This is a genomic window from Novosphingobium sp. B1 (assembly GCF_900176395.1).
GTDB lineage: Bacteria > Pseudomonadota > Alphaproteobacteria > Sphingomonadales > Sphingomonadaceae > Novosphingobium.
In genome coordinates this window covers 311,233-368,903 of record NZ_FWXL01000004.1, presented here as the reverse complement: position 1 = coordinate 368,903, position 57,671 = coordinate 311,233, and the positions used below count along the sequence as shown (strand labels likewise).

The window sequence follows — 57,671 nt, the reverse complement described above, 5'->3', positions numbered from 1 at the left end:
GTTGGCTACCTCCTGCGCTGCCGTTTGGCTCGCGAAAGCCATCGAGACCCCATTAACCAGCAATGCAAAGGCTCCACGATATCGCATCCGGTATCCCCACTGACGAGTAGGCTTCATTACTACATTGCCTCGACACTTTTTTGAACCGTCCACTGTTGGCTAGACTTTGACCAGAAACCGATTTCGTCCACTACTCCCGCCGTCGCTGATCTAGACGGCGCAGGGTCTCGCGCCGCCAGTGCAGGGCGTTGGCCCACCGGCAACAGGTACAGCTGGTGGTCAGGGTGACGCGCAGCAGCGCGCTGGCGATCAGGTCAAGCAGTGGGGTCAGTACTCGCATCGGATTCTCCTTTTCGGGTCGCGCGGCATGTGCAACCGTCCGGGAATGACCGGCAGGCACGTCGAGACGGAGCCGTCACAGGCCAAAGCCCACCGGGGATGATGCTGCACGATCAGGAAGCACATCGCCTTGCACGGCCCGTTGGGTCTGCCACCACTTCCCCGGCGGTTGCCGCAGCCCGCGTCGATACGAGAGAAGACGAGGCGTAATGCCTCACTGCCCTTGGACTGGAGCCCGCGCTTGTGCCCTGGCAAACCCACATGGGAAGCAACGCCCATGGAACTGCTGGCGCGTCAGTGCGCGTTATTGCATGATCATGGGATGACAGCGTTCGTTTTGCCGCCCACCATTGCTGAACTGATCGCCGCACGGAACAACGTGCGCGACCATTACGCACAGAAGCTTCGCACGCTGGGTAGCACCGCCGAGCTGGCATTCACGCTGGACGGCAATCTGATCGGCGATTTGGGCGAAGCCCTGGCTGCAGACCTATTCGATATAAAGCTGGTCGAAACGAAATCGCACGAGGCCATCGACGGCTACGCGCCCGATGGGCGATCGGTCCAAGTGAAGGCCACCGGCACCGGACGCGGCCCTGCCTTCCGGCAAACTGAAACACGGGCAGATCACCTGATCTTTCTGGACCTCGACCTGGAACGGGCGGTGGGCGAAGTCGTCTATAACGGCCCAGAGCATTACGCGGTCGCCTTGCTGCCGACCGTGTTCACGGGCCAACGCTCACTCACACGCAGGCAAATCCGCATCGCCGATGGGTTTGTCCGCCCCGAAGAGCGCCTGCCGCTCCGGCACGCGCTTGAAGCCCCCAAGCCTGAATAGGGGCCGTTCTCCTTCGGGGTGACGGTCTGACATCCTAACCCGTGGAATGGGCTGGGCTGCGGCCTGCCCCTCCTTCCGCCATCCCTGAGATTGAGCCGCGAATCTGGCCGGGTGCGTCCCCCGGTCAACAGGCTGCCCGCTCCATTCGCTCCGCTCCCGTGTTGCCTGTTCCGCCTGCGGCTGACCGCGTGCCTATGCCCTCCGGCCTTTTCCTTCGCGTCCTCAGGAACAGCGAAAGGAGATCAGGACATGCGCAGCACCAGCACTTCCCGAACCGATGTCTACGAAGCCATCACCAACCAGATCATCACCGCCATCGAGGCCGGGGCGGGCTCCGGCAAGGTCCAGCTTCCCTGGCACCGCAGCGGGGCATCCATCACCCGCCCGGTGAACATTGCCAGCAAGAACGCCTATCGCGGGGTGAACACCATCGCCCTCTGGGCCGCCGCCGATGCGCATGGCTACGCGCACGGCATCTGGGGCACCTACCGCCAGTGGCAGGAGCGCGGGGCGCAGGTTCGCAAGGGTGAGAAATCCTCCCTCATCGTCTTCTACAAGCAGTTCGACCGCAGCGACGACGCAGCAACCGACGCCGGGGGTGAGGACGACGCCAACGGCCAGCGCCGCTACATGGCGCGGGCGTCCTACGTCTTCAATGCCGCCCAGGTGGATGGCTATCAGCCCGATGCCACCGCGCCCGAGGCGCAGCCTATCGACCCCATCGCCGAGGCTGACCGGCTGATTGCCGCCAGCGCAGCAACCATCCGCATCGGTGGCGAGGAAGCCTACTTTGCCCCTAAGGCAGACTACATCGCCATGCCCGCGCAGCACCGCTTCACCGGCACTGCCACCAGCAGCGCCACCGAAGGCTGGTACTCGACCTTGCTACATGAGCTGACGCACTGGAGCGGCCATGAGTCCCGCTTGGCGCGGGAGTTTGGCAAGCGCTTCGGCGACGATGCCTACGCAATGGAAGAGCTTGTGGCCGAGCTGGGGGCTGCCTTCCTCTGCGGCGATCTTGGCATCACCGCCGAGCCACGGCCCGACCATGCGGCTTACATCGGCCATTGGCTGCGTATCCTGAAGGGCGACCGCAAGGCGATCTTCACCGCCGCCAGCGCCGCGAACAAGGCGACTGAGTATCTGCGAGCCTTCAGCGAAAGCTGAAGGCCATAAGCGACTGTATGTAGATCACATTCGCGTTCTAACAGGACGCGATACCGGAGGTTTAGGGCTTTTTCTGCTGGACAATCAACGGCATTGGCATACGATTAATGAGCGGATGGTTGATAATGGCCGAGCAAATTTCCCAGAATTGTTGTTGCAATTTTAGCGATTCAAGCCTAAGTTGAAAAGGTCATGGGCCGCCACACGATCCCCTCGGGAAGTGCAAAAGGGCGGCCCTTCTTATTTTGAATGGCCCTGATTCCCTACAATAAGCCGCATGCGACCGCCGCGCAACGAGTGGCACACCTACGCGCGCGCGGTCTAACGATAGCACGGCCCAAAGTTGCCGCGCGCAAGATCGACATCATTGGCTATGAGCGGCTACGGATCTATTTTCTGAGCCGCCGCCAGCTGAACAATCTCCCCGACCGCCCCTTTATCCCCGACACTACCTACAAAGACATTCTGCGCCTGTACGAGTGCGACGCCCTCTTGCGTGACGCCTGCTTCACTGCCGTTGGTCAGTTTGAACTGCTGCTGCGCAACAGCATCTCGGAGACACTCAGCGACACGTTTGGAAGCCACCCCTACTATCAGATAGCGGCATTCAAAGACGCCGGAGCCAATCTGAACGCGCTCCAGACATTTGCGCACGTCTACGGAAAATCAAAGGATCAGCGCGCTAAACATTACCGCCAAACCTACGGCACGCCTGCCTTGCCTCCGATCTGGACCATGAAAGAGTTCCTGACCTTTGGTGCCGCATCGCACATCTTCCAATGCCTTGAAGGCACTGTTCGCACCCAAATTGCGGCGCAGTTTGGGGTAGCCAGCGATCAGGTGTTCACCAACTGGCTCGAATGCCTGGTCGATTTGCGCAACATGTGCGCGCATCATGACCGGCTGTTCAACCGCAGCTTCCAGAAGCAGCCGTCTCGCCTGCGTAGCGCACAGGTTCCCGTTGCCAGACCAAACAAGCTGAAAGCTATTCTCGAATGCCTTGATTATCTGCTCGCCGCGCGCGGCACCCCCGTCGGCATTACCGACCGGGTACGCCGCATTATCATTCGCTTTCCAGAGATGCAGCCTGCCGAGGCAGGTTACTAAACCGTATCCACTGTTTCGTACGGCCACTTGACCATTGGCTGCGTATCCTGAAGGGCGACCGCAAGGCGATCTTTACCGCTGCAAGCGCCGCCAACAAGGCGGCGGAGTATCTGCGAGGATTGGGAGGGAGGTGATAAACGCCTTATGCACAAATGACACTACGTAAAAACTGCGCCGCATAACTTTTAACCGCCCTGGACCACTCTATTGGGTGGTTAGTCAAAACAAATCTTTGAAAAAAAGTGCGCATTGCGCACTCTTATCCTGCAATCGATAGTCCGATTCAAAATCTGTGTTGATCGCTGCATCAGTACATTCGTTATTCCAGAAGCGCGCAATGACCTCTCCATAAGCAGGTCTTCCATCGTCCATTTTTACATCGATGTTCCAAGCTTCCTCGGGCGCCAATATTTTGTTTCCAGTTTCGAAATCAGGGTAATCTGCGCCAAAAAAGAATGTATTCGCATATGAGGTGGGTAGATCATAATTAGTCAGCGGATTACCGTCGATGAAATGTTGCATGTGCCATCCTGCGTTCGACACGCGAGATGATGGTGCGTTTTGCCCTATCTCACTATCACCGGCTCCAGCATCACCCGCTATCCCTGAATAGGTTCCAGTAATAAGCGCTGCATTCGCCAAATGCTGCCAAAACGTGTACATCTCATTTGATTGGCCAGCTATGCCGCCCGCGTTTATTTCACCATTCCCATTGCCATTACAAGTTTGCGTTCCAGTGCCACCGGTGGCATGCGGACAAACCCCCGATGACATTGTGCCCCAAAAGGCAGTGGCATTTGTCATGTCGCCGGGGAGCGCAAAGTACTTATCCCGAAACGTTTGAACAGCAGCTGCATAACGTTGAGCTTCAGTGCTCACCGACCGTAGCTCAGCTGCGCGAATGAGCGCTTGGCCGCCGAGGATACCGCCGGTCAGCAGCCCGAGAATGACGAGCACGATGGAGAGCTCAACGAGGGAGAAGCCAGACTGTGACCGCGATGGAACCATTGGTTCCGATAGTACCAAATCGGAACATAAACGGAACATAAATCTTTGTATAGCTCGTCTGCCCGGTGCTTATCGCCCCGCCTGTGGCCCTCCTTCCGGCAGCCCGAGGCGGCGGATCGACCGTATCCACGGTCCCGCATGGCCATTCGGCCACTGGCTGCGCATCCTGAAGGGCGACCGCAAGGCGATCTTCACCGCCGCCAGCGCCGCCAACAAGGCAGCAGATTACCTGCGGGCCTTCAGCTTATCTTGTAAGCTCAGTTAGCTGCTTTTGAATATGAGAGCACATGCAGTATTTCTTGAAGCTAAGACAAAATCTGCGGCATTCGTGTCATTAGTGGTGCAGCCGTTATTTACGAGGTTCTTCCATACAACCACATTGCCGATTGTCGGTCGGCCATCATCCATCTTGGTATCAAGATTCCATGCCTCTTCTGGTGTGATCGCGCCGCTTGCAGAATAAGTGACTCCGTTACGGCTGTTGCCAAAAAATATCGCATTCCCGTAGGTGCCATCAAACCATTGGCCATGGCCAATCTGAGTGCCAAGAAAATAGCTTGACCAGCTACCATTCGAAACCCTTGAGAGGGGGCAATTCGTTCCCGGTATACAGCCAAAGCCCGCCGGACTGGGTATCGCAGAAACGCCGCTATATGTTCCCTCGATCAACCCAGCATTTGCTAAATGCTGCCAATACCGAAACATCTCATTGCTAGATACCGCTGTATACTCGATGCGACCATTACCATTACCATCACAGGTACGCTGATCGATGCTTGCTTGGGTGGCACAGGTTGAGGGGGTCGCGTGCTGTACTCCCCAAAACAAGGTCGCATTTGGCATATCGCCGGGAAGAGCGAAGTATTTGTCCCGGAAGCTCTGAGCTGCGGCCACGTAGCGGCTGTATTCCGTGCTCACCGATCGCAACTCCGCCGCGCGGATAAGTGCCTGACCGCCGAGGATACCGCCGGTCAGCAAGCCGAGGATGACGAGCACGACGGAGAGCTCGACGAGGGAAAAGGCAGACTGTCGAAGATAATGGTACATAGGTGCCTGCACTATGAAGAATCTACAAATACCCGAATATCAGAATACATTGGAGTGAGTTGACAGACAGGGCATAACTAGCGTCATAATCTGTGGGTGAGCTTGTGCTGCAATTGGCCGAGACATAGGAAGTGATTTTGCCTACTCCCGGTTTGCCATCATCCATTTTTGTATCAATATTCCATGCCTCTTCTGGCTTTAAGGCTGGGGCATAATTCCAGGTGCTTGGAGAGGCGGCAACTCCCAAAAATAGTGCGTTTCCAAAATCGTAGTTAAAGAGTACGCCGGTGAAGGTTCCCATTGAGTTGTTAGCATAGGAAATTTGCCAAATTGCGGGAGATAGCTTGCTGCGGGGCGAGTTGCTCGGCGAGCTTGACCAGCCATACGTATCATTACCTGTAACACCGCTATACGCCCCCTCAAGGAGACCAGCATTCGCGAGATGCTGCCAAAAACGAAAAGACTCATTGCTGGCGCTCGCCCACCAATTTACCTGTCCATTTCCGTCGCCGTTACATGTTGTGGCTGACGTTGATCCTTGTGTGGCATTCCCTGGGCAATTCGCCGCCGTGCCCCAAAAAACCGCAGCATTGTTCATATCACCTGGAAGTGCAAAGTATTTATCCCGAAAGACCTGTATCGCGGTGGTGTAACGGCTGTATTCCGTGCTCACCGCCCGCAACTCCGCCGCACGGATGAGCGACTGCCCGCCAAGGATGCCACCCGTCAGCAGACCGAGGATGACAAGCACAATCGAGAGCTCGACAAGGGAGAAGGCGAACTGCGAACGCAAAGGATGCATGTTCTAGCACAGTACCGAAATTGGAACATATTGTGAACAATATTCTCGCAACCGCTGCGATTGGCGGTGCTTATCGTCCTGCCTGTGGCCCTCCTTCCGGTAGGCCAAGGCGGCGGATGGACCGTATCCACGGCCCCGCATGGCCATTTGGCCATATGCTGGCGGCATATTCATGCAACGCCAGCACCGTCCCCGCCTGAAGGTGGCGGGCCAGCTCGCTCAGCCCCTCGCCTTCGATCATGAACTGCCGCACGCCGAAATCGAGCGACAGCATTTTATCGCCGATATATTCGACCGCGATCAGGTGGGGGTAGCTGACCTGCCAGCCCACCCACAGGCCCGAGCGTTCCTCGAACCGGCGCAAATCGAGCATCATCGCCGGGCGGCTGCGGCCCCGCTGCAATTGCCAGGGCCGATACTGCGCCGGATCGATAGGCGGGCCAGTCTCGGCCTCATCCGGTTCCCGTTCGGGACCGGATGCGGCATTCGGGGGCTGGCCATGCTGCGGGGGCGTCGTGCCCCCGCCGCCGCCGGGCCTTCGATTCGGTTCAAACATTTCGCGCCAGTTGCCCATCTTGTTCGGGTCGGGCTCCCAGCCTTTGGGGTGATGGTAGTCGCTCATGTCATCGCTCCATATCGGGGGTTGGGTTGGGGGAATGGCTCAGATCACGTTCCGGCGGTGCACGCGGGGCCGGGTCCAGCCGCGCAATCTGCCGCTCGAACCAGGCGTAGAAACGCTCCGCCACCTGTGGCGGCGGGGCATTGCCAGCGGCCCGGAACGCGTCCTTCGCGGCCTGTTCTACGGCGCGATAATGCCGGGCCATCTGGAAATGCCCGAACCGCTCTTTCATGACGCCGTAGAGTTCCTTCATGTGCCAGGCCATGCGCAGGGCCGGTTCTGGCAGGCGCGACAGGCCACGCTCCAGTAGCGACCGCCGATCAATCCGTGCCGCCGACCCGGCCTGCTCCAGCGCGGCATTGGCGATGGTCTCCCAATCCTCCCGGCATCGCTCAAAATAGGCCGGGCAGTTCCAGCTATCTTCGTTGCTGACCACCATCATGGGCCGACCATCGGCATAGGTCCGGCCCGCCGGGTCCGGCACCCAGTCATGCCGCGACTTGGGGCCGAACCCGGATTCGGTAAGGGGGCGCATCGTCAGCAGCACATGGGCGTGGGGCTGTTCCAGCCCATCCGAGGCGACCGTATTGTGCCAGGCCACATCGGCCACCATGCCCCGGCTGACGAAGCTCTTGATGAGGTAATCCCGCACCACGCGGATCCGCTCCGCCGGATCGAGCTCGCGCGGGATCATGATGCGCAGCTCGCGTGCGGTCTGCGCGTCCTTGCGTTTCTCATGCGCTTCGACCGTGTTCCACAGCGTCTCGCGCGAGGCTTCCCGGACCCAGCCGGGAGCATCGGCGGGGAGCAGGATTTCGGTGTGCTCCACTCCCCGCTTGCGGGAGTAGTCATGGGTGATGTTCTGCCGCGCATCGTGCAGACGCTCGCCTGCGCGATAGGCGGCAGCGGCAACCACCGAGCGACCCGAAGACCGCTTGATGATCTGCATCGACCAGCTGAACAGCGCCATCTAACCCACCATCGCCACAGCGTGCGCCATGACCTGATTTGCGTGGTGAGCCTGAGAGAACGCCTTTAAGGGTCTAAGTGTGCACTTATACGTTGCAAGCAACGTGCACCTTGCCGGAGGCGTTTCATCCAGTCTCATATTAGCAAATTCGGACATATGCGGCCACTTGCTTGTGGGGAGGCGAGGCCCCGATGCGGCAACTTGTCGTGCAATGCAGCACGAGGCATCGGGGCCGGTGGGGTGCTCAGCGGGCAGCATCGAGCATGGCCCGGCAATGCGGCGGCAGGGCCGCATAGCTGCTCGCCACGGTGGGTGCATGACGCATCCACCGGGGGACGATCACCCGCACGGGAGCCGTGCGCCGGGCACGGCGACGCCGCATGCCGAACAGGCCCTTGAGCAATGGCGGCACCGTGACCACCAGCAACCCGCCAAGGGTCAGACCGCCAACCGTAAGGCCCAACCCGATCTGATCATGGCCCGCCCCGATGAGGGTGATGATGGTGACGGCGATCACGCCGAGCATCATCGGCCACCGGCGCGGCGGTGGCCCATTCGGGTCCATGGCGTCCCATTGGCGTTTCCATTGCAGGTAGTCGCGGCGCGCCTCATGGGCCTTCATGATCCGGCCCATGAGGATGAGCGTGATGATGGCGAGCCACCAGGCATCGGGGTGCTGCATCCACACCCCCATCATCCCGATTGTGGCGGCAGCCGCCGGCAGCACGACCAGACCGTGGCCCAGCAGCATCGTCTGAAAGGGTGGCTTGTTCATTGCGCGAACTCCACCAAGAGGGCGTTGCTGCCCGACGCGGCAAACCGTCGTCCCGACTGGTACCAGACTGCCGAGACGCGTTTGCCATTGGCCGGGCCACCGGTTTTCAGGATGCGCCCAAACGCCCCCGGCTCCAGCGCCCAATCCATCTGTTCGCTGAAGCCCTGGCTGACATTGCTGGAGTCGCCATAGCCACGGTTGCGGCCCCGGCTGTCATTGCCGCCGACCGACCCACCGCTGCTGTAAGTGCTGTTGTAGCTGCTTCCCTGTTTGCTGGTACTGCTGCCATGGCTGCTGCCCCAGTTCTGGCCCCAGCTGGTGCCGTCGCCCATGTTCATGCCATAGTTGCTGTTGCTGCCATGGCCCTCGCTGTAATTGGCGCGGGTTTGCAGGCTGCGACCGATGGTCTTGGCCGCCCATTCGTTCGTCTCCGCACAGGCATTGGAATGCCAGATGCGGGTGGCGAAATTGCCGACCAGGTGATGCACCCGGTCATGCGCGTTTTCGCCGCCCATGCGGGCATAGAGCGTGGGCAGGCTCTGCGTCAGGAACACCGTGCAGGCGCGCGAGCCCCGGCAGGTGGAGAGATACTCCGCATCGAAGCTGTTGATGAAATACTGCGCTTCGTCGGCCCACAGGAACACCGGGCGTTCCTGCTGGTCCGGGCTCAGCCCGTTGCGGGCAAGGATCGCCCGCTGCCAGAGATATTTGATCAGCTGCTGCGCGATGATGCCGTCTTCATTCAGCGTCAGCGCCGGAAGATTCAGTAGCAGGATGGTGCCGTGCATCGAGAGCTCCGGCACAAAACTGGTCTGGCCGCAGAACATGCTGGCCAGCCAGCCATGGTTGAACCGGTCCAGCGTCGTCGTCAGCGAGATGACAATGTTGCCGCGCGTCTTGGGATCCAGCTGGCTGAAATCATGCTGCCAATAGCTGACCATGCGCGCGCCCGTGGTATCGTCCATCTGGCCCGCCGCGCGGGCGAAGCTCTCGCAGAAGAACGAGCCGCGCTGCCAGTCAGGATCGCGCATCTGTTCCGGTGCCTGGGGGGCCGACCGCACAAATTGCAGGATCATTTCAATTGTTGCCCTGCCAAACGCCGCATAGAGCACCGGCACGGTGTGGCGCAGCACCTGGCGGGTGGTATCCTGCCAGAATTGCTCGCTGCCGCGCCCTGGCGAGGCACTCGCGAGCCGCGCAATCTCCAGCACCTGCATGATGATCTCAACGACCGCGTTGAGGCCACCGATGCCTTGCCGCAGCAATTCCGCGATCATGAAATTGTAGCCGTGAAAGCCCGAGGCATCGATTTCGAGGAGGGAGTCGAGCCGCCCATGGCGCTGGCACAGCGCCCGCCAATGCTCGGATTCTTCCGGTTTGGCGGCCATGACCAAGCCGCCCATGCCCATCTGCAAAAAGGCTCCGGCGAGCGTGTCGCCAGAGCCCGAGGTTTTTCCGCTACCGATTCCGCCCGTCACGAGGATGCCCTGGCAGGCATCGCGCAGGGTGAAGGCGTCATTGGCGGTGAGTTGAAGCAGTTTCGTATCGAGTAGGTCGTGGCGCATAGCGCGTCCTCCGTTCGGAGGGGGGCTGACCTATCGGTCGATACCCAGCTCCCGCTCCGGTTGGGGCCTGCGATCCGCAGGCATTTCCCACCCCGCCTGCTGGGCAAAGGTGGACTCACGATCCGGCGAACGCGTCCGGTCAAACGGGCGCGGCGTCACCGTCCGCCCGAACCAGCCTTCTTCGATCAGCTTCTGCCGCACATCCGCGATGGCGGAGCCGAACGCGTCCGCGAACCAGTCACGCATTGAAGACGTAGCCGCAGTCCATGCAGCGACTATCCTTGCGCAGCGCATCGACCGCCCGGATGGCGACCGCGCCGAGACCGGCGAGGATCGACAGGCGCGGGATTCCGAGGGTCTGAACCGCCTGAGCGGCCTGCATGGTGCGGTCGATATGGACAGGGTCCAGCCGATTCGAGGTGACATTCGGCGACTGGCAGCGGGGGCAAGTGCAACGGTGCATGGTCAGGGTTCCTTTCTTGGGACAAGAGCACGCGGCGCAGCCGGGGGCCGTCGCGGGCACAGCACTGCGCCGCGTGAAGGGGAGTTGTGCGTTTGGTAGGTTATTGGATGCGGACTCAGCCGTCCGCGTCACTGGCTCCGCTGAGGAAGGCCCCCAGCTTGGCACCGAGCGCCGCGCCCGGTCCTGGCAGCAGAATGCCGCCGATCACCGCACCGGCAATCGTTGCACCCGCCGTGATCGCAATGCGCTTCAAGGCGGCATCGAACACATCGTCCGACCTAGGCGATGCGGTAGTGGAAGTATCGGTCATCATCACCTCCATCGTTGAGGGCCAGAACCAGACCGAGCGGGGCCAATCTCACCCAACAGGGGGGTGAGGCGGAAAGTCACCGCAATGTGCTGATTTTGGCCAGGGAACCGAGTGATTCGGTCCCTGTGATGAAGGTGCGTGATTCGCGTCAGAAGGTCAATGCAATATCTATAGGTTTTGCATTATTTTCTGTAATGCGCTGCTGCATTGATCCTCGCGGCTTCGCGCAGCGCTTCCTGTCCGGTGAATTTCCCTAGATGTTCCCGGATTGCGTCCGGCCCGGCACTGAGGAGTCTCTCGTTTTGTTCTGCCTTAGTTGGCAGATCGACATCAGCGGGCCATTCGTTGCCGGAGCGGCTCAGCCAGTTAGTGATGGCGACCGAGAGCTTAGGATCGAGCTTGCGGATGTCGGCGCGCGTCAGGCCTTGCCCCAGCCAGGGGCCATACACGCGTTTTACGAACTCCGGCGGGGTCTCTGGACCGCGAAGCCCTTGGTAGATTTCGGGTGCCTGATCAGGCAGTGATACGGCAGGTAGCGCGGAAAGCTCAGCAGACGGGCCAAGGGTAAGCCCCTCGCTCTTCATTTCCTCTGCAAGGGCGCGTGCGACAGCGGGCCCATGGTATGGGTCAACCCCAGCACTGCGCAGCGCGCGATCAACCAGCTGGCTCAACCCGTTCGGTTCGCCTGAAAAACGCTTTTGCTGTGGGTTTCGGTCGATAAATCTAAAGCTAGTTCGTGATCGCTGTGGCTCAAAATTCCATCTATGATTATACGTATTAAAAAGAAAATCGCTATCTCCAACCACAATTACGACCGATATTTTTTTTCCTCGAATATCAACCTCTAGATAATTGAACTTTACATCCCTACCCAAATACTCCATTTGCTCTTGCATGAGCACGCATAGTTCTAACAACTCATAGGAATTGTATTTTTCCTTCCTGGCAGCATTCAGAAGATAGCCGCATAAGACGGTGCCAAGATCATAATATGAGGAATAGATGTGTAGGCTGCCGATCTCCAGATAGCGATCACCAATTCGCCCATCTAGCGCGCGTCGCGGCGGATGATCACCGTAGGGCTTGAATAAAGAGTTGCCCATGCGTGCCCTCAGGTCACGCAGCGCGCGGTCGTAGTCATCCCCCGCCTTGCCTGCGCGAGGCCGACGCTCTGGCGTAGGCTCAAATTCAAAGGATTCGGCTGACTTTCCCTGCGGCATACGACCGGACATAGCGCGAGGGCTGATATAAGGCCACGCTGCTTTGTCGCCATCATCCGTTTGGCAACAGCTCCGTGAGAGAACCACACCGGCTTCTGAGCGGTGAGCGTGCTGGCACTGCGCCGCCGCCGATCAACCCCATTCGCTTCCGCGCCGTTGGCTTGTGCAGCTCCATGCCCTGCGGGCGCGCTGGCGCGGGGTGTGACCAGCGGCTCCATGCGCCGTGCCCTTGGCTCCCCATGAAGCCGCGAGATGGTCTCGCGGATCATCACCAAAGGAGCATCATCATGACCACCACCAGCAATCCCAGTCGCAAGCCGACCCACCGCATCTACCGTGTCGTTGGCGAAGGCAAGAACGCCAGTTGGACGCCCATCGGGGCCGCCTGGCCCAATCAGGATGGCATGGGCTTCTCCATCACCTGCGATGCGATCCCCCTCCAGGGTCGCCTCGTGATGCGCGTTATCACCGAACGCACGATGACGGGGGCGGTCGCATGACCGCCCCAATTCCTACCGGCAGAGAACCAGCCAGATCGATGTTATTGCCATCTTTTCGCTTGCCGTAACCATCGCGCCCGGCCATTTTCTGGCAAGGCAGCTCCGGCGCCCTCTCTGTCATCGCGGCCCATGTGCGAATTGGACAAGGCGTGCGGATTGCCGCCATGCCATTGGAATTGCACAGCACAATGAACGCCGTTGAGATCGAAGAAGCCGTATCTGCCCTGGCCGAACGCCCGTTCGACCGGGAAGAGTTCCCGTATCAGTTCCTCGAAGCTTTCGGCAACAAAGCCACCACCATCAAGCGGCTGCGTACGGGCGCATCCAATAAGTCCGATGTGGGTGGCGTGCTGCAAACCCGCAACATCCATCTGGCGGTCGCCGACCCCGGCGAAGTGGCCGCTATGCTTGGCGCACTGCGCAGCAGCCCCGCCACCGCGCGCGGCAAGGCCAAGTTCATTCTGGCCACTGACGGCGACACGTTCGAGGCCGAGGATTTAGAATCCGGCGAGACCGTCGCCTGCGCATTCACTGACTTCCCAGAACATTTTGGCTTCTTCCTGCCGCTGGCTGGCATCACCACCGTCAAGCAGGTGCGCGATAGCGCGTTCGACATCCGCGCCACCAGTCGCCTCAACCGGCTCTATGTTGAGCTCCTGAAAGACAATCCCGACTGGAGCACCGCCGAGCGCCGACCGGACATGAACCATTTCATGGCCCGGCTGATCTTCTGCTTCTTCGCCGAGGATACCGACATCTTCCATGGCAGCGGCCTGTTCACCGCCACCGTCGATCAGATGAGCGCCAAGGACTCATCCAATACCCATGAGGTCATCGCCGAAATCTTCCGGGCGATGAATACCGCGATCAAGGATCGGGAAGCCGCAGGCATCCGCAGCTGGGCTAACGGTTTTCCCTATGTGAATGGCGGCTTGTTCTCTGGCAGTCTCGACGTACCGAGATTCAGCCGCATCGCCCGGTCGTACCTGCTGCATATCGGCCACCTGAAATGGACCCAGATCAACCCCGACATCTTCGGGTCGATGATCCAGGCCGTGGCCGACGATGAAGAGCGCGGCGCACTGGGTATGCACTACACCAGCCGCCCCAACATCCTGAAGGTGCTCAATCCGCTCTTTCTCGATAGCCTGCGCGAGCAGCTCGCCGAGGCCGGTGACAACCCCCGCAAGCTGTTGAACCTGCGCAACCGCATGGCCCGCATCCGGGTCTTCGACCCGGCCTGCGGCAGCGGCAATTTCCTGGTCATAGCCTACAAGGAAATGCGGGAGATTGAGGCGGAGATTAACCGCCGCCGTGGCGAAGCCGCGCGCGCATCCGACATCCCCCTGACCAATTTTCGGGGCATCGAGCTTCGCGACTTCCCGGCAGAGATTGCGCGGCTGGCGCTGATCATTGCTGAGTTTCAATGCGATGCGCTCTACCGGGGGCAGAAGCTGGCTCTCGCCGAGTTTCTGCCGCTTAATGCCGAAAACTGGATCACCTGTGGCAACGCGCTGCGGCTCGATTGGCTTTCTATCTGCCCGCCAACGGGAACGGGCGTAAAGCTTGTAAGCGATGACCTGTTTGCAACGCCGCTCGACCAAGCACAGATCGATTTCGAGAATGAAGGTGGAGAGACGTACATTTGCGGCAATCCGCCATATCTTGGCAGCAAGTGGCAAACTGACGAGCAGAAGGCAGACCTGTCATCTATTTTTGAAGGGCGGTTGGCCGGTTGGAAATCTCTCGATTACGTTGCTGCGTGGTTTGTCAAGGCAGCCGAATATGGAAGGCACACGGAAGCCTCGTCAGCATTCGTTGCTACCAACTCTGTCTGCCAAGGTGCCCACGTGCCCCTGTTGTGGCCAATGATAGCGAAATTGGGTCATGAAATTTTCTTCGCTCACACAAGCCTGAAATGGGCAAACTTGGCCGCCCACAATGCTGGCGTGACCGTCGTGATTGTTGGTATTTGCCTAAAAAACAAACGAGAAAAAGTCATTTTTAATGAAGGCGACGGTGCAGAGTCGACTGCCCGTGAAGTAGATCAAATTAATGCCTATTTACTTCCCGCACCTCAGATTTTTGTTGACGCGGCGCGCGCCCCATTAAACGGCTTGTCTTGCATTGCAGATGGCAGCGGTCCCCTTGATGGTGGTCATCTGTTGTTATCAAAAGAGGAGCGCGATGATCTTCTAGCAGAGGCACCTGAAGCGTCTGCGTTCATTAGACTGTTTCTTGGATCAACCGAGATAGTAAATGGCCACCAGAGATGGTGCATTTGGATAGAAAATGACACGCTAAATAATGCCATTAATATTCCGGCAATTTACGAAAGGATTGAAAAGGTTCGGAAATTCAGAAATGAAGCCGGGACCCGGGCAAAGACTGCGATCAACCGACCACATCGCTTTGCTTGGATAAATCAACCAAGGCAACAACAAATTGCTGTCCCAAAGGTAGTTTCCGAACGAAGGCCGTTTGTTACAGCTGATCTTTTGAGTGCGGATACCATTGTCAGCAATCGTGCCTGCATTTTGCTCGACCCGCAGCTTTTTGAGTTTGCTATTATTTCATCAAAACTTCACTGGGTTTGGATTGCAACGGTTTGCGTCAGGATGCGAACTGACTTGTCCTACAGCGGCACTATCGGATGGAATAACTTTCCTGTCCCTTCGCTTACCGACAAGAACAAGGCCGATCTTACCCGCTGTGCCGAGGACATTCTATTGGCGCGTGAAGCTCACTTCCCGGCTACAATTGCGGAACTATACGACCCAGAGAAAATGCCAGCTAAACTGCGCGAAGCGCATGAGCGCAACGACGAGGTAATGGAGCGCATCTACATTGGCCGCCGCTTCAAGAACGACACCGAACGGTTGGAGAAGCTGTTTGAGCTGTACACGAAAATGACCGCTGGCGCGGGAGCAACGAAAAAACGGAAGACGGGGGCCGCTGCATGACCATCGACAAAAACAACATCCCGTCGGTTTCCGTATCCTATGCCCGTAACGGCAATTCCACCAAGTCCAATGCGCTGGGCATGCGCGCCATGCAGGAACGCGCCTATGAAAAGCGCGGCGAGCAATATCTGCTGATCAAATCGCCGCCCGCGTCAGGCAAGAGCCGGGCGCTGATGTTCATCGCGCTCGACAAGCTGGCCAATCAGGGCGTGAAGCAGGCCATCATTGTGGTGCCGGAAAAGTCCATTGGCTCCAGCTTCGCCGACGAGCCGTTGAGCAAATACGGGTTCTGGGCTGACTGGACGGTGCAGCCGAAATGGAATCTGTGCAACGCGCCGGGGGAAGACGGTGGCAAGGTCAATTCCGTCGGCAGCTTCCTTGTCAGCGACGACACGGTTTTGGTCTGCACGCATGCGACGTTCCGCTTCGCGGTGGAGCGTTTCGGGATCGAAGCATTCGACAACCGATTGATCGCCGTAGACGAGTTCCACCACGTTTCCGCCAACCCGGATAATGTGCTGGGCAAGCATCTGGGCGAGTTCATCGCCCGCGATAAGGTGCATATCGTCGCCATGACAGGCAGCTATTTCCGGGGCGATGCCGAGGCCGTGCTTGCACCTGGCGACGAAGCCAAATTCGATACCGTCACCTACACCTACTACGAGCAGCTCAATGGCTATGAGCATCTGAAGCAGCTCGACATCGGGTATTTCTTCTATTCCGGCTCCTACACCGACGACATTCTCGCGGTGCTGAACCCGGCAGAGAAGACCATCATCCACATCCCCAACGTCAATTCGCGCGAGAGCACGAAAGACAAAATTCGCGAGGTGGAACACATCATCGAGGAGCTGGGCGACTGGCAGGGAACCGATCCTGCCACCGGCTTCCAGCTGGTGAAGACGGCAGACGGGAAGATTTTGCGCATTGCTGACCTGGTGGACGATGACGCCGCCAAGCGCGACCGCGTTTCCGCTGCGCTGAAAGATCCCGCGCAGAAGAACAACCGCGAGCATGTGGACATCATCATTGCCCTGGGAATGGCCAAGGAAGGCTTTGACTGGATTTGGTGCGAGCACGCGCTGACGGTGGGCTACCGCGCCAGCCTGACCGAAATCGTGCAGATCATTGGCCGCGCCACGCGCGATGCGCCCGGCAAAGCCCGTGCCCGCTTCACCAATCTGATCGCCGAGCCGGACGCATCTGAATCGGCGGTGGCCGAAGCGGTCAACGATACGCTGAAAGCTATCGCGGCGAGCTTGCTGATGGAACAGGTGCTGGCACCGCGCTTCAACTTCACGCCGAAGAACCCGCAAAGCGGCCCCGCACCGGGCTTCGATTACGGGGGAGAAGGCTACAAACCCGACCAGTGCAATGTCGGTTTCAACGAGCAGACCGGGCAGTTTCAGATCGAGATCAAGGGTCTGGCAGAGCCCAAAAGCAAAGAGGCTACCCGCATCTGTAAGGAAGATTTAAACGAGGTGATTGCCACCTTCGTGCAGGACAAACGCACGATTGAGCGCGGCTTGTTCGAGGGCGACCATGCAGGCGGCGACCTTGTTGCGGAGGAGCTCACGCAACTTCGCATGGGCAGGATCATCAAAGACAAATACCCCGAGCTAGACGACGAGGATCAAGAAGCTGTCCGGCAGCATGCCATTGCTGCCTTGAACCTCACCCAGCAGGCTGCCCGTATCGCCATGGGCGATGAGGGTAAGCAGGCGAAGGGTGGCGACGACGAGCCCAGCGCCAACACGGCGCTGATCGACGGGGTGCGCAAGTTTGCCATGGACGTGCGGGAACTCGACATCGACCTGATCGACCGCATTAATCCCTTCCAGCAGGCCTATGCCATCTTGGCCAAAACCATGAGCGAAGCCAGCTTGAAGCAGGTGGCCGCTGCCATTGCTGGGAAGCGGACCAGCTTCACCCCCGATGAAGCCAAGGATTACGCCGTGCGGGCCGCGCGCTTCATCAAGGAGCGCCAGCGACCACCTTCCATCACCGCCGCCGATGCTTACGAACGCAAACTGGCCGAAGGCGCTGCCGCCTTCATGCGCTACAAGAAAGAGGGCCGCTATGACGGATGAACTCGATCTTGATGCGCTTGCCGAGCAGTTGTCGGATTTTGCGCCACCTGAGAAAAAGACCGGGCGAAGCCCGCGCGAAGAGCGGATCATCGCTGGATTCGAGGAGATCCAGCGATTTGTCGATGAGCACGGCCACGCGCCACGGCATGGGGAAGAGCGGGACATCTTTGAGCGGCTTTATGCCACGCGCCTTGATCGGCTCCGTGCCCAGGAAGATTGCCGTGCAATCCTAGAACCGCTGGACCGCCAGCGCCTGCTTGATGCCAATGCCATCGCCGTGACGGACGATCCTGCCGATATGGATATCGATGCGCTGCTTGCGGAACTGGAGGGTTCATTAGGAACGCCGGAGATTACAGAGCTACGCCATGTCCGCACGGCGGAGGAAAAGCGCGCTGCCGAGGAGATTGCCAATCGCGAGCGTTGCGCCGACTTTGCGAATTTCAAACCCTTGTTTGACCAGGTGCAGCGTGAGCTGGAGACAGGCATTCGAGCGTCGCGCCCGTTTGAGCTGAAGGCCGAAATCCGGCCCGGTGCATGGTTCATTGTCGGCGGCCAGAAGGCCTATGTGGCCGAGATGGGTGAGATTTTCACAAATGCTCAGGCCCGCACCGATGCGCGGTTGCGGGTGATTTTTGATAATGGCACCGAGAGCAACATGCTGATGCGGTCGCTCCAACGCGCCTTGCATAAGGACGAGGCAGGACGCCGGATTACCGACCCCGAGGCGGGGCCGCTATTTGTGCGGGAAGAGCCTTCGCCATTTTCCGACGAACCACAGGAAGACGACCTGGCCAGCGGGACAATCTATGTGCTGCGCAGCAAGTCCGAGCATCCGGTTGTCGCAGCCAACCGGGAAGTGCTGCACAAGATTGGCGTGACCGGCGGCTATGTGCAAAAACGCATCGCCAATGCAAAGCTGGACGCGACCTTCCTTCTCGCGGATGTGGAAGTGGTCGCTACCTACACGCTCTACAACATCAACCGCACCAAGCTGGAAAATCTGATCCACCGGGTCTTTGAACCAGCGCGACTAAACATCGAAATCAAAGACCGGTTCGGCAATCCGGTCACGCCGCGTGAGTGGTTCCTTGTTCCGCGCTTTGTCATTGATGATGTAGTAGATCGCATCAAGGATGGCACAATCAGCAATTACTTTTATGATGTAAGCCGCGCTTCTCTTGTTGAAACGCGGCCAACAAACCCAAAATAAACCTGAGGGCAACATGCGGTGGGACCATGACCATATTGTTCACGTTGGTGGTGAAACTTCGACGCCAGTGGACCCAGCAAAGGAAATCAGCCACTGGCGCAAGCGCATAGAGCCATGGCTTTCTGCAGTATTTCAGGCCGAGCATCTCTCCCTTCTTGTCGGCAACGGCTTCACTACCGGGCTAGCCAGCTACGTCGGTGGAAAGCCCACGAGCATGACCGGCGCAGGTTTTGTCGGCTGCCCGCACGAGGATCGCGTCAGCGCGAAGGCGAAAGAACTGGCCACGGCAATTGGAAGGGGCAGCGCCAATATTGAAGACGAACTGTCCGCTGCGCTGTCATTGCTCAGCGGGCTGCAAATCCTTGGGCACACAGACGCCGCTATCTGGGAAGCGGCAATCGACAAGGTGCTTAGTGGCTTCATCAGTGACGTGCTCGCCACTGAGGCGAGCATTCGGGATGCTCTCGAGGAAGCGCCAACGGACGGAAGTCCGTCTGGCCGTGAAATTCTCGTTTCTTTCCTTATGAGTTTCGCCAGCCGCGCTGCGTCTCGGGAACGGCTTCATGTCTTCACAACAAACTACGACCGTGTGCTAGAGCGCGGCTGCGATTATGCTGGTCTTCGCATTATTGATCGCTTCATCGGTGCCATAGAGCCCGAATTCCGGTCGTCCAGGCTGCGGATCGACATGCACTACACACCGCCGGGCATTCGGGGCGAGCCCCGGCATCTGGAAGGAGTTGTGCACCTTACCAAGCTCCACGGCTCACTCGACTGGCGCTACGAGAAACCAAGGCTTTATCGAACCGGATTGCCTTTTGGTGCCCACGCCCAACACCCTTCTGTCCCGACGAGTCCACGTAACTCGGTAATGATTTATCCAAATTCGGCAAAAGATTTGGAAACTGCTGCATATCCCTATGCAGATTTATTCCGAGATCTTTCATCGGCTATTTGCCAACCCAATAACGTACTCGTCACTTACGGCTACGGCTTTGGCGACGACCACATTAACCGTATCATCGCTGACATGCTCACTCTGCCCTCCACGCATCTGGTCATCTTGGGGTGGAGTATGAAGCCTCACGAACGAATTGCGTCTTTTGTCTCCCACGTTGGCAGACCGCAACAGCTTTCCTTGTTGCTCGGCACCCACTTTGGCGACTTGAAAATGCTAGTGGAGCATTACTTACCCAAACCGGCGATCGACCCGCTGACAATCCGAATGAGCGAGCTTGTGGAGCGGCGCGGCAGAAGCTCATCTTCGGAAATCGGTGAAGGTGACGGAGTGGTATGACCACAATCGTTGATCGTATCGGTTCGCTGACCGTCGGGCGCGTCGAGAACGTTACCGCTGAGGAGCTGAACGTCGTCCTATTCAACGAAACTCCGCAGGCTACGGCTCTCAACACCGGCAGCCCGACCGGCTTTCCCCGCGTCAACGCCTATGTCCTGATTCCTAACGAGACAGGTGCCGTCGTGGCTGTCATTAAGGGCATCTCGATCATCCGCGCCAAAGGTGGCGCGGGATCGAAAGATGATGCGCTTGTCGATCTACCATTTCCTGCGCGCACCATCACGGCCATTCCATTTGGCACGCTCATACTCGAAGGAAATGACGCTGAGCGTCAGCCGGTCTACTGTCTGGAGCGCGGCGTACCGGTGCTACCCTCTGTTGGCGATCCAGTCTTACTTCCGACATCGGTCCAACTCCGTTCAATTGTAGAGGCCCGGAACGCCGACAGGGTGATTGAGGTTGGGACGGCCCCGTTTGCTGGCAACGCCAGAGTTTGGGTCCACCCCGATAAGCTCTTTGGTCGCCACCTTGCCATTCTCGGCAACACCGGCAGCGGAAAGTCGTGCTCCGTTGCCGGAATTGTCCGTTGGTCACTGGAAAGCGTGGCACAACAGGCGCAAGGTGCGGAGCCGCACTCAGATGCGCCGCCCGCCAATGCCCGTTTCATTATCCTCGATCCCAACGGAGAGTACTCGCAAGCCTTTGAGGACGGCACAATACCTGTCCGGCGGTTCGCCGTCGGAGGCAGGGACGGGGCGCGAGCGCTTACCGTTCCGGGCTGGCTTTGGAACGGCCAGGAATGGGCTGCCTTTACGTCCGCACAGCCCGGCGTTCAACGACCGCTCTTGCTGAGGGCACTTCGGCAGTTACGGAACGCAGGGTCATCCGCCGTTACCGCCAGATCGCAGGCAGTAAGGCGATACAATGGTTACGTTCGGCAGCTTGAACAGCTCTATTCCGATTTGCCGCAGAGCGTCGCAGGATTTCCGCGCAATCGCGACTTCGGTTCCTTGCTGGAAGGCCTCATAAGTCTGACCCAATCCGATGAGAACAACTTAACCACCTACGGCAATGACGCCATTGATTTGCGTGATGCGATTGTCGCTATCCGTCCCGTTGTGCAGGGTGTTCACGACGCTCGGCATTACATTTGGCAGGGCAATCCGAGATTTAACGACTTTCAACCGCAGGACCTAGAAGCAGTCTTGGCTGCACTGCGAAGTATCACCGACGCTTTCCCGACGGCCTCCACGCACGGTGAGATTAGCGAGGACGCGCCGGTCCGCTTTAATGTTGACGAGCTTCCGGACCGCATCCATGAGGTAGCGATGGCGACCGGCGGTCAAGCCGTGAACAATGTTGAACCCCTGATCAATCGGATCCAGGTCAACCTTGGAGACGCAGGATTGCGCCCCGTCATCGATACGGATGGCGCGGAGTCTCTGACGGCTTGGCTGAGTGCGCTTCTCGGCCCTGGAGAAAATGCACCGGAACCGCTGGCCATTCTCGACCTGTCGCTTGTTCCATCCGATGTTGTGCACATCGCGGTTGCGGTGATTTCACGGCTTATCTTTGAGGCCTTGCAGCGTCACATTCAGGCAGGGAATGCAGCCTTGCCGACCGTCATGGTTCTTGAGGAAGCCCATACATTTGTCCGGAAAGACGCCGACGCTGGCGCGAGCACGCAGGCTGCTGAACTCTGCCGTCAGACCTTTGAGCGCATCGCGCGGGAAGGCCGCAAATTTGGACTGGGCTTGGTTTTAGCATCCCAGCGACCGTCTGAGCTTTCACCTACGGTATTGGCTCAATGCAATTCATTCCTCCTCCATCGCATTGTCAACGATGTCGACCAAAACCTTGTTCGCCGACTTGTTCCAGATGCGCTCGGGAGTTTACTCGGCGAGTTGCCAACCCTTCCATCTCAACAGGCTATTCTACTAGGTTGGGCGGTCCCAACGCCTGTTCTCCTCCGAGTACGTAACCTCGAAAAGCCTCAGCGCCCACGATCTGACGATCCAAAATTCTGGGAGACTTGGCTAAATCACGCAGGCGTTGTGCCGAATTGGCCTGCCGTAGCTGCGTCATGGGAGCAGCCCGACGTTGGGGAAACAGACCCGCCCGATGAATCATGAAAAGTCATCTACTCCATTGCAAGGCGTCCCATTTACGCGACCGTAGCACGCGCGAAAGACGCCCACGCTCGGGGTCAATTTTGGCATTTGCGCGGTCGCAGGAGCCTGCCACATGACACCCACCACCACACGCTTGAAGCTTCGTCTTGATGAACGCTATGCGTGGTTCCGCAATCAGTGGTTCTTCAAATGGCACCATATCGGCGGTGAACAAACGGTAGAGCTCGACCTGTTCGATGGCACAAATGCCCACTACGCTGGTATCTGCTACTCTGGCAGTGCTCAAACAATCTACTGGGATGCGGTCGTACGCGGGGTCCGGAAAGAAATCATCGAACAGTTTGCTTGGATCGAAGAGGCCATCCGACCGTATGCGCCGGAAGTCGCACTACAGGCGCTTGATGAGTGTACCGGACAGCTTATCAGCTTCGCTCACAGGATTCGGCGCACCGCTGTCGAAAAGGACCGCATCCTTCGCGGAGATGGAGTGAGGTTTCCCAAGCCATACGATGCCGGTCTTTGGGACGGTGCCGAAGCCCAAGACATCCTTGCTCAAGCAAAGGCCCTCAAACGGGCGCTATTCCCGATTGCTGAACCGAAAGCCACGGAGGCACCCTTGAACGTTCCATCCCCATCGACGAACCGCGCCTACCAGGTCGCTCTTTCTTTTGCGGGCGAGCAACGGGACTATGTTGACGAAGTCGCAAGATGGCTCGCCGCGAAACGCATCGCTGTATTCTACGACAGGTTTGAAGCCGTAAATCTCTGGGGTAAGGACGGCGTGGAGCACTTTCATCAAGTGTTTGCGCAGGATGCGCAATATGTCGTCATGTTCATCTCAGCGGAATATGTTGCCAAAAGCTGGACGCGGCATGAGCGCCGCGCTGCGCTTAGCCGACAGATCGCTGACGATTCCGAATATGTCTTGCCAGTGCGGTTTGATGCAACTGAGGTTCCGGGCATTCCATCGACCCTTCAGTATCTCGATGCCAAATCATTGACCCCAGCTGAGCTGGCAGCACTGATTGCTAAAAAGGTGGGACATGGCCCATCGGCTGGCAAAGCTTCTGATATGCCACCACCCACATCACAAGCGGTGGCTGGTGAGGTCACCTTTGACTACAGCGCGCACGATGGCAGGTTCATCATTGGTAGCGGGCCATGCGTATTCGAGACCATGTGGTCTAAGGCGAGCAACGAAAGCATCCATCTGTACAATGACCCGCCATCAATCCATGGCATCGCCATTGCAAAGGGGATTAGCGATATTGATGCCATCGACGATGCATTTAACTTCGATTTCAGCTCAAGGTGCCGAACGCCCCAGCTGGGCGAGATAGCCATATTGCGCAATGCCAGTGGCTTCTATGCCGCCGTCCAAGTTATCAAGGTGGACGACGACACTCGGGGCGCAGCCGCCGACTCACTTACCATACGCTACCAGATACAGACCAACGGCTCAGCGAAGTTCAAAGCAGGGACCTAGCCTCGATCAGGCGAAAGCGATTTCGACATCAGCAAGAGGGACTTGGACGCATCTGTGGCAAAAGCGGATGATGCGCAGGGCGCAGTTCAAATCCAAAAGTTTTTCTACACAATTCCTACACAGGCAAAAACATGGGAGTTTTTCCCATGTTTTTCATTGCCCTATTGGAATCCGAAGATTTGGAGCGGGTGAAGGGAATCGAACCCTCGTATTCAGCTTGGGAAGCTGCTGCTCTACCATTGAGCTACACCCGCGCGGCCGTGAGGCGGCAAGGTCCGGGAGCGCCGGACAGGCGGCCTGTGACATGATCGCACCGGATTCGTCAACCGTGTCGTCCATCGAGCGGGCCGCGATTGCGTCTTTTGCGCCAAGCCGGTTTCATATGTGACGAAATCGCCATCGGACGTATTGCGTTGTTCCGCCATCGCCTTCCACAAAGCGTGCAGGATATCATGAACAAGGGAACGCGCATGAGAGTGAAGATTGCCGCCAGCCTGGTCACGCTTGCCGGCCTTGCCGCACCGTGAGCATTTGCGGCGCCAGCCGTTACTGCCTCAGCCACTGCGCCCGCTGACGAAGATGCCAGGCTCACCGCTTTCCTCGATGCTGAATTCGACGAATACCTCAAGCAGCAGCCACAACTGGCAACGCGGCTCGGCCTCAAGCAGGGCGGCGACAAGTGGACCGATATTTCCGAGGCCGCAGCCGATGCCGAAGTCGCCTGGCGGCAGGACAGCGTCAAGCGCATGCGCGCCAAGTTCGATCGCGCGCGCCTGTCACCCGAAGCACAGGTTAATTACGATATCTGGGCAATGGAGGCCGACCGTGCCGCGCTTGCCAATGCCGATCGCAAGTACCGGCCGCCGCTTTATTCGCGGCTCTATTCCGTCCACAGCCAGTTGCCCGATTTCCTGATCAACACCCACACCGTCGCCGATGTCACGGACTTGCAGAACTACATCGCCCGCGTGCGCGGCATCCCCGCCGTGCTCGATATCGCGATCGCGCGCACGAAGCAGAGCGAGGCGCTGGGTATCCGCGCGCCGAAGTTTCAGGTCGAAACGGTCATGTCGACCAGTCAGAAGCTGATCGGTGGCGCACCGTTCGGCGAGGGGCCTGACGCCGCACTCTGGGCGGACGTGAAGGCCAAGACCGCGGCGCTGGTCAAGGATGGCAAGCTGCCACAGCAAGAGGCTGACGGGCTGCTCGACGAAGCGCGTGCCGCGATCCTGGCCTTGCAGCCGGCATACCAACGGGTGATCGCCTGGGGTGCCGAAAGCCTGCCGCTTGCGCCCAGCGGCAAGGTCGGCGCAGGTTCGCTGCCGGGCGGTGCGGCCTTCTACGCCAATGCCCTGAAGCTCAATACGACGACCGACCTCACTGCCGACGAGATTCACCAGATCGGCCGTGCCGAAGTCGCGCGGATTGAGGCCGAACAGGACGCGCTCGCCCGGCAGGCCGGCCTGAAAGACCGCAAGGCCTTCTACGCCGAGCGAGCACGCCTCTATCCGTCCAGGCCCTGGGACGATGGGGCGCGGGCCGAATATCTCGCCACGGCCAATGCCTTCGTCGCGCACACCCGCACGCTGCTGCCCAGATACTTCGGCCAGCTCCCGCAATACCGGATCGAGGTCGTGCGCGAGCCTGCCTTCTCCGAGGTGCCGGGCGGCGCAGCCCATGCCTCGCAACCCAGCCCCGATGGCGCGCGCCCGGCGCGCACTTATGTCCATCTCGCGGGCAATACCAAGGACCCGGCGGCGCTCTACACGCTGATGTGTCACGAAGCGGTGCCCGGCCATAACACGCAGGGCGATATCCAGGTGCGGCAGAAGGGCGGGCCAAAGTTTCGCGCCGCCACCGGTTATGTCGCCTTTGGCGAAGGTTGGGGCCTCTATGCTGAAGCCGTGTGCAAGGAAATGGGCGCGTTTCCCGATATCGCCGCCGACTTCATGCGGCTAGACGCCGAACTGTTTAGCGCCGCGCGCCTGGTTGTCGACACTGGCATTCACGCCAAGGGCTGGAGCGAGGACGAGGCCGTGGCCTATCTCAGCCAGACCGGACGGCAGCCGCTCGAATCCGCGCGCTCGGAAGTCCGCCGTTACATCACGCTGCCGGGGCAGGCCACGGGCTACAAGATCGGCATGCTCAAGATCATGGAACTGCGCCGCAAGGCCGAGGCCAAGCTTGGCGCAAGGTTCGACTTGCGCGGTTTTCACAACCTGCTCATCGCCTCGGGCTCGCAGCCACTGTCGATCCTGGAAAGGCGGGTGAACGACTGGATCGTCAGCCGGACCTGACCCGACCGAACCTCTCGACGACACGACGGGGCGGGCAGCGGTGCTGCTCGCCCCTTCTGTTTGCGCGATTGGCGTATCGACGTCGAGGATCGAAGGGGCAAGCTTGCATCCAGCCGAAAACCCTTTTCGCAGTCGCAATAATAAAGGCGTTGACGAACTTTTGACGTCTGTCCAGTCTTCGTTTTGACACCGCGCTCGACTCGTCTCAGGTGCGGCCTGCCAGGGGGAATTGCGACCATGACTTTGGCCGAAACTGCTGCCCGTGATCACGCCACGGACAAAAGCCGAACGGGGGCAAATCGCCCGCATCGCCGGCATCTTCTCCAGTTTCTTGCCCTGACCGCGCTGCCTGCTTCGATCGTGCTTGCGCAGGCCGCGAAGGAGGCACCGCGCGATCCTTCGAACCCGGTGGAGACTGAGGCCGGCATAGCCATCAAGGACCCGCTGGTCGTTGAAAAGTGTGGCACGTGTCATACTGCAGATGCGAAGGGCAATCTCTCGCGCATCTCATGGGTTCGCACCACGCCCGAAGGCTGGGCGCAGGTGATCCGCCGCATGGCCTCGCTCAACGGCCTGTCGATCTCGCCGACCGAGGCCAAGGCAGTGATCCGCTCGCTATCGGCCAGCAATGGCCTTTCGCCCGACGAAGCCAAGCCGGTTTCCTACCTGCCCGAACACCGCATCATCGTTGAAAGCAACATCCCCAACGAGACGATCCGCCAATCCTGCGCGGCGTGCCACGCCTTTGCGCAGCCGCTGTCGTGGCGCCGGTCGAAGGCGGAATGGGGCCTGCTGCGCAACCTTCACGTTGCGATGTATTCGCAGGCGGATGCGCAGTTCCGCAAGCCAGTGGAAGACCCGACGCAGCCGGTCCCCGCCAATGGCGCGCCCAAGCCGCTTCCGGTCGAAGTCGCGCTTGACTACATGAACAAGAATGCGCCGCTCATGACGCCGGAATGGACGAAGTGGCAGGCGCGGCAGTCGTCGGCCAAGCTTGGCGGCAAGTGGCTGGTCAACGCCTTCCTGCCCGGCAAGGGACTCTACGTCGGCGAGATGATGCTGACGCCTGCTGGCGCAGAGGATGACTACACCACTGCCATCACCCTGAACTCGCTGACCGATGGCTCCACCCTCACCCGCAGCGGCAAAGGCCTCGTCTACACCGGCTATTCCTGGCGCGGCACGTCTTCGAGCGGCCCTGCCGGAGCCCGCCCAGATGCGCCGCAGGATCACGAAACCCGCGAGACCATGCAGTTCTCGCCCGACCGCAAGAGCGCGGAAGGCCGCTGGTTCTGGGGCGATTACACCGAGTTCGGCTTCAACGTGAAGCTGACCCGCGCCGCCGCCGAACCGACAGTCGTCGCCATCTGGCCCTATGCCCTCAAGGCCGGAGCCAAGGGCGCGACGCTCAAGCTGATCGGCGATGCCTTCCCGGCGGGCCTCAAGGCTTCCGACGTGGACCTCGGCAAGGGTGTGACGGTGACCAAGGTCGTCTCCGCCAGCCCGACCGAAGCGGTCCTCACGGTCGATGTCGCCCCCGATGCGACGGTCGGCGCACATGATGTGGGCGTGGGCGGGTCGATCCTCGCCGCTGGCCTGCCGGTCTACAAAAAGGTCGACTATATCAAGGTCACCCCCGAAACCGCGATCGCCCGCCTCGGCGGCAGCGAGAAGCATACGCCCGGCTACCAGCAGTTCGATGCGCTCGGCTATGATGCGGGCCTCGACGGCAAGCCCTACACGGCAGATGACGTATCGCTTGGGCCCATCGATGTGACCTGGGCGATGGAGGAACTGCCCACCGTCTATTACGACGACGACGTCAACTATGTTGGCAAATTGAGCCCGACCGCGCTGTTCACCCCGGCAATCGACGGGCCGAACCCTGAGCGCAAGTGGGGCCGCAACAACTACGGCGAAGTGTGGGTCGTCGCCACGGCGAAGACCGAGAAGGACGCGCAGGGCAAGCCACTCAAGGGCAAGGCCTTCATGGTCGTCTCGGTGCCCGCCTACAAGCGCTGGGATCAGCCGGAGGTGGCCAAGTGACTACGGCCCTCGTCCCCAAGTATCGCCGCGGCGACATTCACCTCTTCGATGCCGACGGCGGGGGCTTTGTCTACCTCGCCTCGGCAGGCGCGATCTTCGCGCTCGACGAAGGCGCGGCCAGTGTCATGGCCGTGCTGGGCGAGCGCCAGATGGCCTATGGCGAGATGGTCGCTGCGCTAGTCGAAAACAGCTATTCGCGCGCCGATGCCGAGGACCTGATCCGCGAGTTGCGCGCCGTGCGTGGCATCGTTTCGGACGAGATCCGCGAAGCGCCACTCGCCCCGTCGGCTCCGCCCGAGGACTACCCGCTCCAGGCGCTGGTCCTGAACGTGACCAACCAGTGCAACCTTGCCTGCACCTATTGCTACGAGTTCGGCGCGGACAAGATCGCGACGCCGGCCGGCAAGCCCAAGTACATGACGCTGGAAACGGCCAAGACCTCGGTCGACTTCCTGCTCAAGAGTTCGGGCGAGCGCGAGGTGCCGCACATCACCTTCTTCGGCGGCGAGACCTTGATGAACTTCAAGCTGCTGCGCGACGTGGTGCTCTATGCCAACGAAGCGGCGGCCTCGGTCGGCAAGCGCATGACCTACAGCCTGACGACCAACGCCACGCTGCTGACCGACGAGATCATCCAGTTCCTCTCCGACCAGGCGATCGGCGTCACCGTCTCGATGGACGGCCCGCCCGACCTGCAGGACCGCCACCGCGTCTACAAGAACGGCAAGGGTTCCTACGCGGTGATGGAGCCGCGCCTGCGCAAGCTGATCGCCGGGCACAAGACCCGAGCGATCACTGCCCGCGTCACGCTGACCGAAGGCGTCACTGACGTGATCCGCATTTACCGGCACCTGAAGGACAACTTGGGCTTCCACGAAGTCGGCTTCGCCCCGGTGACGGATTCGGGGCAGCAGGCCTACACGCTCGATGACGATGGCATGGACACGGTCGTCGCCGCGTTCCACGAACTCGCCGCCGAATGGCTCGCCTATGCCCTGCGCGGCGAGATGCATGGCTTCTCCAACGTTTCGGAGACGATCAGCGAGCTGATCCAGGGCACCAACAAGTCGCACCCCTGCGGCGCAGGCCTCGGCCTTGTCGGCGTGAGCCCCTCGGGCGACCTTTCGCCCTGCCATCGCTTCACGGATGCCGATACCCACGTGCTCGGCCACGTGACCACAGGGCTCGACAAGGAAAAGCGCACCGATTTCCTGACGCGCGGCCACGTCGGCGCGAAGTACGAATGCTCATCGTGCTGGGCCCGCCCGCTCTGCGCCGGTGGCTGCCATCACGAGGCCTTTGTCCGCTACGGCGACACCGGCCACGCCAACCTGCACTATTGCGACTGGATCCGCGAATGGACCGAGGCCTGCCTCAAGATCTACGGCACGGTCGCCCAGCGCAATCCCGAATTTCTGGAACGCTTTGCTGCACGAAAGGGCTTGTCATGAAGCACCTGAAACCCCTCAACAAGAAGGCGCTGCGGATCGAGGAAACCATTTCCTCGACCGAGGAAGACGTCGTCGCGCTTCAGCAAAAGCCGATGCACACGCCGATGGGCTGCTCGATCTCGTTCTCGCCCGGCTGGGAGGTGGATGCCGGTGGCGGCACGGCGGGCCTGTGCCAGCCGGCGGAGCGCGACATCTACGACTGCTACGTCACCTGCTTCTGGCCGGTGCAGGTCCCCGATCACGTCAACTACTCGCCCGACTGGGCCAGCAATTGCGCGACTGCGGCCAAGGACTGGCGCAGCCTCGACATCATCTTCCCGTGAAGACGTCCGTCGTCCTGTAACCACATTGCATCGGAAGACCCGACCCATGAAGAAACTCGGTCTCGCTCTCCTGCCGTTCCTTGCCACAGCCGCCCCGGCCCACGCATCGACCGTGTTCATGGGGTCATACCCCGACAAGATGCTGATCGTCGACGAGGCGACGGGCGAGATCAGGGACCGCATCACGCTGGCTTCGGGCCTGCCGACATCGATGCGCATATCGAACGACATGAAGAAGATCTACGTCTCCACGATCACCACCAGCGGCATCGAGGTGATCGACACGGCGACGAAGAAGGTGGTCAACTCCTTCAGCCTGAACACTCCGACCACGCGCTATCGCTTCGGTGGCGGCGTGCCGGACCCTTCGGGCAAGTTCTTCTACACGATGATCCAGAAGTTCGAGAAGATGCAGGATCGCTGGACTGTCAGCCCGCAGATGTTCGGCGTGATCGACCTGACCAGGAAGGCTGTGGTCCGCACCGCCGAGGTCCCCGACGAGGATGTGCGATTTGGTGCCGGGCGCGGTAACTACATGCTCTCGAAGGACGGAACCACACTGTTCCTGATCCGCGACAAGGTGCTGGTGGTCGATACCGCCTCGCTCAAGGTCAAGGACCGACTGGAGTTTTCCAAGCCCGAGGCGACCGGGATCGAGGGCGTCAGCTTCGGCGGCGGCGTGGAGGCACTGCGCAATCCTGACCAGTACGTCTCGATGTTCACGGCACAGGACCCCTACATCCGCAACAAGGTCTATGGCGTGGGCCGCTTCGATCTCGTTTCCAAGACCTTCGATTTCCGCCCGATCGGCCCGGCACCGGTTGGCGGCGGCATGGCCGGCCTGCAGGTGTCGAAGGACATGAAGGAAGGCTGGACCGTCGTCACGCAGGAGAAGGTCGGCAACAAGCGTTGCGAGTTCTGGCATCTCGACCTCACGACCAACCTGGTCAAGAACAAGGCCGAGTTCCCCTGCCGCACGCGTTTCCAGTTCGGCATGTCGGGCGATGGCAAGCTGCTCTACATCTACGGCGCCAGCTACGACATCGAGATGTACGATGCGCAGACCTTGCAGCACGTCAAGACCATCGACCTTGGAAACGACACCACTGGCGCGGGGATGATCATTACCCAGTGACCGCCGATGTGATCATGAGGGGACAGGGCGTCGCGGTGGCTACGGCCGCGCACCTGCTGAACCGGGCCGGGTTCGCGTTCGCGCGCGAGCCTGGCCTGCGGCGTCCGGTTCCGGTGATCATGCTGAGCGATGCAGCTCTGGCGCTGTTGAGAGACGTGTTCGGCAATCCTGCCCTGTTTGCCGATCGGCCACGGATCGAGCGACGTGTGGTGCAGTGGGGCGCCGACAAGGCAGTTACGATGGCGCACGGGGCTGTTGTCGTTTCCGAAGATGATCTCATAAATGTTCTTGATTTGTTTCCCCGGGGAAACGTAGCGAAGCGAAGTTCAGCGAAGCCCGAGAGGGCGCAGCTAAACATCCAACATTCAAATGATTTCAATGCCGAATTTGTCCTCCATGCGCTTGCCCCATTCCCTGCGGAGGAAATGTTGCGCTTTGGCGAGCGGCTTTCGGCGACCGCCCGAGTCACGCTGAAGGCTGATGCCCCTGCCCAGACCTGCTGGATCGAGGCGGTGGACGCGGGCTGGCTGTTCCTGATTCCCGACGGCTTCGGACAAGCGTGGCTGCTTGCTGTGGGGGGTGATCCCCAGAAACTGGCGCAGGACGCCCCGCTGATCGGCCCGCTGATCGACATGCTGGAGCCGACCGGCGGCCAATTCGACACCAGCCCCCGCATGCTGGCGCAACTGGCGGGTGATGGCTGGCTCGCCTGCGGCACTGCCGCCATCGCCTTCGACCCGATCTGCGGCGACGGCACCGCGCAGGCGGCGCGCGAAGGCATCCTTGCCGCTGCCGTAATCGGCGCTCTGGCGCGGGGCGAGAATCCGGCCCTGCTGGCCACGCACTATCACTCGCTGCTGCTCGCCTCGTTGCGGCGGCACCTGCAACTCTCGCTGCCGTTCTACGCCAACGGCAGCGCGGGCCGCTGGTGGCACGAACAGTACGCCGCCGCCAAGAGAGGCTACGAACAGACCACGGCGCTGCTCGCCAAGTTGCCCGAACCGCGCTTTGCCCTCAACGGCTTCGACCTCGTCCGGCGCGAGCAGGCGGCATGAATCAAGCGCCAAAAATTGCCCCGTGGAGCACCTACAAGCGCCTCTGGCCATGGCTCAAACCCTATGCGCCGCGCCTGATCCTCGTCCTCCTCGGCAGCCTCGTCGCCACCGGCCTTAACCTCGCGCAGCCGTGGATCTCCAAGCTGATGATCGACGAGGCGCTGATGAAGCGCGACTGGGACATGCTGGTGAAGATCGCCGCGCTGATGATGGGCGCGACGGTTGGCGGCTTCGCGGTCAACGCGCTGGTTTCGTACCGCTACGTCTCGCTGTCGGCGCAGATGCTGTTCGACATGCGCGTCGGCTTGCTGCGCCACTTGCAGCGGCTTTCTCCGCGCTTTTACGGCAGCTTTCGTCTGGGCGACCTGATGTCGCGGCTCAACTCCGACGTTTCGGACGTGCAGCGCGTGGCGGGTGATACGCTGCTCTCGGTGTTGAGCAACGTGCTGTTCTTTACCGGCAGCGTCGGGATGATGCTGTGGCTCGACTGGAAGCTGTTCCTTGTCGGCATGGTGCTGGTGCCGTTCGCGGTCATGAGCTTCCTTCATTTCCAGCGCCGCATGACCGACCTGACGCGGCAGATGCGCGAGCGCGGCGCGGACATCGGCAGCATGCTTGCCGACACGATCCTCGGCATGCGCACCGTCAACGCACTCGGCGCCGAGGAGCACGAGGCGAACCGCTTCGCCACGGCCAACAGCGGCTTCGTTGCGACGATGCTCCGCATGCAGACCACCTCGTACCTGACCGGAGCGCTGCCCGGAACCATCGTGACGGCATCGAGTGCGGCGGTCATCCTTTATGGCGGCAAGCAGATCATCGACGGCACGATGACCATCGGTGCGCTGGTTGCGTTCATCACCTATCACGGTCGCCTGCTCGGCCCGGTTCAGGCGCTGATGGGCCTGACCGCAAGCCTTGCCACCGCGCGGGTGGCGCTGGCCCGCATCTTCGAATTGTTCGACACAGCGCCCGAAGTGGTCGAAGCCGCGAAGCCCTGGCCCTTGCCGCTCATTTCGCGGGAGATCCGGCTTGAGAACGTGACTATGCACCATGGCCGCGAGCCAGTGCTGGAGAACGCCAGCCTTTCCATACCGGCAGGGTCGCTGACCGCAATCCTTGGCGCGTCGGGTGCCGGCAAGTCGACGCTGGCGGACCTGCTGGTGCGCTTGTGCGATCCCGTGGCCGGGCGGGTGCTGATCGACGACATGGACTTGCGCGACCTCTCGCTAGCCGACTTGCGCTCCCGCGTGCTGCTGGTGGATCAGGCGCCGTTCCTGTTCAATGCCTCGATTGCGGGGAACATCGCTTTTGCCCGGCCCGATGCCATGCCGCACGAGATTGCCGCCGCTGCCTGCGCGGCTGGCCTCGAGCCCTTGCTCGGCCGATTGCCGGAAGGGATGGCGACCCGCACCGGTGAGCGCGGCCTCGCCCTGTCGGCGGGTGAGCGCCACCGCATTGCCATTGCCCGGGCGCTGTTGCGCCAACCCGACGTACTGATCCTCGACGAGCCGACGGCGGCGCTGGACGAGGAGACCGAGCGGATGGTGGCGCTGGGGCTGCGGCGTGCGTTGCCCCAGGCAACCCTGATCGTGATCACGCACAAGCCTGCTCTGGCCGAGATGGCTGATCATGTCATCAGGATCGAGCGCGGCACGGTGCGACTGGAGCCGCAGGTCACCGCGCATGGCTAGGGTGGCGGTGATCGACAGCGGGGTGCATCCGGAGCACCCGCACATCGCAGCAGCTCGCCTGATGCCGGGCTGCTGCGTCCTGGCAGACGGCACGGTGCTGGACGATCAGGCCGAGGTGTTGGACAGGTTGGGCCACGGAACTGCCGTGACCGCCGCGATCCAGGAATTGGCACCTGACGCTGAAGTGCTGCCGATCCGAGTCTTCCGCGATGGCCTGCGCGCTTCCGCCCGCGCCCTAGCGACCGGCATCCGCCAGGCACTGGAGGCGCGCTGCGAGGTGATCAACCTCAGTCTCGGCACGATCAATCCGGTCCATGCCAATGTTTTTGCAGGATTGGCGCAGGAAGCTGCAGGGCAGGGTGCCCTGATCGTTGCGGCTTTCGAGGCGGAGGGACAACCGTGCTGGCCAGGTTGCCTGCCGCAGGTGCTGGGCGTCGGACTCGATTGGGACCTGCCGCGCGGAAAGCCAAGGCTTGGCGCGGACGGACGCAAGGTCATCGCATCGGGCTATCCGCGGCCCATTCCCGGCGTCGCGCCACGCCGCAATCTTCATGGGGTAAGTTTCGCCGTGGCACAGGTCAGCGGATGGGTTGCGGTGCGGGGCATTGCCAGCCGTTGCGATGCTTTGAACCTGCTGCAGGCCTGTCCAGTGTGAGACCGCCCGAGCTTGCGCCAAATTGCGTACGCCGTCGCAGCGCTCCCCGACCTAGGTTGCGGTGATGATCCAGCAATTGCGCGCGCCCCTACCGCAACAGGCCCTGGCCGAGGCCGAGGCACTTCTGGACAAGGCACCGCACAAGGCGCTCGATCAGGCCGAGGCGCTGTTGCGGCGGATGCCGGGTTTCGGTCCGGCTGAACTCCTCGCCGCTCGCGCCCTGCGGCGGATGGGCAAGGGGCGTCAGGCGCTGGCAAAGCTCGATGCTCTGGCCCGGGGCAGCGGCGCGGTGCCGGTGGTGCTGTGGGAGCTGGGGCAGGCGGCTGCCGAAGCCGGAGATACGGCGCGTTCGATTGCAGCCTTGCAGGCGCTGGTACAGGCGCAGCCGGGGGTTTCTGGTGGGTGGTTTCTGCTGGCGCGGCAATTGCGCAAGGCAGGCCATGCCGAAGATGCGTGGCGCGCCGATCTTTCGGGCGTCCACGCCTCGTCACGCGATGCCGGATTGCTCAAGGCAGCAGTCGCAGTGCAGGATGGCGATCTCGGGGCGGCAGAGGCGTTGCTGGCCGAGCGGCTGGCGCGGCAACCGGACGATCCGCCAGCGCTGCGGCTGCAGGGGGAACTGGCCTGGCGCCAGGGCGAAATGACCCCGGCGATCGACAGGGTCGAACGAGCGGTGGCGCTGGCTCCCGGTTTCGACCTCGCGCGCGATTTCCTGATCAGACTGCTTCTCCAGACCAACCGCCTTCCGCAAGCGCTTGAGCATGCCGAGGTGCTGCAGCGCTCCCCGGTGCCGGTGGCCGGGCACAAGCTGATCCTGGCCTCGGTGCTGGTGCGGCTGGGGCAGCAGGAGCGGGCGGCGGCGCTCTATCGCGAACTGCTGGCGGACAATCCGGACCAGCCGCAGGTCTGGCAGAACCTTGGTCATGTGCTCAAGACGCTGGGCCGGCAGGCCGAGGCGGTCGAAGCCTACCGGGCGGCGGTGCTGCGCCAGCCGACGATGGGCGAGGCGTGGTGGAGCCTTGCCAATCTCAAGACGGTGAAGCTGGGTGCCGACGACATCGCCGCGATGGACGCGGCGCTGGTATCGCTGGCGGGCACGGTGGAGGAGCGCAAGGAGGACGTGTTCCACCTGCATTTCTCGCTGGGCAAGGCGCACGAAGATGCCAGGGCGCATGAGGCCGCGTTCGTGCACTATGCCAGGGGCAATGCCCTGCGCCGCACCATGATCCGCCACGATGCTGCCGCCTTCTCGGGTGAGGTGCGCGCAGCGGTCGAGACATTTTCTGCGCCGTTCCTTGCGCAGATGGGCGAGGGCGGTTGCCTGGCGCCCGATCCGATCTTCGTCGTCGGGCTGCCGCGGTCGGGATCGACGCTGGTCGAGCAGATCATGGCCAGTCATTCCCTGATCGAGGGCACGATGGAATTGCCCGAGATGATGATGATCGGCGCGCGGCTGCAATCGCGCGTGGACGAGGGCGAGTTTCCCGACTTCGCCACGATGATCGCCTCGCTGTCGCCGGCCGATCGGCGTCGGCTGGGCGAGGAATACATCGAGCGCACACGCGTCCATCGCCAGACGGACCGCCCGCTGTTCATCGACAAGATGCCGAACAACTGGCAGCACGTCGGTCTGATCCACCTGATCCTGCCGAATGCAAAAGTCGTCGATGCGCGCCGCCACCCGCTGTCGTGCTGCTTTTCGGGCTGGAAACAGCACTTCGCGCGCGGGCAGACCTTCACCTACGATCTTGGCGATATCGGGCAGTATTATCGCGACTACGTGGGCTTGATGGCGGCGTGGGATATGCAGATGCCGGGCCATGTCCACCGCGTGATCTATGAGCGCATGGTGGCTGATACCGAAGCCGAAGTGCGGCGGTTGCTCGACTACATCGGCGTGCCGTTCGAGGAATCCTGCCTCGAATTCTACAACAACGACCGCGCCGTGCGCACCGCCAGCTCCGAACAGGTGCGGCGCCCGATCTTCAGGGACGGTCTGGAGGCGTGGAAGCCGTATGAGTCATGGCTCGGCCCGCTGAGGTCCGCGCTTGGGCCGGTGCTCGACAGCTATCCGGATGCACCTGCGGCCTGATCGGGTCCATCGTCAATACATCGGCGTGTCAGCGCCAAAGTCCAGTGCCGCCTGACATTCGAGCCGCGTCAGGCGATCCCGACCCCCTCTATTCAGTGCCGCCGTATCGGCTGACAAAAAAGCCCCCGCGAATTATCGCGGGGGCCAGTCTACCTTCGCAGGGTAAAGAGTGGATCGATCAGTAGCGGTGGCCCCAGCGCACGCCGAAGAACTGCGGCTTGATCGCGAAAGTGCGCGACGATCCCGAGCAGAAGGTGATCGAGCAGAAGGTGTTCTTGGTCAGCTCTCCGCGCTTGTCGAAGGCGTTCTGGATGAAGACGTCGAAGGTCCAGTTGTCCTTCTTGATGCCGGCCGAGAAGTCGAAGCTGACGAAGCCGGGCGTCTGGCATTGGCGGCCAGCGGCGGTTTCGGCGGCTGCGATCTCGGGGCAGACGTAGAGGTTGCCGTTGAAGACGTTCAGATCCTGCGTCGCGCCGGTCTGGTATAGCGCGGCACCCTGGATATAGGCATCTGCATCGCCCCACGACGTGTCGTAGCGGACCGAGGTCGTGCCCTTGAACTCCGGCTGGCGGGGCAGGCGCGTGCCGTCGGCAGCAGCCACCTGCGGGGTCGGCGGCGAGGAGCCCACCACGCTCAGGCCCTGGGTACAGGCCGGCAACTGCGAGATCGACAGGGTCGCCGGATTGAAGGCGAAGTTGCAGAAATCGCCCTTGAGCTTGGCGTTATTGTAGGCCCCGTTGGTCGAGATGGTGACCTTGCCCAGCTTCAGTTCGGCATCGTATTCGATACCGTAGACCCGCGCCTTGCCGGCGTTGCCGGTAATGCCCGCGCCCTGCGCGCCCGAGACGACGACGCTGTACTGGATGTTGTTCCAGTCCTCGTAATAGACAGCAGCGTTGAAGCGGAACATGTTGTTCCAGGTGGTCTTGATGCCGATTTCGTAGTTGGTCAGCTCTTCCGACTGGAACGGCGGCACCGTGGCGACGCCGATGTTGCGGATGCGCAAGGGCCGGTTGAAGCCGCCCGGGCGGAAGCCGGTGGAGTAGTTGGCGTAGATCATCTTGGTCGGCGTGAACTGCCAGTTCAGCGCAACCTTGTGCGTTTCGCCCTGTTCGCGATAGCGGCCGACGCCATCGGGCGAGGCGAAGTTGGTATTGATGCACTGCAGGCGCTCGTCCGGGAACGGGATCGGGCAGCCGTACTTGCCCGTCGGCACGTAGAGCGAGGTAATGGTGTTGCGCGCCGAACCGGCGACGCCGGCAAAGCCGAGCACCTTGTAGCGCGTCCAGAAGTAGCGGATGCCGCCGGTCAGCTTCAGTTCGGGCGTGATGTTGTAATGCCCTTCGCCGAAGACGGCGTAATCGCGCCAGTAGTTGTTCTGCTCGGTCATGTAGAAGGCATCGCGCTTTACCGCCGGCGAGCCGAGCGTCATCGTGCCGCCCTGGGTGGTCGGGATGCCGAAGCCGGCCGGATTGCTGTCGCCGCCGCCAGCACGGGTAAACCCGACGATGTCGGCGAGGCCGTGGATGCCGTAATCGTTGTTCACTTCGTTGGTCTGGTGGTGGAGGAAGCCGCCGATCGTGACGTCGAACGGCCATGACTTCGGTGTCGAGAGGCGAACTTCCTGCGTGAACTTGCGCTCGTTGCGCAGGCCGCTGTAGTACTGGGTCGGATTGATCAGGCTTGTGCACTTGAGCGAGGCGCCTGAGCCCGTGCAGCCGTTCTTGTCGAAGAACTGCAGGTAGTTTTCATAACCTGGACCGAAGCCGTCGTAGGTGACGGTGTAGTAGGTATAGTCGTTCAGCACCTTGAGCTGACGCTGGTAATAGCCGGTGGCCGAAACCAGATCGAAATCGCCGATGTGGCCATGAATGCTGAGCGCGGCCTGATACCATTTGTCGTTAAGCTGGGTCGTGTCGTAATCGTGCACCTCGAGATCGCCAACGCGCGGGTCGAAGCCGAAGTAGCCGTTGACGATCTGCTTTTGCGCGGTGATCTGGGGCATCACGTCCCAGCCATCTGCCGGCTGCCACAGGACCTGCAGCTTGCCGCCGTAGGCTTCGATGTCGTTGTAATCGTTCTTGGCGATGGAAGAGTTGTCGAGCGTGTACTTCGTGTTGGGGTTGTTGTCGCCCAGCGTCAGGGTTGACGACTTGCCATCGTTGAACTTGCCGTTGTTGGGCGTGTTGTCGATGTATCCGCCATCGCGGCGATAGAAGCCCATGGCCCGCACGGCGAGATTGTCGGCGATCGGCACGTTGACGAAAGTCTGGTACTGGCCGCCGAAGCCGCCCTTGCCGTATTTGTTGACCTCGGCATCCCAGCCGAATTCCATGCGATCGGTCTTGGGCTTGTTGGTGATGAAGCGGATCGTGCCAGCCAGCGAACCTGCTCCATAAAGCGTGCCTTGCGGGCCTGAAAGTGCCTCGATGCGCTCCATGTCGTAGACCTGGATATCGGGCAGGCCCGTGCCGGTGATCGGGATGTCGTCAATGTAATACCCGACCGACTCGCGACCACCGCCCGCAGGCACGATCCCGCGGAAATATGGGGTGTTACGGCCCGGGCTGATACCGGCAAACGAGACCGACGGCATCAGGGTGGCAAAGTCTGTCAGACCCTTTACCTGGCGCTGTGCCAGCGTGTCCGCGCTCAGCGCCTGGATCGAGATCGGCACCTTCTGGATCGATTCGGCCTTGCGCGTGGCGGTCACGACGATCTCGCCGAAGCCTTCGCCTTCTGCGGCCTGCGGTTCGGGCGAAGGCGCCATGGCTTCCTGCGGTTCGTCGGCGGCGCGGGCCACAGTGGGCAGGACCATGGTCGAAAGGATGGTCGTTGCCCCAAGAACCCTCATGGCTTTCGATTTCAACCCGAACTGCGTCTTCATCTGTTCAACCCCCTGTTTTGCCCGGCTCCCGTTGCAGGAGACGCACGGCCCTTGTTTCTCCCCGAAGCATCCGTCCCGTTTCGTGCCCTGTCCTTGTCGCCTCGCGGCAAGGCTGCGCAGTTCGCGCAGGTGGCTGGTATCTACAGGGCAAGGCGTTCCCGCAGCCGGAAGCGACGATGCATCCGGCCCCGCCGCAGCGGCGCGGCAGACATCAGGTTTTCAGCAATACCCCGTGGCCGAGCGCTGCCTTTTGGCCATTCCCTGACGCTCGTCCGGGATTGATAATGCTGCAGGGCAACATGGAGTCAACGCCCTTTTGCGCAGGTGCAGCACCCTTTTTGCCAAGCGATATGGCCAAGGGTCTGCGGGCGCTCTGGGGCCGAATGAATGGCACGAACCGAAACGGCGCCCGGATCGCTCCGGACGCCGCGCCTGAATATCTCTGGGTGCCGAGTTACCAGCTACCGGTGTTGGCCATGCTTGCCCACGGCTCCTGCGGCGGCAGGTGGCCGTCCTGCAGCAGTTCCACCGAGATGCCATCGGGCGATTTCACGAAGGCCATATGTCCATCGCGCGGGGGACGGTGGACGATGTGCCCGGCATCAATGATGCGCTGGCAGGTCTCGTAAATGTTGTCGACGCGGTAGGCGAGATGGCCGAAATTGCGCCCGCCGCTGTAGCTTTCGGCTGGCGAGCCGTCTTCCGGCGGCCAGTTGTAGGTCAGCTCGACCTCGGCAATGCCTTCCTCGCCGGGCGCAGCCAGGAAGATCAGGGTGAAGCGGCCTTGCTCGCTCGAGAAGCGGCGCACTTCCTTGAGCCCGATCAGCTCGAAGAAGGCAATGGTGGCCTCGGGATCGCTCACGCGGATCATGGTGTGAAGGAACTTGGTCAAGGCAACTGCCTTTCGCTGCTGGAGGTTGTCGCAGGGCAAGATAGGACGCGCGGTTGCCGAACCCAAGAACTCTTGCGCAGGCGGCATGAAAGGGCGGGTTCAGCAGGCTTGTTGCATGCTGCACTTGCGTTACCCATATCGTCCGATAACGAGGGATCATGTTATCCAAGCTGCGGTCTTTGTTCAGTGCCTCTGCCCGTGCGTTGCCCGATGAGCCGGCAGCGCGTGCCACCGTGCCTTCAGGCCAACGGATCTATGCAATCGGCGATATCCACGGACGACTGGACCTGTTCGACCAGTTGCTGGAGCGCATCGACGCCGACGAATCGGCGCGCGGCGATGCCGACACGACTCTGATCCTCCTTGGTGACCTGGTCGATCGTGGGCCAGACAGCAGGGGCGTGGTCGAACGCGCCATGGGCCTGATGGCGACCGGGCGGGTCCGGGTTCTTGCAGGCAATCACGAGGAGATGATGCTCGGCAGCCTCTCGCAGGACGAGACGCTGCGGCACTTCTTGCGCCATGGCGGGAAGCAGACGCTGGTCAGCTGCGGCCTCGGCTTCGAGGAGTATTGCGCGATGCAGCTCGAGCAGTTGCGCGAGCGCATGATTGCGCTGGTACCGCAGAGCCACATAGCCTTCATGGAAGCGACGGAAGACAGCATCGTCGTGGGGGACTACCTCTTCGTGCATGCCGGAATCCGCCCCGGCGTTCCGCTGGACCAGCAGAACCGGCCCGACATGCGCTGGATCCGGCGCGAGTTTCTCGAGCATCAGGGCGATCATGGCCATGTCGTGGTGCACGGCCATTCGATAGCCGAACTTCCCGAAGTGCGTGCCAACCGGATCGGCATCGATACCGGCGCCTTTGGCAGTGGCCGTCTGACGGCGGTGGGACTGGAGGGCACCGAACGCTGGTTCATCACCGCCGAGATTGCGCCGGAGGCGCGCGAGGCGGCCTGAAAGTTCCCGGGCGGTTCGCGCCTGCAGCAACTTTTTCTTCGCTGTTGCGAAACTGCAACTGCAACCCGAATATTTCGAAACTTTATGGACTTGGGGCAATTTCCATACAGCCCTAGGCGGCTCGGTTGATCTTTCCTTGCGCACGGTTCGACCGTCGTGTCGCCAAGTCGAAACGTCGTCATTCCAGTGTCATCTGAGACCGGTTTTGGGGTCGTCAACGGGCGGCTAGAGGCTTGCCCGCGACGGTTCGGGCGAGCGCGATTCTCTCCCGGAATAAGCTCAGGGGCGCGGGTAACAACCGTGCCGCAACAGCGCTCTCAGGCGCAGTACACGGGGTCTCAAAATGCAACTCAGATATTTCCTCGCCGCAAGCGCTGCCAGCCTTTCGCTTGCCACCGCAATTGCGACGCCGGCATTCGCGCAGGAAACTTCATCTTCCGTTCGCGGCACGGTTGTAGCGGCTGGCCAGCCTGTTTCGGGCGCCACCGTTACGATCGTCCACACCCCGTCAGGCACGACCTCGACGACCACCACCGACCAGGGTGGCAACTTCTCGTCGAACGGTCTGCGCGTCGGCGGCCCGTTCAGCGTGTCGGTTGAAGCCGACGGATTCGAGGCTGCCACCGTCAACGACTTGTTCCTTCAGGCCGGTACGCCTGCTCGTCTGCCGATCGAACTGCAGGCCATGCAGCAGATCGTCGTCACCGCCTCGTCGATCAACAACGTTGCAGGCCTTTCGGATGGCCCGACGACCTCGCTCAACGCTGCGAAGATCGCAGCCACCGCATCGATCAACCGTGACGTGCGCGACCTTGCCCGCCGCGATCCTCTCGTCACGCTTGACCTGACGAATGCCCGCGCAATCGAAATCGCCGGCAACAACGGCCGTTTCAACCGCTTCTCGGTCGACGGCATGCAGATGTCGGACGACTTCGGTCTGAACAACGGCGGCCTGCCAACCAGCCGCGGCCCGGTGCCGTTCGACGCGATCGAACAGTTCACAGTCAAGGTGGCGCCATATGACATCGCTGAAGGCGACCTGCAGGGCGGCGCGATCAACGTCGTGCTCAAGTCGGGCGGTAACAAGTTCCACGGTGGCGGCTTCTTCACTTACACCGACGACAGCCTGACCGGCAGCAAGACCAAGGACCGCACGGTCAATCTGGACTTCACCTCGAAGCAGTACGGCGGCTGGATGACCGGTCCACTGGTCAAGGACAAGCTGTTCTTCATGCTCGCCTACGAGCGTACCGAAGAAGGCCGTCCGCTCGAGTCCGGCTTCGGCAGCGGCTTTGCCAACCAGGTGCCCGGCCTGACGCAGGCCCTGATCGATCAGGTCACCTCCGTCGCCAAGAGCCGCTTCAACTACGATACGCAGGGTCTGATCTCGACCACGCAGGAGCAGGACGAAAAGATCGTCGGCAAGCTCGACTGGAACATCAGCGACGATCACCGCGCCTCGCTGACCTACATCCGCAACGTCGGCACCAACCAGTTTCAGCAGAACACCTTCCTGACCGCGCCTTTCGGCCTCGGCTACCAGTCGAACGGCTATGAGCTGCGCGAGGAAGTGAACTCGGGCACGCTGGAAGTGAACTCGACCTGGTCGGACACGTTCTCGACCACGGTTCGCGGTTCCTATCGTGACTACAACCGCGCCCAGACGCCGTTTGGCGGCAACGCGTTCCCGCAGATGCAGGTCTGCCTCGACTCGGTCCCCGGCGCCTCGGCCACGGGTTGCGACGGCACCAGCCTGTACTTCGGTCCTGACGTTTCGCGTCACTCCAACGCGCTCAACACCGAAAATCTCTCGGTCGACGTGACGGGCCGTTATGATACGGGCGACTTCAAGCTGACGCTGACCGGCGGCTACACCCGCGTGAACGTCTACAACCTGTTCCTTCAGCGTTCGCTCGGCGATTTCTACTTCGATACGCTGAACGACTTCGTCAACGGCAACGCCGCGCGCCTGCGTTATGGCAATGCCGTGCCGTCGAACGATCCGAACGACGCAGCTGCACGCTTCAACACCACCAACTGGACCTTCGGGACCCAGGTTGACTGGCAGGTGACGCCGACCGTCGACGTGATGGTGGGCCTGCGTTACGACCTGTTCGACAACAATGTCTTGCCGCCGCTGAACGCAAACTTCGTGTCGCGCTACGGCTTCTCCAACCGCTCGACTTTCAAGGGCCGTGGCGCCTTCCAGCCGCGCTTTGCCGCGAACTGGGAAGCGACCGATCGCCTGGTCTTCCGCGTTGGCGCAGGCGTGTTCGCCGGCGGTACGCCGGACGTGTACCTGTCGAACGTGTTCTCGAACACCGGTCAGCTGACCAACAGCGTCGACATCAACCGCGCCAACTGCGCTGCTTCGGGCACCTGCGGTGCTCTCAGCGGGCTGACCAGCGGCACCATCCCGGCGAGCGTCGTCAACTTCCTGACGCGCAATACCGCCAGCCTCGCGGCTGCTCCGGCCGACAACATCGATCCGAAGCTGAAGATCGCGCAGAAGTTCAAGGCGACGTTCCAGGCAGACTACAAGGCTGACCTCGGACCGCTCGGTGACAACTGGCTGTTTGGTGCACAGTTCCTCTACGACAACACGCTGCAGGGCTACATGTGGCGCGACCTGCGCTCGGTTGCCATCGGCACGCTGCCCGACGGCCGCACCCGCTATGGCCCGATCGGTGGTGTTGCCACGACCAACCGCGACCTTCAGCTGACCAATACCAGCGATGGCCGCAGCCTGTTCGGCACGTTCCGCTTCCAGAAGGACTGGGACTTCGGTCTCGGCATTTCGGGCAGCTACACCCGCGCCGACGTGAAGGACCGCTCTGCCTCGACCTCGTCGACTTCGTCGTCGAACTACGGCAACAACGCGTTCTTCGATCCGAACCTGCCGGCTTATGGCCGTTCGATCTACGAGTATCGCAACACCTGGAAGTTCGGCGTCGATTACAGCCACGCCTTCTTCGCTGATGCCAAGACCACGTTCTCGCTGTTCGGCGAACTGCGTTCGGGCCGTCCCTACAGCCTGACCATGCTCGACAACACCAACGGTCGTGGCGCGGTGTTCGGCACCGTCGGCAACCTTGGCAACATGCTGCTCTACGTGCCGACCGGTTCGAGCGATCCTTTGGTGCAGTTCGACAACGCCACGAGCGCGGCAAACTTCGAGGGTCTGGTATCGCAGCTTGGCCTCGAGAAGTATCGCGGCAAGGTTGTGCCCAAGAACTCGCAGACGTCGCGGAACTTCTTCAAGGTCGACCTGCACTTCGGGCAGGAAATTCCGCTTCCGGTGGTGCCGGCTGGCAAGATTGAACTGTTCGCCGATGTCGAGAACGTGCTGAACCTGATCGACAAGGATTGGGGTGCGCTTTCGCAGGTCGAGTTCCCGTACAACGCGGCGCTGGTTCGCGTCAGCTGTGCGGCAACGTCGGGCACCAACTGCACGAAGTACCAGTACAGCCGCGTTCAGGCTCCGAACGAAGTGCTGCAGACGCGCCAGTCGCTCTACGGCATCCGCGTGGGTGCCCGCGTGAAGTTCTGATCCGGAACTTCAAAAACCAAAAGAAAGGCGCGGAAGGGGAAACCCTTCCGCGCTTTTTCTTTTCAGGTTCAGGCGCGCTACTGAAACGTCCGCTATTGTGCATTCACAGCGAAAAGCTGCCGTTCTGCAACCAACCCCATTCCGGTCATCGGTAAAAAGCTGTAATTAGCTGCATATGGTGCAGACCCCGTCAAAATCTGAGCGCATGGAAATCCGCAAGGCGATTGGGAACCGTTCGATCCCCGGTCCCGATGCTGGGGTCCGCCCTCGCGGATCAGATTACTTGGTAGCGCACGCCTGCTTCGATTGCCGCAAGTCGTGGAAGGTTTCCGAAGCGAGCGCCGCCACTTGCCCCCAGTGCGCCAAGGCGTTGCATTGGATGGGGCGAGCATTCAAAGCGCCGAAAAAGTCCGACACCGAACAGTGGAATAAGGTCGAGCGGCTTTGGATGGCGGGTTTCAGGTTTATCCCGAATACAGGCTGGAGAGACGCGGAACCTTATCCCGAACGGCTTCGAAAGGTCGCAGCGTTCATCGAGAGCAACCCTGAGCACCCGTTCAGGGTGAAAAGCTAGCGGCAGCTTCCCACCCCAAAGCGGCCACCCGGCCCGACCGAGCGATCTACCTATATCGGACGATTGTTCATCGCTGCCGCTCGCCCGGCATCGCCGACCGTCACTTGTAGACGCAGGAGTCCAAGGCGCCGTTCTTCACCACGTTCACGCGGCGGGCGATGGCGTTGCCGTGGCGGCGGGTGAAGCCGCCGGCGCCGTTGACCTCGCGCTGCTTGGGAAGCGGCAGGACGGCGGCGATGCGGGCAGCTTCGACCGCGCTCAGCTTGCGTGCGCTCTTGCCGTAATAGCGCTGCGCTCCGGCCTCGACGCCATAGGTGCCGATCCCCGTTTCGGCGACATTGAGATAGACTTCCATGATCCGGCGCTTGCCCCAGATCGTCTCGATCAGCACCGTGTACCAAGCCTCCAGCCCCTTGCGCAGGTAACCGCCACCCTGCCACAGGAACACGTTCTTGGCGGTCTGCTGGCTGATGGTCGAGCCGCCGCGGATGCGCCCGCCTTTCTGGTTGCGCTTGAAGGCCTGCATCATGGCCTCCTGATCGAAGCCCTTGTGCTGGCAGAACTTGCCGTCCTCGCCCGAGATCACGGCGGCCACCATATCGCGGTCGATGTCCGAAAGCGCGGTCCATTCCTTGGTCACCGGGTGATCGTCCATCAGCATGGTCAGCGTGATAGGTACCGGCACGAACTTGTAGATGACCACCTGTGCCGCCGAGAGAAACAGAAAGGCCGCCACGATGCGCGCCACGAACCAGCCGATGGTGCCAAGCCGGCTGGACGAGCGGGGGGCGGGGCGGCGTTCGTTCTTGAGGTCTTCGATCATCTGCCGCAGCCTATCCAACCAGGGGGCGATCTGGCAACGCCTGCCGCGCTGGAAACCTCAGGCGGTTTGCGAGTAGCGATGGAGGCGGTCGGACAGGCGATCGACCGAGGGGACGACGATCCGCCGTCCTTCGCGCATGACGAGCCCTTCCTTCAGCAGCACAGAAAATTCGCGGGTGACTGTCTCGCGGTTCGTGCCGATGCGCGCTGCCAGCTCCGCCTGCGTCGGGATACGGCCGATCACGGCCCGTCCGCTGCCATCGGGTTTGCCGGCAAGCCTGAGCAATTCGGCCTGCAGGCGCGGCCCCACGCCCATCGTCGAAAGCTCGTAGATGCGGTTGGTGAGATAGCGCACCTGCTGGGCCAGGTAGCGCGCCAGCCAGAGCGAGAGAACCGGCTCGGTGCCGATGAGCGCAGTGAAGGCAGCGCCCGGAATGACCAGCAATGTGCTGTTTTCTACGGCGATGACATCGGCCGAGCGGGGTTCACCGTCGATGGCGGCAAGTTCGCCGAACATTTCGCCCTTGCCGATCGTGCGCAACACCGTCTCGCGCCCTTGTGCGGATACCAGCGACACGCTGACCGCGCCATCGAGCATGACGTACACGTCGTTGGCCGGAAGGCCGACTGCCAGAAGCACCTGACCCTTGCGAACGCGCATCTGGCGGCCGTGCGCGGCAAGGATTGCGCACACGTCTTCAGGCACGGTGAGGTTCGAATTGGGCATGGTCGATCCGATACCGATAAGTCTCTGCGACGAACCGTTAGTGAATGTGTCAAGAATCACAAGCCCGCGGTGCGCTGGGAAACGCGGGAGCAAGACGGCGAGCGCCTAAATTGCGCGACCGGCCTTGAGCCGTCCGCCCTACAGACATCGAACAGGCCAATGCCCCGTTATCTCATCTGGAAATCCGGCCCCGGGCCTGTGGAACTTGAATTGCGCCGCGCCGGCGAGGCATTGTTGCGCCCGTCGCTTTCAATCGTGTCTCCTTCGGGCGCAGTTGCCGTGAAGCGGCAGGACCTGGGCGAAAGCGTGCGATTCCGGCTGGCCGCAGAAGAGGTGGAACGCCTGCTCAATCCTGCCGGACCACTGCGTCCGCCTTGCATCGTGCTGCAATGCGATGCTTTCATGGGGCTCGTGTCTGACCGCCGACGCTGGGGCTGGTCGATCCGCATCTCGCGCGATGGCATCGCATTGCCGGCGCATCACCTCGATGGCAGTCCGTTGCGCCAATCGCGCGACGGTTTCATCCGCGCGCGCTTGCAGCATTTCCCCGAACACACCACCATGGCCCGCGGGCTGGAAATCATCGGCCTGGCGTGAGCGTGGCTGGACCATCGAAAAATCGTTGAATCTTGGCAAATTGCCTACCTGGCATGTCGAATTGTTTTGCGCTCGATCGCGTAATTTAATTATCTGCACCCATCGTGCGGGACGAAATGGGATTCGGCTCGAACGGCATGGGGGCATGCGAATCAGCCGTGCGGGGCGTCGACACCAAAGGAGAGCCAGCTTCATCGGACTTGTTCCGAACGAAGGCGGCTGCGCCGGCGTCCGATCCGCAACGTGTCGAGTTGCATGCCGGAGAACAGCCACAGGCGGTGCATGACAACCGCAGGGCAGTAGCGGATCGTCCGGTCGGGCCCGTGATCGACTTGTCGTCCGATGTCGAAATGGTCCGCTTCGCGACGATCCTGTTTGCCGACATCGCTGGGTCGACACGGCTGATCAGTTCGCTCGATCCAGAGGACGCGCGCGACCTGCTCGATCACGCCATCGGCATCATCCAGGCCGCGATTCATGCTTTCGAGGGTCTCGTGGTTCGCGTTCAGGGTGACGGTGTGATGGCCGTGTTCGGGGTGCAACCCGCCGTCGAGGACCATGCCATGCGGGCAGCGCTGGCGGGTCAGCGCATTGCCGAGGCGATGCGTAGCGGCGAAGTGGGCGTTCTGCCGGCGCCGCAGGTGCGCGTCGGCATCCATTCGGGACCGGTGCTGCTGCGGCGGCAGGATAACGATTTCGGCAGCATTCTCGACGTGGTCGGCCATGCCGCGCACGTTGCCGGCCAGATCGAGAAGATGGCGCCGGCCGGAAGCACCGCGATCTCGGCCACTGCGCTTGCCCTTATTGCGGAGCCTTGTGAAGCGCGCCCCGCAGGCACACTGGTCAGCGGAGCCGACGAGCGCGGCGAGGCTGTCTTCGAACTGGTATCTATCAGGTTCTCGGGCAGCGACAGGGTGCCGGTCAAGGGCGATTCGACCTCGCCGATAATCGGGCGGGACAACGAACTGCAAAGCGTCCGCATGCTTGTGCAGGAACTCGCCCGCGGGAAGGGAACAAAGCTGGGGATCGCCGGAGAGGCCGGCATGGGCAAGAGCCGGCTGCTGCTGGAAGCGGCGCGCCACGCTGCCGGCTTCGGAGTCACGTTTGTTGCCATTCGCGGCAGCGCCTTGCTTGCCGCCGTGCCGTTCGAATGCCTGGCAGGACCAGTCCGGCACCTGCTCGATCTGCTGGCGAGTTTCATGTCCGACCCGGCACGCGAGGCAGGCCTGACTGCGCTGCAGGCTGCCTGTCTCGAAGGCCTCGCCATGCGTTCCGACAACTGGCTGAAGGATCTTGCGCCGGGTGATCGCAGCGCCGTCGCCACGCAAACGGTTGTCCGCCTCGTGGCGCTGGCAGGGTCTTACATGCCCCTGCTGCTGCTGGTCGACGACGTGCAGTACATTGATGCCGAAACACTGGCGGTATTGCAGAGCCTGCGACCGACGGGGTCTCTGGCAATGATCGTTGCCGGACGGCCTGAGGCGCTTGGCCAGCTTGCCCGCCTTGGCGGCGAGCCCCTGCAGCTACAGGCGCTCGGTGCCGATGCGGCACGTAGTCTTGTCGTCCTGCTCAACCGTGTTGCGCCCATGGATGAAAGCACGGTCCAGCACATCGTCGAGCGGGCCGAAGGCTTGCCACTGGCGCTGCACGAATTCGCCGCCGAGGCCCAGAACACGCCAGACGGCGCAGATGCCGACAATGCGGGCGAGGGCCGGCTTCCCGCAAGGCTCGATGCCCTGCTTGCGGCCCGTTTCGCCGCGCTCGATGTGGAAGCGGCCAGGCTTGCGCAGTTCTGCGCGGTGCTTGGACCCTCGTTCACGATGGCGCAACTTCAGCAGGGCGCGGCACAGGTCTGCCGCAATCCGGCTGATGCGATTGCCCGCCTCGTGGCTGCGCGCGTGATCGCTTTTGCCGGCACCGGGCAGGTGCGCTTCACCCACCAGCTTGTGCAGGAAGCGGCCTATCGGACCATGGCTCGCCGCCGACGCCGCGCCATGCACGCACGCGCGCTGGACCTGCTGTCGCTGGGCTCGGGAGGTGACGTGGCCAGTCATGCGGAGCTGGCCATGCACGCCGAGAAGGCAGACTTGCCCGAACGCGCGATAGGGCACCTGTGGTCGGCATGCGAGCAGGCCATCCATCTTGCTGCAATCGAAGCGGTGCGGCAGTTGCACGAGCGTGCTCGCGCTGTGGCAGCAAGGCTTGAGCCGGGCCGCGCCCGCTTCGAACAGGCACGCTTTGCCCTGCTGGCGTTCGATGCGCTGCAGCAGCTCTCGCTGGAGCAGGTCACGCGGCCCGACATGGAGGCAATTGCCACAGGCGCAGTCGAGCTTGGCGCGGCCGCGCGCACGGTCGCCCTCATCAACATGGCGCTGCTGGACTGGATCGATGGTGCGCCCGTTCGCGGAATGCAATGGCTGGCAAAGGCCGAAGCCCTGCTCGACCAGCGTGAGAGCCTGCCGCGCCGCACCTTTGCCGATCTGGTCGGAGCCTACCTCGCCTACTGTCAGGGCGATGCGACCCAGGCGATCATGCGGATCGAGCGCATCGGTTCCCGGCTGGAGGATGGACTGCGCGGCGCGACCTTCGGCGCGGTCGTGGTGATTCCCCATGTTCTGGCCCGGGCTTTCGGCGCCTGGTACCTGACGGACCTGGGTGACACGGGACGCGCACGCACTTGGGTTGCCGAAGCGCTGTCGCTGTCACGACGGCATCGGCATGCCTACTCGCGATTGCTGGCTGACCTCGCCCATGGCTATCTGCTGTATCGCACAGGCAGGCGGGACAGCGCGCTGCGCGTCCTGCGCCGCGCACACAGCGACTGCCTGCGCCAGCGCTTCCTCGGCTTCGAGCCGGCAAGCGTCGGCTGGCTGGCATTGTGTCTTATCGACCATGGCCTGCTCGACGAGGCAGATGCCGTCCTTTCACAGTGCGTCGAGCGAGGCCATTTCCGTCGCGTCAGGACATCGGCGACCTATTACGTGCACGAGGCGCGGGCGCGGCTGGCGCTGGCGCAACTGGCGCTGACGCAGGACGCGGGCGCCGGCGAACGCGCTGCGCAGTGCGCAGCCGAGGCGCTTGAACACGTGCGGTCCTGCCAGGACCGGATGCACGAAGCTCACGCGTTGGTGCTTTGCGCGGAAGTGCAGGCGGCAACCGGGCTGGTGGTGCAGGGGGCGGAGCATATCGACCGGGATGCCCTTGCTCAAAGCATCAGCGCGTTTGGCCTTGTCCCGCTTGGCGGGCGGCTGGCGCGATTGCCGGATAGCGCTCAATGAGCGTCGCACCGGATCTCGCTGCGCTGGGTCAGCGCCTTCTCGATCCTGCTGCGCCTGCTCTCGAACATGTTCCCGAGCTGGACAGGGCCGGCATCCGCGTGTTTGCCGCTGCGCGTCACGAAGTGGTGAGCGCCGTGCTGTGTGAGGAAACGCTCTTCTCGCTGCGGCATTATGACGAGCTGCTGGAGCAGGTCTTGCCCGGTACGCGCTATCTCGTGGGTGAGAACGATGCCAATCGCCGCCTGCGCCTGCGCCAGTTGCATGCAGCGCAAAACTGGCTCGATGCGCGCCGTGTTGCCGAGAGCAGCGACCTGCCGCCCAATCTCGCGCCCGGTTTCCGCAACTGGGTAGCAGGAATTGCCCGTGAAGAGGCGGCGTCGCTGATCGACCGGCTCGCGGCTCGCAGCGGAGCGGGAGAAAGCGTCAACTTCGTGCGCGAGTATGCTTTCCTGCTGTCATACCGGGTAGCCCGGCGGATCATCGGTGTTGCGGCCCCGGCTGCCATGCCGCTGCCAGCGCGAATCATGTTGCTGGCGAGAAACCTGATGCGTCCCAGACCGTGGATTCGCCCACGCGACGAGCTGGGTGCATCGCTCAGGACCCTGCTGGCACAGCAGCCGCTGTTCGGCCACGTCTTCGGGACCGTCACGGTCAGTACCGGGATCCTGCCATGGCTGAGCCGTACGTGCGCCCGGCCTGCGCTCGATGCGATCGATGAGGCCTGGGAGCTTCCCGGCACCGCTCCGGAGGACAGCCTGCTTCGCGCGCTGGTAGCGGTACGGAAGGACTTTGACGAACCCGACGATCTTTATCGTGAGCAGGCGCGCAATGTCCTGTTCGAACTGACCGGCGCCCTCGTGCTGATCGTGGGCAAGGCCCTGTCGGAAATCGCCGGATTTGCCAGTTCGAACGACGGAAGGAATGCCGGGATCGACTGGTCCTCGCTGGTCGAGCGTCTGGCAGGCCACGAGGCAGATCCTGCCACCCGGGATGCAACCATCAACGAAATGCTGCGGCTCGTTGATACCAGCCGTCTCGTCCGGACAGTCAGGCAGGATACCACATGGCGAGGCATTTCGTTGGCGGCAGGTGATCGCCTGCTGCTGCTGGTCGGCGCTGCAAGCCATGATCCTGCAGCCTTTGCCGAGCCGATGCGCTTTGCGCCCGATCCGTTGCGTCCTTACCTGACATCGGGTGCCCTGCAGGGACCGCATGCGTGCTACGGCCGGGGCATTGCCTGGACGGTGCTGGCCGAAGCCATTGCCGCGACGGCCGGTCGCATGGCCCCTGCAGCCGGCGCAAAGCCGGCAAGCTTTGCCGGACTGCCCGACGACCTGGCTTTCACCATCACCCGCCGCCAGCCCTGAGGAGCCGGTCGTGAGCACTTCCCAGCAGTTCCTGACCGTTGCCATTCCTTTCGGCGATGGGTCCGAGTGGTGCGACATTGGCGATGTCGAGCGCGCGATAGCAGAACTGGGCAACCCGGCGCGAGACGATGTCGCCACGGCGCTGCGGGCAACCGGCGTGATCCATTTTGCCAGCATCCATGCCATCGCGCCCGAAGCGGACGGCAGCCGTGCCCACCTTCTGATCGAAGCGACGGTCGATGGCGATGCCGAAACGGCGCTGCGCGCGATGGTGGAAGCCATTGGCCCGTCGCTGCTGCCGATCCTCGCCTTGACCAGCGGAGCTAGGGCGCTGGGTGAAGTGCTTCCGCTGCTCATCAGCCATAGCCACGGCATCAGCCAATCGGCGCTGCGCTTGCCGTCAAACCTTTCCGGATTGCCATTCAACGGCCTGCCCGGCCTCAGCGTAGAGGCAATCGCGCGCAATCGTCGGCTCGTGGACAAGGCGCGATCGATCATCGCGACCGCGCGCGACAACAATCCGGCGCACGGACCGCAGAGCCTGTTCCGCCTCGTAGCGCAGCGATTGGAAGCCGATCTTGCCGCCCTGCCTGATCGCACGCCGCCGCAACTGGCCTTTTGCGAACGAAACGACGCGCCTTGGCTGGACTTTGCGCGCACCCGCTGGACGCTTGGCTGGATCTTGCGAGGGCTGTGGGACGCCAAGGCGCTGATACTGCCGCTGCTGCTCGTTCCCTATGGCCTTGCCTTGGCGGCCTTGCTGCTGACGGGCAGCGGTGCGCTCGAAGCGGGATGGGGCGCGATCGTGCCAGGCGTGATCCTGACCATGGTCATCGTCGGCATGCTTGCCGCGTTGCTTCGTCGCGACGAACTGGCGAACGTGCCGATTGACCGTACCCCTTCGGCAGCGGCGCTTGGCGCAATGATGGCGCGCGAGAATGCTCCGGGTCATGTCCAGAACCACATGATAAGCGTGACCCGGTTGCGCGCGGCATGGATTCGCCGGTTGAGTCTGCCGCTCGCCTTTACCGCGATTGCCACCATGGCCCGGATCGGGGTGATGCGTCGGGGGTTCCTCGCAACCATCGGCACGATCCATGCGGCACGGTGGGTCGTGCTGCCGGGCACAAGGCAACTGGTGTTCTGCAGCAACTTCGACGGAAGCTGGGAAAGCTATCTCGAGGACTTCATCACCAAGGCGTCGGAGGGCGTGTCGGCGGTATGGAGCAATGCGCGCGGTTTTCCGGCCACCCGCCTGCTATTCTGGAAGGGTGCGGAGGATGGTGACCGCATGAAGCGCTATGCGCGCTGCTCGATGCGCCCCACGCCCTTCTGGTTCACGGCCCATCCCGACTTGTCAGCCACGGCCATGCGCAAGCACGCCCTGATCGTCAGTGGCCTGCTGTGTGCTCGCAAGCTTGAAGCTAACCCGTCGGATGCCGAGGCGTGGCTCGATCTGTTCGGCTCGATCCCGCGGCCCGACTATGGCCTGCAGTACGAGGAGATCCAGACGCTACTATTCGGTGGCCTGAAGCGCCATCCATACAGCCGCGTCGTTACGCTGAATTTCGGCGCACCGCGCCAGGAAGCCAATGGCCATCCCTATGCCCATGTGCAGCAGTGGCTGGCCGGTCTGATTGCCCGCGACGAGATCGCTTTCGGCGACAAGCCGCCCGAGCAGGTCGTGAGCAACATCGCATTTTCCGCATCGGGACTGCGCCTGCTCGGTCTTGATGCCGAACTTGCGCTCGAGGGCGAAGGGACGGCGCAGGGGTTTCCTGCGGCGTTCGCGCTGGGGATGGCCCACCCAAGCCGCAAACGTGCACTGGACGATCCGGAAGGACTGGATTGGTGTGATGGTGACACGCATGCCGTGCTGCTGCTCTATGCTGCCGACAGGACAACCGAGACATCGCTTGATGCGCTGGTTGCCCAAGCCGCTGCAGCCGGAATTACCGCGACCCGCACGATCACGACCGGGGTGGGGACCTTCGATCTGGAAGGCTTTCGCGCCGCGTGGAACGAAGGCGAGGCCCCTGATGCGGCAGGGGGCACAAGCAAACGTTTCGTCCATGCCTCCGCCGAAAGCGACGGCGAGCTTTCGACAGAACCGTTCGGCTTTGTCGACGGCGTTTCCCAGCCGCTGGTGCGCGGGTTTCCGGGACGACATGGTGCGCCCGACCCGGTCCACGGGGTCGAACCAGGCGAGTTCATTCTGGGTTACGCCGACAACCGCGGCTATTACCCGCCTTCACCACTGATCGAGCGTCCGATGGAGCAGATCGGCATGCACCCTGAGGTGCTGCTGCCTTCTCCGCCGCCCGATCAGCCGACGCAATATCCTGATTTTGCCGGCGCCGGGCCGAAAGCTCGCGATTTTGGCCGCAACGGCAGTTACCTCGTCATCCGCCAGCTTGAGCAGGACGTCGATGGCTTTGAAGCGCAGCTTGATCGCCAGGCCGAAGCGCTGTGCCGTCAGAGGGAGCTCATCAACCCGCACAACGGCAATCGCCATCGCACGCGCGAATGGCTCGCGGCCAAGATGCTGGGGCGTTGGCGAGACGGCTCGGCACTGGTGGATCACCCCTTCCACCCAGCATTTCGCAGCGGCGCAGAAGCCATTCGGCGCAACGGGTTTCTCTACAAGGATGCCGATCCACAAGGGTTGCGCTGTCCGTTTGGGGCGCACGTCCGCCGCACGTTCCCGCGTGACAGCCTTGCCCCGACCGAGCCGGTGGAACTGGCGGTTACCAACCGGCATCGGCTGCTCCGACGGGGGCGCCCCTTCCTCGATCCTGGCACCGGAGTCGCCAGAGGCACGCTGTTCATGTGTTTCAATGCCGATATCGAACGGCAGTTCGAATTCGTGCAGCAGACCTGGGCTGGATCGCCAACGTTCCACGGTCTGGAGGGTGAGCCAGATCCCTTTGCCATGCATGAAGGTCCAGGCGCCGGGGCAAGCCAGCGCTTTACCATCCATGGCCGCAATGCGCCGCTGACGCTGGAGGGGTTGCGGCGCTATGTGGCGCTGCAGGGCGGAGGATATTTCTTTCTTCCCGGCCGTCATGCCCTGTGGTTTCTTGCCGGTGCGGCTCTTCAGCGAACGCCGGATGGCCCGGTGCAGCCTGCCGCTCTGGCCTGAAGATCAGGCGATCAGCCAGGCCCTGCGGCACAAGGCTGCCAATCCGGCACGGGTGGTTCGGGTGGACAGTTCGGGCCGAGGGCACAATTTCGGCGAGCTGGCCCTTCCTCGCTCATGCGCCATGCTAAATGCAAAAGCGGCCGGACTTTCGCCCAGCCGCCAAAGCATGACCTCCGGGGACTTTATCTTGCCGTAATCACGCCGGTAGCAACTTGCGCTCCACGGCGATCCGCTGGATCGCCTTCTGCAGCTTTTCGAAGGCTCGCACCTCGATCTGGCGCACGCGTTCACGGCTGACGTTGTAGACCTGGCTCAGTTCTTCCAGGGTCTTGGGATCGTCAATCAGGCGGCGATCGGTCAGGATGTGGCGCTCGCGCTCGTTCAGGCTGTCCATCGCCTCGACCAGCAACTGGTGGCGATAGCTTGCTTCCTCGGCATCGGCGACAGTTTCGTCCTGCAGCGGGCGATCGTCGGTCAGCCAGTCCTGCCACGAACCTTCGCCATCCTCGCGCATGGAGACGTTGAGCGAGGCATCGCCGCCCATCATCATGCGCCGGTTCATGTTGACCACTTCCTGCTCGGGCACGCCAAGATCGGTCGCGATCTTGCGTACGTCGTCAGGGTGCAGATCGGAGTCCTCGAAAGCCTCGAGGTTCTTCTTCATGCGGCGCAAGTTGAAGAACAGCTTCTTCTGCGCTGCCGTAGTGCCCATCTTGACCAGACTCCACGAACGCAGGATAAATTCCTGCATCGAGGCCTTGATCCACCACATCGCGTAAGTGGCGAGACGGAAGCCCCGGTCGGGCTCGAACTTCTTGACGCCCTGCATCAGGCCGATGTTGCCTTCGGAAATCAGTTCGCTGACCGGCAGGCCATAGCCGCGATAGCCCATGGCGATCTTCGCCACGAGACGCAGGTGGCTGGTCACGAGCTGGGCTGCAGCTTCGGGATCCTGGTGTTCCTGGAAACGCTTGGCGAGCATGTATTCCTGCTCAGCCGTAAGCACGGGGAACTTGCGGATTTCCGAGAGATAGCGGTTGAGGCTGGCTTCCCCGCCAAGGGCAGGTACTGACACAGCGTTTCTTTCCTCACTCACCTGAACACATCCTTTCTTCGTGTCGGTTCCCATGTGACGGCCCCCTGTTGGGCGACCGGCGGCGGGACCACTCAGACGGAGACTCCCTGCGGACGACTCCAAAGTCCTCTGTTACAACATCGCCAGTACCTTTGCATCATGCCCTTCAGCGCAGAGTTCGACGATGAGTTCCCGCATATCGACGGGCGTCGGGCTGGCGAAAAGATGGGCCGCACCGGTAACGGGGTGAATGAACCCCAGTTCCGCCGCGTGCAGCGCCTGGCGTTGAAATCCGAGCCGCTGGAGCAGCGGCCGAAGCCTTGAGGGAGTGCGTCCATAGACAGGGTCTCCCAATAGCGGATGGCCGATTGACGCAAGGTGAACGCGGATCTGGTGTGTTCGTCCGGTCTCGAGCCGGCATTCCACCAGCGCTGCGCCATCAAGGGAGGCGAGCGTCCGGTAATGCGTCACCGCATGCTTGCCCCGTCCGTCCTCCACCAGTGCCATTTTCTTGCGGTCATGGCTTGATCGCGCGATTGCGCCGCGCACGGTCCCGGCAACCGGCACGGGGAGCCCTGCAGTCACGCACTTGTAGGCACGCACGATCGAATGGTCGGCAAACTGCTTCGCCAGCCCCTCGTGCGCCACGTCGGTCTTGGCGACGACGAGCAGCCCGGACGTGTCCTTGTCGATCCGGTGGACGATGCCCGGCCTTGCCACGCCGCCGATGCCGGAGAGCTGCCCGCTGCAATGATGCAGCAAAGCGTTGACCAGTGTGCCATCGAGGTTTCCGGCGGCAGGATGCACGACCAGACCCGCCGGCTTGTCCACGACGACAAGCGCATCATCCTCATAGACGATGGCGAGCGGAATATCCTGCGCGACGGCCTCGGCAGGAGCGGCGGGCGGGACGGCAATCGCGAAGGGCGTTCCGGCAGCCGGTTTCAGCGATGCCTGATGAACCGGATGGCCCGAAAGCGAAATCCGGCCTTCGCCAAGGAGTGCCTTGATCCTTTCACGCGAAAGACCGCTGGCATCGGCCAGGGCTTTATCGATCCGTTGCCCGCCAGCTGGCACCGTCCCGGATATGATCGTATCGTCGGCCCCCATCCCCTTGGATATGGGAAGCGGACCAGGGC

The 57,671-nt window shown here is 61.7% G+C and carries 43 protein-coding genes and 1 tRNA gene (1 of these 44 running past the window's edge); 25 read left to right on the top strand and 19 right to left on the bottom strand.

The genetic code is table 11. The features are described 5' to 3' along the window. Positions 1-117, bottom strand: partial view of a hypothetical protein gene (locus B9A23_RS09740; protein WP_139797406.1) — the 5' end (the start) only. Its footprint begins 801 nt before the window's first position; 117 of the gene's 918 nt are visible here — the first part of the coding sequence; it begins with the start codon at positions 115-117; its stop codon lies beyond the left edge, outside the window. Positions 118-616: 499 nt separating this feature from the next. Here B9A23_RS09740 and B9A23_RS09735 point away from each other — a divergent pair, with 499 nt between their 5' ends. The 3 genes from B9A23_RS09735 (at position 617) to B9A23_RS09725 (ending at position 3,451) form a co-directional block, all read left to right on the top strand. Beyond that, positions 617-1,177, top strand: a complete 561-nt coding sequence (locus B9A23_RS09735; protein WP_217806593.1) for a DUF6998 domain-containing protein — start codon at positions 617-619, stop codon at positions 1,175-1,177. 249 nt (positions 1,178-1,426) lie between these two features. Continuing rightward, complete coding sequence (locus tag B9A23_RS09730) at positions 1,427-2,344, top strand: ArdC family protein (protein ID WP_084278646.1); 918 nt, start codon at positions 1,427-1,429, stop codon at positions 2,342-2,344. 249 nt (positions 2,345-2,593) lie between these two features. Next, complete coding sequence (locus B9A23_RS09725; RefSeq protein WP_084278645.1) at positions 2,594-3,451, top strand: Abi family protein; 858 nt, start codon at positions 2,594-2,596, stop codon at positions 3,449-3,451. A 219-nt stretch (positions 3,452-3,670) separates the two neighbouring features. Here B9A23_RS09725 and B9A23_RS09720 read toward each other — a convergent pair whose 3' ends face one another. From B9A23_RS09720 to B9A23_RS22210, 11 genes are all read right to left on the bottom strand, one after another. Then, complete coding sequence (locus tag B9A23_RS09720) at positions 3,671-4,459, bottom strand: prepilin-type N-terminal cleavage/methylation domain-containing protein (RefSeq protein ID WP_176217943.1); 789 nt, start codon at positions 4,457-4,459, stop codon at positions 3,671-3,673. 261 nt (positions 4,460-4,720) lie between these two features. Beyond that, positions 4,721-5,506 carry a prepilin-type N-terminal cleavage/methylation domain-containing protein gene (locus B9A23_RS09710; protein WP_084278643.1) on the bottom strand — a complete coding sequence of 262 codons (786 nt, stop codon included), beginning with the start codon at positions 5,504-5,506 and terminating at the stop codon, positions 4,721-4,723. Between the two features lie 22 nt (positions 5,507-5,528). Next, entirely contained in the window at positions 5,529-6,257 is a 729-nt protein-coding gene (locus B9A23_RS22220; RefSeq protein ID WP_217806592.1) for a hypothetical protein, read from the bottom strand. 121 nt (positions 6,258-6,378) lie between these two features. After that, complete coding sequence (locus B9A23_RS09705; protein WP_084278642.1) at positions 6,379-6,930, bottom strand: hypothetical protein; 552 nt, start codon at positions 6,928-6,930, stop codon at positions 6,379-6,381. Between the two features lies 1 nt (position 6,931). Next, the gene (gene mobQ, locus B9A23_RS09700) at positions 6,932-7,897 is read right to left on the bottom strand and encodes a MobQ family relaxase (RefSeq protein WP_084278641.1); all 966 of its coding nucleotides are present in this window, start codon (positions 7,895-7,897) and stop codon (positions 6,932-6,934) included. A gap of 244 nt (positions 7,898-8,141) precedes the next feature. Further along, the gene (locus B9A23_RS09695) at positions 8,142-8,672 is read right to left on the bottom strand and encodes a hypothetical protein (protein WP_084278640.1); all 531 of its coding nucleotides are present in this window, start codon (positions 8,670-8,672) and stop codon (positions 8,142-8,144) included. After that, the gene (locus B9A23_RS09690) at positions 8,669-10,081 is read right to left on the bottom strand and encodes a TraM recognition domain-containing protein (protein WP_176217940.1); all 1,413 of its coding nucleotides are present in this window, start codon (positions 10,079-10,081) and stop codon (positions 8,669-8,671) included. The genes B9A23_RS09695 and B9A23_RS09690 overlap by 4 nt, the downstream gene beginning before the upstream one ends. Positions 10,082-10,267: 186 nt before the next feature. Continuing rightward, positions 10,268-10,483 carry a hypothetical protein gene (locus B9A23_RS09685; RefSeq protein WP_084278638.1) on the bottom strand — a complete coding sequence of 72 codons (216 nt, stop codon included), beginning with the start codon at positions 10,481-10,483 and terminating at the stop codon, positions 10,268-10,270. Beyond that, positions 10,476-10,700, bottom strand: coding sequence for a hypothetical protein (locus B9A23_RS22215; RefSeq protein WP_139797404.1), 225 nt, complete (start codon positions 10,698-10,700; stop codon positions 10,476-10,478). The genes B9A23_RS09685 and B9A23_RS22215 overlap by 8 nt, the downstream gene beginning before the upstream one ends. Before the next feature lie 115 nt (positions 10,701-10,815). Further along, the gene (locus B9A23_RS09680; RefSeq protein WP_139797403.1) at positions 10,816-11,010 is read right to left on the bottom strand and encodes a hypothetical protein; all 195 of its coding nucleotides are present in this window, start codon (positions 11,008-11,010) and stop codon (positions 10,816-10,818) included. 182 nt (positions 11,011-11,192) lie between these two features. Then, positions 11,193-12,230 (bottom strand): hypothetical protein, encoded by a 1,038-nt coding sequence (locus tag B9A23_RS22210; RefSeq protein ID WP_139797402.1) that lies wholly within the window; start codon positions 12,228-12,230, stop codon positions 11,193-11,195. Between the two features lie 287 nt (positions 12,231-12,517). On the opposite strand from B9A23_RS22210, the gene B9A23_RS09670 reads away from it, so the two are divergent. From B9A23_RS09670 to B9A23_RS09640, 7 genes are all read left to right on the top strand, one after another. Next, positions 12,518-12,730: a hypothetical protein gene (locus B9A23_RS09670; RefSeq protein ID WP_084278727.1), complete on the top strand. Its 213-nt coding sequence runs from the start codon at positions 12,518-12,520 to the stop codon at positions 12,728-12,730. Between the two features lie 188 nt (positions 12,731-12,918). Further along, positions 12,919-15,693, top strand: a complete 2,775-nt coding sequence (locus tag B9A23_RS09665; RefSeq protein WP_084278635.1) for a class I SAM-dependent DNA methyltransferase — start codon at positions 12,919-12,921, stop codon at positions 15,691-15,693. After that, complete coding sequence (locus B9A23_RS09660; protein WP_084278634.1) at positions 15,690-17,783, top strand: DEAD/DEAH box helicase; 2,094 nt, start codon at positions 15,690-15,692, stop codon at positions 17,781-17,783. Before B9A23_RS09665 ends, B9A23_RS09660 begins: the two co-directional genes overlap by 4 nt. After that, complete coding sequence (locus B9A23_RS09655; RefSeq protein ID WP_084278633.1) at positions 17,773-18,996, top strand: GIY-YIG nuclease family protein; 1,224 nt, start codon at positions 17,773-17,775, stop codon at positions 18,994-18,996. The genes B9A23_RS09660 and B9A23_RS09655 overlap by 11 nt, the downstream gene beginning before the upstream one ends. Then, positions 18,968-20,293, top strand: coding sequence for an SIR2 family protein (locus B9A23_RS09650; protein WP_139797401.1), 1,326 nt, complete (start codon positions 18,968-18,970; stop codon positions 20,291-20,293). The genes B9A23_RS09655 and B9A23_RS09650 overlap by 29 nt, the downstream gene beginning before the upstream one ends. Beyond that, positions 20,290-22,425, top strand: a complete 2,136-nt coding sequence (locus tag B9A23_RS09645; protein ID WP_084278631.1) for an ATP-binding protein — start codon at positions 20,290-20,292, stop codon at positions 22,423-22,425. Before B9A23_RS09650 ends, B9A23_RS09645 begins: the two co-directional genes overlap by 4 nt. 112 nt (positions 22,426-22,537) lie before the next feature. Next, positions 22,538-23,911: a toll/interleukin-1 receptor domain-containing protein gene (locus B9A23_RS09640; protein ID WP_084278630.1), complete on the top strand. Its 1,374-nt coding sequence runs from the start codon at positions 22,538-22,540 to the stop codon at positions 23,909-23,911. 180 nt (positions 23,912-24,091) lie between these two features. Here B9A23_RS09640 and B9A23_RS09635 read toward each other — a convergent pair. After that, a tRNA-Gly gene (locus B9A23_RS09635) sits at positions 24,092-24,165 on the bottom strand. Between the two features lie 387 nt (positions 24,166-24,552). Here B9A23_RS09635 and B9A23_RS09630 point away from each other — a divergent pair. From B9A23_RS09630 to B9A23_RS09590, 9 genes are all read left to right on the top strand, one after another. After that, positions 24,553-26,208, top strand: coding sequence for a DUF885 domain-containing protein (locus tag B9A23_RS09630; protein ID WP_254895065.1), 1,656 nt, complete (start codon positions 24,553-24,555; stop codon positions 26,206-26,208). A 237-nt stretch (positions 26,209-26,445) separates the two neighbouring features. After that, positions 26,446-28,254, top strand: coding sequence for a quinohemoprotein amine dehydrogenase subunit alpha (gene peaA, locus B9A23_RS09625; RefSeq protein WP_084278629.1), 1,809 nt, complete (start codon positions 26,446-26,448; stop codon positions 28,252-28,254). After that, the gene (gene peaB / locus B9A23_RS09620) at positions 28,251-29,705 is read left to right on the top strand and encodes a quinohemoprotein amine dehydrogenase maturation protein (protein WP_084278628.1); all 1,455 of its coding nucleotides are present in this window, start codon (positions 28,251-28,253) and stop codon (positions 29,703-29,705) included. The genes peaA and peaB overlap by 4 nt, the downstream gene beginning before the upstream one ends. Further along, the gene (qhpC, locus tag B9A23_RS09615) at positions 29,702-30,028 is read left to right on the top strand and encodes a quinohemoprotein amine dehydrogenase subunit gamma (RefSeq protein ID WP_084278627.1); all 327 of its coding nucleotides are present in this window, start codon (positions 29,702-29,704) and stop codon (positions 30,026-30,028) included. Before peaB ends, qhpC begins: the two co-directional genes overlap by 4 nt. Positions 30,029-30,074: 46 nt before the next feature. Continuing rightward, positions 30,075-31,163, top strand: a complete 1,089-nt coding sequence (locus tag B9A23_RS09610; protein ID WP_084278626.1) for a YncE family protein — start codon at positions 30,075-30,077, stop codon at positions 31,161-31,163. Then, positions 31,160-32,218, top strand: coding sequence for an NAD(P)/FAD-dependent oxidoreductase (locus tag B9A23_RS09605; protein WP_254895063.1), 1,059 nt, complete (start codon positions 31,160-31,162; stop codon positions 32,216-32,218). The genes B9A23_RS09610 and B9A23_RS09605 overlap by 4 nt, the downstream gene beginning before the upstream one ends. Then, entirely contained in the window at positions 32,215-33,912 is a 1,698-nt protein-coding gene (locus B9A23_RS09600; RefSeq protein WP_084278625.1) for an ABC transporter ATP-binding protein, read from the top strand. The genes B9A23_RS09605 and B9A23_RS09600 overlap by 4 nt, the downstream gene beginning before the upstream one ends. Next, positions 33,905-34,567, top strand: a complete 663-nt coding sequence (locus B9A23_RS09595) for a S8 family serine peptidase (RefSeq protein WP_084278624.1) — start codon at positions 33,905-33,907, stop codon at positions 34,565-34,567. The genes B9A23_RS09600 and B9A23_RS09595 overlap by 8 nt, the downstream gene beginning before the upstream one ends. A gap of 64 nt (positions 34,568-34,631) precedes the next feature. Further along, positions 34,632-36,659: a tetratricopeptide repeat-containing sulfotransferase family protein gene (locus B9A23_RS09590; RefSeq protein WP_084278623.1), complete on the top strand. Its 2,028-nt coding sequence runs from the start codon at positions 34,632-34,634 to the stop codon at positions 36,657-36,659. 178 nt (positions 36,660-36,837) lie between these two features. On the opposite strand, the gene B9A23_RS09585 is transcribed toward B9A23_RS09590, so the two are convergent. After that, positions 36,838-39,546, bottom strand: a complete 2,709-nt coding sequence (locus B9A23_RS09585) for a TonB-dependent receptor (protein WP_176217939.1) — start codon at positions 39,544-39,546, stop codon at positions 36,838-36,840. 454 nt (positions 39,547-40,000) lie between these two features. Then, entirely contained in the window at positions 40,001-40,438 is a 438-nt protein-coding gene (locus tag B9A23_RS09580) for a VOC family protein (protein ID WP_084278724.1), read from the bottom strand. Positions 40,439-40,596: 158 nt separating this feature from the next. Here B9A23_RS09580 and B9A23_RS09575 point away from each other — a divergent pair, with 158 nt between their 5' ends. Together B9A23_RS09575 and B9A23_RS09570 are read left to right on the top strand one after the other, a co-directional pair. Beyond that, the gene (locus B9A23_RS09575; RefSeq protein ID WP_084278622.1) at positions 40,597-41,400 is read left to right on the top strand and encodes a metallophosphoesterase family protein; all 804 of its coding nucleotides are present in this window, start codon (positions 40,597-40,599) and stop codon (positions 41,398-41,400) included. A 343-nt stretch (positions 41,401-41,743) separates the two neighbouring features. After that, positions 41,744-44,950 (top strand): TonB-dependent receptor, encoded by a 3,207-nt coding sequence (locus B9A23_RS09570; RefSeq protein ID WP_084278621.1) that lies wholly within the window; start codon positions 41,744-41,746, stop codon positions 44,948-44,950. Between the two features lie 674 nt (positions 44,951-45,624). Here B9A23_RS09570 and mtgA read toward each other — a convergent pair. Continuing rightward, positions 45,625-46,347: a monofunctional biosynthetic peptidoglycan transglycosylase gene (gene mtgA, locus B9A23_RS09560; protein ID WP_084278619.1), complete on the bottom strand. Its 723-nt coding sequence runs from the start codon at positions 46,345-46,347 to the stop codon at positions 45,625-45,627. A gap of 57 nt (positions 46,348-46,404) precedes the next feature. Continuing rightward, positions 46,405-47,073: a Crp/Fnr family transcriptional regulator gene (locus tag B9A23_RS09555; protein WP_139797400.1), complete on the bottom strand. Its 669-nt coding sequence runs from the start codon at positions 47,071-47,073 to the stop codon at positions 46,405-46,407. Between the two features lie 159 nt (positions 47,074-47,232). Here B9A23_RS09555 and B9A23_RS09550 point away from each other — a divergent pair, with 159 nt between their 5' ends. From B9A23_RS09550 to B9A23_RS09535, 4 genes are all read left to right on the top strand, one after another. Beyond that, entirely contained in the window at positions 47,233-47,670 is a 438-nt protein-coding gene (locus B9A23_RS09550) for a hypothetical protein (RefSeq protein WP_084278617.1), read from the top strand. A 200-nt stretch (positions 47,671-47,870) separates the two neighbouring features. After that, positions 47,871-50,948 (top strand): adenylate/guanylate cyclase domain-containing protein, encoded by a 3,078-nt coding sequence (locus B9A23_RS09545; protein WP_176217938.1) that lies wholly within the window; start codon positions 47,871-47,873, stop codon positions 50,946-50,948. Beyond that, complete coding sequence (locus B9A23_RS09540; RefSeq protein WP_084278615.1) at positions 50,945-52,315, top strand: cytochrome P450; 1,371 nt, start codon at positions 50,945-50,947, stop codon at positions 52,313-52,315. The genes B9A23_RS09545 and B9A23_RS09540 overlap by 4 nt, the downstream gene beginning before the upstream one ends. Positions 52,316-52,325: 10 nt before the next feature. Continuing rightward, positions 52,326-55,457: a Dyp-type peroxidase gene (locus B9A23_RS09535; RefSeq protein WP_084278614.1), complete on the top strand. Its 3,132-nt coding sequence runs from the start codon at positions 52,326-52,328 to the stop codon at positions 55,455-55,457. A gap of 196 nt (positions 55,458-55,653) precedes the next feature. Here the strand turns inward: B9A23_RS09535 and rpoH are convergent, their stop codons facing one another. Both rpoH and B9A23_RS09520 read right to left on the bottom strand, forming a co-directional pair. Next, positions 55,654-56,586 carry an RNA polymerase sigma factor RpoH gene (gene rpoH, locus B9A23_RS09525; protein WP_176217937.1) on the bottom strand — a complete coding sequence of 311 codons (933 nt, stop codon included), beginning with the start codon at positions 56,584-56,586 and terminating at the stop codon, positions 55,654-55,656. A 78-nt stretch (positions 56,587-56,664) separates the two neighbouring features. Further along, positions 56,665-57,642, bottom strand: a complete 978-nt coding sequence (locus B9A23_RS09520) for an RluA family pseudouridine synthase (RefSeq protein WP_084278611.1) — start codon at positions 57,640-57,642, stop codon at positions 56,665-56,667. Between the last annotated feature and the right edge of the window lie 29 nt (positions 57,643-57,671).

Bases quoted from the DNA above. Each gene is read 5' to 3' on its own strand.
- B9A23_RS09685 (WP_084278638.1), bottom strand. From the start codon at position 10,483: ATGCGTGACTGGTTCGCGGACGCGTTCGGCTCCGCCATCGCGGATGTG.
- B9A23_RS09670 (WP_084278727.1), top strand. From the start codon at position 12,518: ATGACCACCACCAGCAATCCCAGTCGCAAGCCGACCCACCGCATCTAC.
- B9A23_RS09720 (WP_176217943.1), bottom strand. From the start codon at position 4,459: ATGGTTCCATCGCGGTCACAGTCTGGCTTCTCCCTCGTTGAGCTCTCC.
- B9A23_RS09645 (WP_084278631.1), top strand. From the start codon at position 20,290: ATGACCACAATCGTTGATCGTATCGGTTCGCTGACCGTCGGGCGCGTC.
- B9A23_RS09660 (WP_084278634.1), top strand. From the start codon at position 15,690: ATGACCATCGACAAAAACAACATCCCGTCGGTTTCCGTATCCTATGCC.
- B9A23_RS09705 (WP_084278642.1), bottom strand. From the start codon at position 6,930: ATGAGCGACTACCATCACCCCAAAGGCTGGGAGCCCGACCCGAACAAG.
- qhpC (WP_084278627.1), top strand. From the start codon at position 29,702: ATGAAGCACCTGAAACCCCTCAACAAGAAGGCGCTGCGGATCGAGGAA.
- B9A23_RS09735 (WP_217806593.1), top strand. From the start codon at position 617: ATGGAACTGCTGGCGCGTCAGTGCGCGTTATTGCATGATCATGGGATG.
- B9A23_RS09610 (WP_084278626.1), top strand. From the start codon at position 30,075: ATGAAGAAACTCGGTCTCGCTCTCCTGCCGTTCCTTGCCACAGCCGCC.
- B9A23_RS09710 (WP_084278643.1), bottom strand. From the start codon at position 5,506: ATGTACCATTATCTTCGACAGTCTGCCTTTTCCCTCGTCGAGCTCTCC.
- B9A23_RS09590 (WP_084278623.1), top strand. From the start codon at position 34,632: ATGATCCAGCAATTGCGCGCGCCCCTACCGCAACAGGCCCTGGCCGAG.
- B9A23_RS09640 (WP_084278630.1), top strand. From the start codon at position 22,538: ATGACACCCACCACCACACGCTTGAAGCTTCGTCTTGATGAACGCTAT.
- B9A23_RS09595 (WP_084278624.1), top strand. From the start codon at position 33,905: ATGGCTAGGGTGGCGGTGATCGACAGCGGGGTGCATCCGGAGCACCCG.
- B9A23_RS09695 (WP_084278640.1), bottom strand. From the start codon at position 8,672: ATGAACAAGCCACCCTTTCAGACGATGCTGCTGGGCCACGGTCTGGTC.
- B9A23_RS22215 (WP_139797404.1), bottom strand. From the start codon at position 10,700: ATGCACCGTTGCACTTGCCCCCGCTGCCAGTCGCCGAATGTCACCTCG.
- B9A23_RS09600 (WP_084278625.1), top strand. From the start codon at position 32,215: ATGAATCAAGCGCCAAAAATTGCCCCGTGGAGCACCTACAAGCGCCTC.
- peaA (WP_084278629.1), top strand. From the start codon at position 26,446: ATGACTTTGGCCGAAACTGCTGCCCGTGATCACGCCACGGACAAAAGC.
- mtgA (WP_084278619.1), bottom strand. From the start codon at position 46,347: ATGATCGAAGACCTCAAGAACGAACGCCGCCCCGCCCCCCGCTCGTCC.
- B9A23_RS09725 (WP_084278645.1), top strand. From the start codon at position 2,594: ATGGCCCTGATTCCCTACAATAAGCCGCATGCGACCGCCGCGCAACGA.
- B9A23_RS22210 (WP_139797402.1), bottom strand. From the start codon at position 12,230: ATGCCGCAGGGAAAGTCAGCCGAATCCTTTGAATTTGAGCCTACGCCA.
- B9A23_RS09540 (WP_084278615.1), top strand. From the start codon at position 50,945: ATGAGCGTCGCACCGGATCTCGCTGCGCTGGGTCAGCGCCTTCTCGAT.
- B9A23_RS09680 (WP_139797403.1), bottom strand. From the start codon at position 11,010: ATGACCGATACTTCCACTACCGCATCGCCTAGGTCGGACGATGTGTTC.
- B9A23_RS09690 (WP_176217940.1), bottom strand. From the start codon at position 10,081: ATGGGCATGGGCGGCTTGGTCATGGCCGCCAAACCGGAAGAATCCGAG.
- B9A23_RS09585 (WP_176217939.1), bottom strand. From the start codon at position 39,546: ATGAAGACGCAGTTCGGGTTGAAATCGAAAGCCATGAGGGTTCTTGGG.
- B9A23_RS09555 (WP_139797400.1), bottom strand. From the start codon at position 47,073: ATGCCCAATTCGAACCTCACCGTGCCTGAAGACGTGTGCGCAATCCTT.
- B9A23_RS09575 (WP_084278622.1), top strand. From the start codon at position 40,597: ATGTTATCCAAGCTGCGGTCTTTGTTCAGTGCCTCTGCCCGTGCGTTG.
- B9A23_RS09655 (WP_084278633.1), top strand. From the start codon at position 17,773: ATGACGGATGAACTCGATCTTGATGCGCTTGCCGAGCAGTTGTCGGAT.
- B9A23_RS09550 (WP_084278617.1), top strand. From the start codon at position 47,233: ATGCCCCGTTATCTCATCTGGAAATCCGGCCCCGGGCCTGTGGAACTT.
- mobQ (WP_084278641.1), bottom strand. From the start codon at position 7,897: ATGGCGCTGTTCAGCTGGTCGATGCAGATCATCAAGCGGTCTTCGGGT.
- B9A23_RS09665 (WP_084278635.1), top strand. From the start codon at position 12,919: ATGAACGCCGTTGAGATCGAAGAAGCCGTATCTGCCCTGGCCGAACGC.
- rpoH (WP_176217937.1), bottom strand. From the start codon at position 56,586: ATGGGAACCGACACGAAGAAAGGATGTGTTCAGGTGAGTGAGGAAAGA.
- B9A23_RS09570 (WP_084278621.1), top strand. From the start codon at position 41,744: ATGCAACTCAGATATTTCCTCGCCGCAAGCGCTGCCAGCCTTTCGCTT.
- B9A23_RS09730 (WP_084278646.1), top strand. From the start codon at position 1,427: ATGCGCAGCACCAGCACTTCCCGAACCGATGTCTACGAAGCCATCACC.
- B9A23_RS09520 (WP_084278611.1), bottom strand. From the start codon at position 57,642: ATGGGGGCCGACGATACGATCATATCCGGGACGGTGCCAGCTGGCGGG.